Raw genomic sequence first — 57671 nt, 5'->3', positions numbered from 1 at the left:
CGCGCACCCGAGCGACATCGTCAGCGCTGTGGCCGTAGCCGATCGAAGAACTCTCGAACGGCAGACCGAATCTGGCCTCCCAGCCGTCCGAGGTCCACACTTGCTCCCCTCCTTCGACGCCCGCCACGTGATCATCCTGAACGCGCGTCAAGTGCCACATCAGCCACGCAATCGTGTTGGCCTCGGCGTCCGTTCTGAAGGTGAGTGCCTCGGGAGAAATGTCGTCGAGGGTCTCGTGTACGACCCCTTTGATGCGGTCGAAAGCGTCGATGAGTACTCCGGCGTGATTCACCTGGGTTGTCCTTTCGAAATGCGGGTGGAGGTGGCGGGGTGACCTACCTACTTCTATCCGCATACCCGACTGTGCAATTTCCATCACCGAAATTTCCGGCCTGGAATTTCCACTACTGCCGAACCCGTTGCACCCTGATATGAAGGCAATCACATACACCAGGACCGGCGACACCTCTGTACTCGATCTCGTGGACCGAGAGATACCCGAACCGGGACCGGGCGAGGTTCGAGTGAAGGTAGCCGTATCCGGGGTCAACCCCACCGATTGGAAGAACCGGGAGGGCGCGCGCGCCGGGGACGCACTCGACTTCGACGAGGTCGTGCCGAACCAAGACGGTGCAGGGACCGTTGATGCGGCAGGCACCGGCGTCGAAGGTCTGGCCGTGGGTGACCGGGTGTGGCTGTACCTCTCACAGCACCGGAGGCCGACCGGAACAGCACAGGAGTACACCGTAGTCCCGGCCGAACGCGTCGTACGACTCCCTGACCACGTCGGCTTCGACGTCGGGGCCAGCCTCGGTGTGCCCGCCATGACAGCCCACCGCGCATTGACAGTCTCCGAAGACAGCCCCTCGCGGTTGCATCCCGGCGCGCTCGTCGGCAGGACAGTACTGGTTGCAGGTGGTGCGGGAGCAGTCGGGCATGCGGCGATCCAACTCGGGCGCTGGGCGGGAGCAACGGTCGTCACCACCGTCAGTGGGCCGGAAAAAGCAGCCCTCGCTACTGCCGCGGGTGCACATCACGTCGTCAACTACACGACCGGTGATGCCGCTGCCTCGATCCGAGCCATCGCCCCCGATGGAGTCGATCTGGTGGTCGAGGTCGCCCCGGCGCAGAACGCCGAACTGAACGCCGCCGTCACCTCCACACGTGCCTCGATTGCGGTCTACGCCAACAACGGCGGCAACACGATCACCCTCGATGTACGACCGAACATGGTGCTCAACACTCGCTACCAGTTCATTCTGCTCTACACCGTCGGCGAGGCAGCCCTGAAGGCCGCTCAGGACGACGTCAATGCTGCGGCAGGTGCAGGTGTACTCGAGGTCGGCGAAAGCGCCGGTCTACCGTTGCACCGGTTCCCTTTGTCCGGTACGGCCGCTGCACACGACGCAGTTCAGAACGGCGTGACCGGAAAAGTTCTCATCGATATCTGACGCAGCACCTGGTCGAATTTGCCGAATTAGCAAACTAACTTGCGCATTCGCGAATGCGTCGGCATTGTCATAGCCATGCACACACACGACGATGCTCCGGCAGTATTCGACCAGCCGTTCTGGGACAACCTGTACTCGGAACGACCCACCATCTGGAGCGGCCACGCCAACCAGGTATTGATCACAGAAGCGTCGAAGCTCACGCCAGGCAGCGCTCTGGACATCGGCAGCGGCGAAGGAGCCGACGCCTTCTGGCTCGCAGACAACGGCTGGAAGACCACCGGCGCGGACATCTCGCCCATCGCCCTCGAACGTGCTCGGCATGCACAAGGCGATCGAACCGTGGCGTGGCTCCACCGCGATCTCACCGAGTGGGCTCCGCCCGCCACGTCGTTCGACCTCGTCAGTGCCCACTTCTTCCACCTGCCACACGCTCAGTTCGAGCCGGCAATCCTTCGCTTCGGCAACGCAGTCACCTCGGGGGGACACCTCCTGATCGTCGGACACAGCCCCTCCGACGCCCTGGCCTCGCAGCATGGGCACGCCGAACTCCTCTTCACAGCCGACCAGGTCACCGCACTATTCCCCACCGTAGAATGGTCCGTCGTCGTCGCCGAGGATCGTGCGCGAACCGGGACCACCACCGACGGGAAGCAGACCGAGCGCCTCGACACCGTCGCGTTGCTTCGCAAGCTCTGACTTCGAGAGAAGGAATACAGGGGCAACTAGAGTGATGGTGATGTCCATGCCGCTGCGCCACTGTGCGCCTCTGCCGCTGCGCTACTACGTGCCACTGGCTCTCGCGCTGATCGCCGCGATGATCATTCTGTTCACCCCCGCGTCGGGAGTGCCCAGCGGATTCACCCATAGCGACAAGATCATTCACTTCACACTCTTCTTCGCACTCGCGTACACCTCACGAGTCGCAGCGGTTTCGGCGTCGCGGACCGTCCTGTGGACTACAACTTTCGCAATAGCGTCCGAGATCCTTCAGGCCGTCCTGCCGTTGGGCCGCAGCGGTTCCCTCCTCGATGCAGCATTCGATGTGGCAGGTGCGGCCGTGGGGGTGCTCGTTGCCACGCGCATAGTTCCGGTTCCCTCCGCTATAGACTGACAGCACGCTCCGGGGGTTCTCGGCTCGCACGCCACTTCTGGAAGGGTCACCATTACCTCGACGTCCACGCCCCATGAGATATACCTGGTCGCACCCGAGCAAGACGCGCTCGACCCGGTGATCGGTGAATCGCCCGAGTCCGTCGCGCGTCTGACGGACCGAACAGATGTGGTTGCGTACGACGGAAGATTCGCTTTGTCGATCACGTCAACGACGCCCCACCAGGCGATGGTCTTCGATTTGCTGTTCATCCGCGCTGCCCTCGACAGTGCCCGCATCCGATACCTGCTGGTTCGCGGCAACGACAAGCGACCCGTCATCGCCATAGATGCTGCCGAGCGCGAACCACTGCGCGCGGCACTGGTCGAGGCGTGCCTGCAAGAGCCGTTCTACTCCAAAACCGTGGACGTCAAGCGAGCCAAGACGGTGCTGGTGGCCGACGGATCACTTTCACCTGCCTCCGACGCCCGCATCTTTCGGCTTTATCGCCCCCGAATCGAACCGAACAGTGGCCTGCACTACGGCGCCTCGACGGCAGTTCAGATCGAACTGTGGGCGTTTTCGCCCCAGGAGATCGTGCTTCCCGTCGAGAACTCGCTGACTCGCCGCACCATTCGACGCGACGAAGCGGTGCGCGGAACCGTCGAGCGCTTCGGAAAGTCCTGGCCGACAATCGAAAACATGTTCGCCGACCACGCGTCGGACATCAATTTCGATATCGACATCGTGTTCTCCTGGGTCGACGGCTCCTCCGCCGAATTCCAAGCTCAACGCGCACGCCGCATGCAGAACTACATTGTCGGAGAGGGTGACTCGTCGCCTGCACGATTTCGGCAGATCGACGAACTGAAGTATGCGCTTCGCTCGATCCACATGTACGCACCGTGGATTCGTCGCATTTTCGTCGCAACCGATTCCGATCGACCGGCCTGGCTCGCGGACGACCCGCGCGTGACGTTCGTGCCGAGCGAAACGTTCTTCGTCGACACTTCCGTTCTGCCGACCCACAATTCGCAAGCAGTCGAATCCCAGCTGCATCACATCCCGGGCCTGTCCGAGCATTTCCTCTACTCCAACGACGACATGTTCTTCGGACGCCCGGTCGGCCCGCAGATGTTCTTCTCACCCGGCGGCATCAGCATGTTCATCGAAGCCGGCACCCGAATCGGGTTGGGCTACAACGACGAAGATCGCAGCGGGTTCGAGAACGCCGCCCGAGTCAACCGTCGACTACTGCAGGACCGCTTCGGTCTGATGACCACCAGGCACCTGGAACACGCAGCTACGCCACTGCGCAAAAGCGTCATGCAAGAGATGGAGAACGAGTTCCCCGACGAGTTCGCTGCTACTGCTGCAAGCGTGTTCCGGGCCAGCACCAATATCTCGGTCACCAACTCGCTCTACCACTACTACGCGTTGATGAGCGGCCGGGCAGTGGTGCAGACGAGCGCCAAGGTCACCTACATCGACACCACGTCGCATTCGGGGCTCCATTCCATGGAGAACCTTCTACCCAAACGCTCGATCGACTTCTTCTGCCTCAACGACGGCAGCTTTCCCGAGGTCGACCTGGATGTTCGGACCCGCCGGGTCACCGAGTTCCTCGAACGGTACTTCCCCATCGTCGCGCCCTGGGAAAGCTAGATACTGCTGAACCTCGGCCGTCGCGCACTTTCGGCAATGGTCACCCCGGCCTCGTCCAGACGCCGTACGACCTCTTCTGCGGAGACGTATTCACCGACGGTCTCGTAGGTTCCGATGGGGACCACCGAGTGCACGACGTTGTCGTCGTAGAGGTGGACGAGGTTGTAGGCCTGCGCACCATCGCGGCCCCGGGTAGCGCCGGGCGGGACGTTGAGGTCCTGGGTGTAGCAGGTAGCGGACGCGACCGACACCGGAATCCCTGCGAACGTCGCTGAGGTCGAGTAGTGCAGGTGACCAGCCAGGATGGATCTGACGTCGCTCCCACGGAGGACATCTGCGAGTCGGCGCTGATCGAGCAACTCCACCAGCACCGCAAGATCCAACACCGCAGGCACCGGCGGGTGATGCATCGCCAGAATGGTGCCGAATTCGGCTTTCGTTTCGAGAATTCCTGCAAGCCAATCCAATTGGGCTTGCGTCACTTCACCGTAGTGGTGACCGGGAACCGTCGAATCCAACGTGATGATGCGAAGTCCTGCCACCTCGTGGACACGGTCGACCGTGCCGGTCGTCGGCGCCTGATCGAGTAACCGCGATCGGAACGTCGCACGGTCGTCGTGATTTCCCATCGCCCAGATGATCCGGGCTCCGAGCGCCTCGGCAACCGGCTCGACCAGCGCCCGCAGGGTGTCGTAAGCACCCGGTTCACCTCGGTCGGTGAGATCGCCGGTAAAGACCAGTGCATCGGGCCGCACCCCGGACGTCTCGACATCAGCGAGGATGCGACGCAACGTGGCCGTGCTGTCCACTCCACCGTACAAATCACCCCCCTCGACAAGGTGCGTATCGCTCAGGTGCAGGAGGCAGTGATTCGGGCGTGGGTACTCCGCCGTCCGAGCCTTCATCGGTGTCTCGCTTCCGATCGGCCTTCTCGGTGGGCACACTGTTCGCATGCCCTCTAGTTCACAGTAGCCAAACCCTCCGAAGGGAACACTCGGGGTACGGAGAATTTACGGACAGCGAACAACCAGAGGCTCACCGCACAGGTGAGTGGGAATCCTTCCGACTCCCACTCACCTGTCGGACTCTGCTACTTCGACAGCACGCGCAGGTGCTCGTCGGCACCACCGAGCGTGTGCTCGATCGCGACGAGCCTGCTGACGTAATGTCCTACCGGATATTCGGCCGTGACACCGATGCCACCGTGCAGCTGAATCGCTTCTTGCCCCAGCTTGCGCGAGGACCGAGATATCTGCAGCTTCGAACGCGAAGCCACGAGCGGATCGACGACGTCGTCCGCGAGATTCATCGTCGCGTACAGCGCCATACTGCGCGCCAGTTCGAGCAAGACGTACATATCCGCTGCCCGGAACGTCAACGCCTGGAATTTGGCGAGCGGAACACCGAATTGCTTGCGCTGCTTCAGATAATCCGTCGTCAACCTCAGTGCCTCTTCCATGGCACCGATGGCTTCGGCGCACAGTGCAGCCTGCGCCTTCACCTCCGAAGCCACGATGGCAGTGCTCGCATCTCCGCCATCACCCAACGGCTCGGCCGCGACGTCGGTCAGCGTGATCTGTGCCGCCCGACCTCCGTCGTGAGTCTGGTAGGACTTGCGGTCGAGCCCCGTCGCATCGCAGTCGACGAGAAAGAGGCCTATCCCGCCGCCTGGAAGCGTGGCACTGACCACCAGTACATCGGCGCTGCCGCCTGATGGGACCGGATTCTTCGTACCGGTGATGGACCACGAACCGCCGTCCTCGGTCGCTGAAGTGCTCACCGTGATGTTCGGCCAACGACTGCCGGTTTCGTTGTGTGCGAAGGCAAGCAAGGTGCTGCCTTCGGCTACGCCGGGCAAGACGCGTCGACGCTGATCGACACTTCCGACCTCTGAGATCAACCCGCCCGGCACGAGCACCGCATCGAGTATCGGCTCCGGGGCGAGGCGACGTCCGACCTCGGTCATGACGGCCATGATCTCCACCGGGCCGGCATCCATGCCGCCGTCGTCCTCGGAGAAGCTCAGTCCGAGTAGCCCGACTTCGGCGAGCTGCTTCCACACATCGGCAGACCAACCAGGTTCGGCGGCAACGATCTTGTTTCGCTTTTCGGTGTCATACGCCCTCGACAGCACCTCACGAGTGGTGTCACGCAGGAGTTTCTGTTCTTCGTTCAGTTCGAAATCCATGTCCTGCCCCTCACAATCCGAGAATCGTCGATGCGATGATCTGCCGCTGCACTTCGTTGGATCCGCCGTAGATCGATACCTTGCGGTAGTTGAGGTACGTCGGAACCGAACGTTGCGCCCAACCGGGACTATCGATGTCGTCGCCAGCCTCGTAAGGAAGCGAATCGGGTCCTGCGATATCCATCAACATCTCGGTCGCCGACTGCTGCAGCTCCGATCCGCGAAGCTTCAGAATCGACGACGCCGGATTCGGCTTACCGTCAGAAGATCCCGACACCATTCTCAGCTGTGTGAGTTCCAGTGCGAGAACTTCGTTTTCGAGCTCGGCGAACCGCGCCGCGAAGATAGGATCTTCGAGCAGGGTGCCGTCGGCAACGGCAGTGGCGGCCGCATGCTTCTTTGCCTGTTCCAGACGAACCTTCGTGTGTCCGACCCGGGTGACACCGGTGCGTTCGTTACCGAGCAGGAACTTCGCGTAGCTCCACCCCTGGTTGTCCTCGCCCACAAGGTTCTCCGCCGGAACACGGACGTTTTCGAAGAACACCTCGTTGACCTCGACGCTGCCGTCGATCAACTTGATCGGGCGCACCGTGATGCCGGGCGTGTTCAAATCGATCAGCAGGAACGAGATCCCCGCCTGCTTCTTCGGCGCATCCGGGTTGGTCCGGACGAGAGCGAAGATCCAGTCGGCATACTGCCCGAGCGTCGTCCACGTCTTCTGGCCGTTGACGATGTAGTCGTCACCGTCTCGCAGGGCAGTCGTTCGCAGCGATGCAAGGTCCGATCCAGCCTCGGGCTCGGAGAATCCCTGACACCACCAGATATCCAGATTCGCCGTCTTCGGAAGGAACTTCTCCTTCATCTCTTGCGAGCCGAAAGTAGCGATCACCGGTCCGACCATCGAGGCGTTGAATGCCAGTGGCTCGGGCACCGAGGCCAGCTGCATCTCGTCGAGCCAGATATGACGCTGAACCGGCGTCCAATCCCGACCGCCGAACTCTGCAGGCCAATGCGGAACAGCCAGACCGTTCGCATTGAGAATTTGCATCGTCGTCACCATGTCTTCACGGCTCAGCTCGATGCCCACCTTGCTCTTCTCGCGTATTTCCGCGGGAATCTCAGTGGTGAAGAAAGTCCGCATTTCGTCACGAAAAGTGGCTTCCTTCTCTGTCAGGGCAAGATTCATTTTGGTCCCTCCGGACTCGACCACGTTGTCTCTTTCGACCGTACTCTCCAGTAGCTGGGATACTCTCCGGACACTATGACTTTGCTGGCACTGGTTCGACATGGCGAAACCGACTGGAATCTGCACGGTCGCCTCCAAGGTTCCTCGGATATCCCACTCAACTCGACCGGCCGCGCGCAGGCCCGCGAAGCCGTGTACGAACTCGAGGGGCACACCTGGGACCTGTTGGTGAGTTCGCCCTTGTCGAGGGCTTCGGAGACAGCGGACATCATCGGATCGCATCTCGGCATCGAGCGCAGCGCCACCTATCCCGATCTCGCCGAACGACACTTCGGCGAGGCCGAGGGATTCACCGACTACGACGCATACTCACACTGGCCGGACGGACTGTATCCAGGGCTGGAACCGCGCGGCACCCTGATCGAGCGAGGAGTGCGCGCCGTCGACGAGATCGCGGAAACGTATCCGGAGTCCTCCGTGATCGCGGTCGCCCACGGAGGCATCATCCGAGCGATTCTCGGCGCCATCCGCGGCGTACCGTCGCCGCGCATCCTCAACGCCGGGGTGTCCACCCTCGTCCGCGACGAGACTGGATGGACTGTGCGCACGATCAACGGAATTCCAGCACGGAGGTATCACTGAGATGCACATCGAACGCAAGTTGGAAGAACTAGGTTTCGTCCTTCCCGCTGAGGCCCACGCCCCGCCGGGATTCCAATTCTCCTTCGAATGGGTTCGTGTACGAGGCAACCGGGTGTACGTCACGGGTCACTCACCGCAACGGGCGGACGGCTCGATGGCAGGCCCCTTCGGCGCAGTGCCGTCGCACATCTCCCTCGACGAGGCCACTGACGCGGCACGAGACACAGCCCTGGCGATACTCGCCAGCGTGCAACGCGCTATCGGGGACCTCGATCGAATCAGTGCCTGGCTCACCGTCTCGGGAATGGTCAACGCCGATCACGGGTTCACCCAGACGACGACAGTCATCAACGGCTTCTCCGATCTGATCCTGCAAGTGTTCGGCCCCGAAGTCGGAGCCCATGCGCGCAGTGCCATCGGAACGGCAGCACTACCGATGAACAACGCCGTGGTGATATCCGCGGAAATAGAGATCGACGGGTAGGTTTCCTCTACCGGACGAGATGACGGAAGGCCTTCCTCGAAGTGCATCGCAAAGTGCTCGCTCTGCTGGCCGTGCTGGTCGCACTGATGTCCGTTGCCGGTTGTGGATCCTCCACCGGACCACTGATCGATACGGTCAAGGACAACGGCGTCCTCGTCGTCGGTACCGAAGGTACGTACAGCCCGTTCAGCTTTCAGGGCGCGAACGGACAACTCACCGGATACGACATCGACGTGGTCGATGCAGTCGCGGGCGAACTCGGCGTCCGCGTCGAGTACGTACAGACCCCGTTCGACTCGATCTTCGCCGGACTCCAATCCGGGCGCTTCGACCTGATCGCCAATCAGGTCACGATCAACCCCGATCGACAGAACGCATACGACCTGTCCAAGCCGTACACGGTCTCCGAGGGCGAAATCCTCGACTCGGCGACCAGCACAGCGATCACCTCGGTCGCAGACCTCGCAGGCAAAACGACGGCACAATCGTCGACCAGCAACTGGGCTCAGGTCGCCGCAGACGCAGGCGCGAACGTAGAAGCCGTCGAAGGGTTCGTGCAGGCGGTCACTCTGGTCAAAGACGGGCGTGTCGACGCCACCGTCAACGACAGCCTCGCCATCGCCGAGTATTTGAAGCAGACCGGCGACACCGGCGTCAAAGTGGCGGCACAGACCGGAGACACCAGCTACCAGGCATTCGCAGCCCGCAAAGACAGCGGCCTGATGGACGAAATCGACAATGCGATCGACACGTTGCAGGCGGACGGAACGCTCGATCGGATCTCCACCACGTACTTCGGTTCTGCCGTCGCCGCACCGACCGCAGATACCCAGGTGCCGACGTCGGACGCCTCGGATGTCGAACCGCAATCCAAACTCGATCTGATCCTCGACAATCTGTGGCCGATGTTGAAGGCAACGCTGACGATGACCATCCCGCTGACGGCCATCAGCTTCGTCATCGGGCTCGTCATCGCCCTCGCAGTTGCATTGGCTCGCATCTCGTCGAGAAAGGCATTGTCTGCGGCAGCTCGCTTCTACGTCTCGATCGTTCGAGGCACGCCGCTACTGCTGCAGTTGTTCATCGTCTTCTACGCGCTGCCGCAGTTCGGAGTGGTGATCGACCCGTTCCCCGCTGCGGTGGTCGCGTTCAGCTTGAACGTCGGCGGCTATGCAGCAGAGGTCATCAGAGCAGCCATCCTCAGCGTGCCGAAGGGACAATGGGAAGCCTCGCAGACCATAGGCATGGGCTACCGCACGACGCTGCAGCGCATCATTCTTCCCCAGGCATTACGTACCGCCGTGCCGCCGCTGTCGAACACGCTGATTTCACTCGTCAAGGACACCTCGCTGGCATCGACCATCCTCGTGACCGAATTGCTCCGCGTCGCGCAATTGGCGGCCGCACCGACGTTCGACTTCTTCGCTCTCTACAGCGTCGCCGCTCTGTACTACTGGGTGATCTGCATGATTCTTTCGTTCTTCCAAGGAAAACTCGAAGTCCGACTCGACAGGTATGTGGCGAAATGACCGACCTTCTCGACGTCAAGGCACTCAAGAAGTCGTTCGGCAAGATCGACGTGTTGTGCGACGTCTCCTTCTCCGTCCCGGCGGGGAGCGTCACTGTGATCATCGGGCCGTCCGGATCCGGTAAGACGACGGTGCTCAGATCGTTGAATGCACTCGACCCCGCCGACTCCGGGTCGATCCGGATCGGTGACGTTTCGGTGGATTTCGCAACCCCAGTGTCCGAAGCAGACCTTCGACTCCTCCGAGCGCAGAGCGGAATGGTCTTCCAGAGCCACAATCTGTTCCCCCACAAAACCGTCCTGCAGAACATCATCGAAGGTCCGGTGATTGTCCAGAAACGTCCGAAAGACGAAGCGATCGCCGATGCCCACACGCTGCTCGCGCAAGTCGGCCTCGAGGCCAAAGCCGATCAATACCCGTTCCAGCTGTCCGGCGGCCAGCAACAACGCGTCGGGATAGCCCGGGCCTTGGCGCTTCGACCGAAGCTCATGCTGTTCGACGAGCCGACCTCCGCCCTCGATCCAGAACTTGTCGGCGAAGTACTCGCTGTCATCCGGAGTCTTGCAGCTCAGGGGTGGACGATGGTGATCGTCACCCACGAAATCCGTTTCGCCCAGCAAGTCGCCGATCAAGTCCTCTTCATCGAGGACGGCATCGTTCTCGAGCGCGGAACACCAGAGGAAGTACTGGTCAATCCGACCGAGCCGCGAACCAGGCAGTTCCTACAGCGGATCATGGGCTGACGAAGGCGGGTCCGCCCAAGGGAAACACCGCCCAAGAGAAACACCGCCCACCTCCGCCTCGCACCGTCTGAAACAGGGTGCAACGCGGAAGCAGACGGTGTCTGTCTACTTACGTGCTTCTTCAGCGCCTGGGCTTGCCCTTGAATTTGCCGCCGCCACTGCGTCCGGGAGGCCCGGAGTCGGGGGTCAGCTGAATCAGCACCCCACTGATCCGAGTACGCCGCAACGCTTCGACCGTCTCGTCGGCCAGGTCCGCAGGCAGTTCCACCAGCGAGTGGTCCGGTCTGATGCTGATGTGCCCGAAATCGCTGCGGCGTAGTCCGCCCTCGTTCGCGATCGCTCCGACGATGGCACCCGGCGCGACGTGGTGTCGTTTGCCGACGCTGATCCGATACGTCGCCATCTCCTGACCGGTCTTGCGGTGATGCGAGTCCGCCGCGTCTGCGTCGAACGAACGCGGAGGCCTCGGCTCGCGTGGCTCCCGGGGTGCACGCGGCGGGGCGGGTGGCTCAGGCTTCAGCAGGAACGCCTCACCGTCGCGGGACTGCACGGCGAGTGCTGCCGCGATATCCGCGAGCGGGACGTCGTGCGCCTGCACGTAATCCTCGACGAGTCGGCGGAACAGGGCGAGATTCTCGCTCTCGAGGCTCTCGGTGATCGAGTCCCCGAACTTGGTGACGCGTTGCGCGTTGACGTCGTCGACACTCGGTAACTGCATCTCGGTGATCGGCTGACGCGTCGCACGCTCGATCGCTTTGAGCAGGTGACGCTCCCGTGGCGCTACGAACAGCAATGCCTGACCGGCTCGGCCGGCTCGTCCGGTACGACCGATGCGGTGCACGTACGACTCGGTGTCATGCGGAATGTCGTAGTTGATGACGTGCGAAATGCGATCGACGTCGAGACCACGAGCCGCGACGTCGGTGGCAACGAGGATGTCGATTTGGCCGTTCTTGAGCTGACCGATGGTCCGCTCACGCTGAGCCTGCACGATGTCACCGTTGATCGCGGCCGCAGAGAATCCCCGTGCGCGAAGCTTCTCGGCGAGCTCCTCGGTGGCCTGTTTGGTTCGGACGAACATGATCATCGCTTCGAATTCTTCGACTTCGAAGATCCGTGTCAGTGCTTCCAGCTTGCGCTGATGTGCGACCTGTACGTAGCGCTGCGTGATGTTCGGCGCCGTCGACGTCTTCGTCTTGACGGTGATCTCGACAGGATCGTGCAAGTACTGCTTGGAAATCTTGCGGATGGCAGCAGGCATCGTTGCCGAGAAGAGTGCCACCTGCTTGTATTCGGGAGTATCCGAGAGAATTCGCTCGACATCCTCCTGGAAACCCATCTTGAGCATCTCGTCGGCCTCGTCGAGGACCAGATACTCCAGGCCGGAGAGGTCGAGAGTGCCCTTCTCCAGGTGATCGATGACGCGACCGGGGGTACCCACGATGATCTGCGCACCCTTGCGCAGACCCGACAGCTGAATGCCGTATGCCTGACCGCCGTAGATAGGCAGGATGTGCAGGCCGGGGATGTGCGAGGCGTACTTGCCGAACGCCTCGGCCACCTGCAGCGCGAGCTCACGCGTCGGTGCCAACACCAACGCCTGCGGAACACGCCGTGATACGTCGAGCCGCGAGAGGATCGGCACCGCGAACGCCGCGGTCTTGCCGGTGCCGGTCTGAGCCAATCCGACGACATCGTTGCCCGCCATCAGGGGCGGAATAGTAGCCGCCTGAATGGGCGAGGGGGTCTCGTATCCCACGTCCCGAAGGGCCTGCAGGACGCGTTCCTCGATTCCGAGGTCGGCGAAAGTAAGCTGCGGAGCTTCTTCGGACGCAGCGTCCGGGGCGGGGGTCGAGTCGGTGGGCGCCGGTGCCGACCTATTCGAAATTGCTTCGTCACTCGTCACGGCGGCATCCTGATTCGGCTCTGTTGTGCTCATATGTCACCCAGTTTAGTCCCTGCAACCGACCCAATGGACCGAGTGCCGAGAATTCGTGGTTGCGCGCCCCCCGGCCGGAGGGGTTGCCGCCCCCCGATCCGACCGCTGCGACATCGGGGGCCGATAAAGAGAGGAGCCTCGAACCTCCGTGCGACAACGGTTAAGGTCCACCCAGAGTTACACCGAAACTCGGAAGATCTGACCGAAAGTTCGCAATCCGGACATCCCATCGGTAGTGCAAGTCGGCCAAGAGTGTGATGAAATGCACATCTATCACGTCATTTTCCCGGAGGGGTCCCCAGTGCGAGAATATTCTGTACCCGCGTCATTCACCATTCCCGACGACGCGTCCATGGCCGATTCGGTGTTCCGGTACGAAAAGGAGTCCCCGAACCTCGTACCGTTCGTGAGGATGCAGAACGGTTCCTGGACCGACGTCACCGCAGCTCAGTTCGCCAAGGAAGTGTCTGCAGTCGCCAAGGGGCTCATTGCCTCCGGAGTCGAACTGGGCGATCGCATCGCCATCCTGTCCGCAACTCGTTACGAGTGGGTTCTCCTCGACTACGCAATCTGGACCGCAGGCGGGTGCACGGTCGCAATCTACGAGACATCCTCACCCGATCAGGCTCAGTGGATCCTCGAAGATTCCGCTACCAAGATCCTGTTCATCGAATCCCAGGCACATGCCGAGGCCTTGAAAGAGGTCACCGAGGGTGCCGCCGACCTGCGCGAGGTACTGCAGATCGACGGCGGCGCCGTCGAAGAACTGACCAAGCGCGGCGCAGCGGTCACCGATGAAGAACTGCACACCCGTCGCAAGCAGGTAGTGGCATCCTCGCCGGCGACGTTGATCTACACCTCCGGCACCACCGGCCGTCCCAAGGGCGTTCAGCTGACGCACTCCAACTTCTACGCCGAGGTGGAGGCCGTGAAGCTGGCGCTGGGCGATTCGATGAAGGAGGGCAACCGAACACTCATGTTTTTGCCGATGGCGCACGTGTTCGCGCGGGCGATCTCCTTCGGCTCGTTCGAGTCCAAGGTGACCGTCGGTCACACAGCCGACGTAACAACCCTCGTCGACCAGTTCGCCGTATTCCAGCCGGATTTCATCCTGTCGGTACCACGCGTGTTCGAGAAGGTCTACAACTCCGCCAAGCAGAAGGCGCACGACGGCGGTAAGGGCGGAATCTTCGACAAGGCCGCCGCGACCGCGATCGAGTGGAGCGAGGCCAAGGAAAAGGGCGGTGCCGGTCTCGTCCTCAATCTCAAGCACGCACTGTTCGACAAGCTCGTCTACTCCAAGTTGCGTGCGGCCCTCGGCGGCAAATGTGTGCGAGCTGTCTCGGGCGGCGGACCCCTCGGCGCACGTCTCGGTCACTTCTTCCGCGGCATCGGCGTCCCCGTGTACGAGGGCTACGGCCTCACCGAGACCAGCGCGGCGGTCACCGTCAACACAACGCCGGAGCAGCGCGTGGGCACGGTCGGCAAGCCGATCAACGGTCACGCGGTCAAGGTCGCCGAGGACGGCGAACTACTCCTCAAAGGACCAGTCGTCTTCAGCGGCTACTGGCACAACGACAAAGCCACCGCCGAGTCCATCGTCGACGGGTGGTTCCACACCGGGGACCTCGCCTCCATCGATCAGGACGGTTATGTCTCCATCACCGGCCGCAAGAAGGAAATCATCGTCACTGCGGGCGGCAAGAACGTTGCACCCGCGGTACTCGAGGACGCACTGCGCGCGCATGCACTCATCAGTCAAACCCTCGTCGTCGGTGACGCCAAGCCCTTCATCGGAGCGCTGATCACCCTCGATCCCGAGTCACTGCCCGGCTGGAAGCAACGCCACGGACTGTCCGAGACCATTGTCTTCGCGGAACTGTCGACCCACGTCGATCTCGTTGCCGAGATCGACAAGGCCGTCGCCGAAGCAAACAAGAAGGTCTCCAAGCCCGAGCAGATCAAGAAGTACAAGATCCTCGAGCACGACTTCACGGTGGAGACCGGAGAGTTGACACCGACGCTCAAGCTCAAGCGGAACATCATCCACCAGGAGCGCAGCTCGGTCATCGAGTCGATCTACAGCTGACTCACCCGTGTGACGTGCATGTCTGCTGTTCGGGCATGCACGTCACACCTGTGTCTATACACCTGTGTCTATACACCCGAGCATGAACTCGGCAGCGTCGAGCGAGACGGTCCGGTGGATCTTCTCGTGCAACAGATCATGACCGGCGTTCTCATACTCCTTCAGCTGAGCACCCGGTACCGATGGAATCCACGTGCGGACAGCGTCTATCGACGCCATCCGGTCGTCCATGCCGTGCAGCGCCAGCAGTGGCACAGTCGAACTGCGTAGATCAGCGACGGCTGCACCGACAACCGACTTCGGGGTCGCACACAACACCGCCGAAGTGAATCGGCTCGAATCCTTGTCAAGAGCAGCAATCGCGGTTGCCGCGCCCAACGAATGCCCCATCAGGGCAAGCGGGATGCCGTCACGCTCGGACTGCGCGATCGCTGCGAGCTGAAGGGCGTTATCGGCAAGACCTTCGATCTGCGACGCATCGGAAAGCTCGCCCTCGGTGAGCCCGTGGCCGACGTGGTCGATGGCCCATACATCGATGTCGCGACCATTCATCACCCGCGCGAACCGATGGTAGTGGCCGCTGTTCTGTCCCAACCCGTGGAGGAACACCACGATGAGACGGGGGTGTGCCGTCGTCCATGATCGGTAATGAACGGCACCGGTGGCTCCCTCGAAAAACGGCATTCGACCATCTTGCCTGTTTCGCTTCCGTGTCGGTGCATTCCCCTACAGTTATGCGCGTGTTCCTCTTGGACGATCAGGTAATTTACAGCGCCAGCGATCTCGCGGCGGCCGCGTCCTGCGAGTTCGGTCTGCTACGAAAACTCGACAGCTTGAACGGGCTCGTGCCGCGTATTGCCGCCGAACCCGACCCGATGCTGGAGCGAACATCAGCACTCGGCCTGGCACACGAGCGCACCCAGTTGGCACGGTTCGAAGAACAGTTCCCGGGCGGAGTGCTGACGATGGAAAGGCCCGGCCGCACCCGGCAAGAACTCGCCGACGCCGACTGGTCGACGTTCACAGCGTTGACCTCCCGCACCCCAGTGCTCTATCAGGCAACCTTCTTCGACGGCCGATTCCTCGGATTCTGCGACTTCCTGGTTGCCGACGGGGACCGCTACGGCGTCTACGACACCAAATTGTCTCGTCATGCAAAGGTTCCTGCACTACTTCAGTTGGCGGCGTACGCAGACTCACTGCAGCGCGGTGGAATTTTGCCGTCCGATCACGTGCATCTGATGCTCGGCGACGGCAGCACTTCGAGCCACACCCTCACCGAAATACTCGCCGTCTATCGGCAGTCCCGCGAGAACCTCCAACGCATACTCGACGAACATCAGGCGGAGGGGACCGCCGTCGGGTGGGCAGATCCGAAATATTCCGCGTGCGGCCGGTGCGATACCTGCTCGGTGCAGGTCGAGGAACACCGAGACCTGATTCTTGTTGCGGGTATGCGCAGTTCGGCGCGCGAGCGACTGATCGACGCAGGCATCTCGACGATCGAAGAGCTTGCGGCCTCGGCCGATCCAGTGGACGGCATGTCGGACAGAACATCGACAAGTCTGCGGGCACAGGCCGCACTGCAGGTGCGTCAGGAGCGCACCGGCGCCGCCGAATTCGACATCTTCGACGCTCGGGGTCTCGGTTCGATCCCAGAACCGGACCCCGGTGACATCTTCTTCGACTTCGAAGGCGACCCGCTCTGGGCCGATCCGGCACATCCGAACGACTGGGGTCTGGAGTACCTCTTCGGTGTTCTGAACACGGATTTGTCGTTCGAGCCGTTCTGGGCACACGATCGCAACCAGGAACGTCAGGCTCTGATCGATTTTCTCGCCTACGTCACGGCCCGACGCGTCGAGTACCCGAACATGCACGTTTACCACTACGCCCCGTACGAGAAGACTGCGCTACTTCGGCTCGCAGGCAGGTACGGCGTCGGCGAGGACGTCGTGGACGACCTGCTGCGGCACGAGGTCCTCGTGGATCTGTATCCGATCGTCCGCAAGTCGGTCCGCATCGGTGCCAGGTCCTACAGCATCAAGAAGCTCGAACCGCTGTACATGCCCGAGGACAGATCGGGAGACGTCACGAATGCGGCTGCATCGATCGTCGAGTACGCACACTGGTGCGAGTTCCGCGATGCAGGCGAGGATGCAGCGGCGGCGGAACTGCTGAACGAGATCGCCGAGTACAACCGGACGGACTGTGTCTCGACGATCGAGCTCCGAAATTGGCTTCTCGCCAGGGCATTCGACGCCGGGGTAACCCCCCGCAAGCCGAACGAACCGGTCGTCGAAAGGGAAGACACTGCAACCCCACTCGAAATCTCACTCGGCGAGTACGTAGGCCTGCCCTGGAATCGAACGCCTGCTCAGCAGGCTGTTGCCATGTACGCGGGCGCCGTCGGCTTCCACCGACGCGAACGCAAGCCTTTCTGGTGGGCACACTTCGACAGACTGACCGACCCTGTCGACGAGTGGGCCGACGCCGCCGACGTCATGAAGATCGATCACGTGGAGGTTCTCCACGATTGGATGAAAACCGCGCCACGCCAACGAGTTCTACGTAGAAAACTGAGACTCGTCGGTGAACTGTCCAATGGCGTCATCGGCGGAGTGGGCCATACGGTCAGATTGCTGTACGACAATCCGTCACCCGAGGGGTTGGACAAGCTGCACCCGACCCATCGTGGTTCGTCCATGGCGAAGATCGTCGACGTCGGGTTCGACGGCACCCGAGATGCCGTCATCGTCGAGGAATCACTGCGAGCGGACACCGAGCCGTATTTCGACCCTCCGATCGCGACAGCTCCGGACCGACCCGTACCCACTGCAAGCCTCGAGTCCGCGATCGAGACCGCCGCCACCGAGGTCGACGACACACTGCCCGATCTGCCACTGACCCCCGTTGCAGACCTGATGACGCTGTCACCACCTCGAACCACATCGGGCAATCCGCTTCCACCCGTAGACGGCAACGACTATGCCTCGGCCATCACTGCAGCGCTTCTCGACCTCGACCACTCGTACCTTGCAGTTCAAGGCCCGCCCGGAACCGGAAAAACCTACACCGCATCCCGGGTGATAGCCCACCTTGTGCGCGAGCATCATTGGCGCATCGGAGTTGTCGGACAATCACACATGGTGGTCGACAATCTCCTCGCCACCGTCGTCCAGGCAGGAGTCGATGCCCGGTCCGTCGGCAAGAAAGCACCGACCGAACAGACCGTACTGAAGGAAACCGAGTACCCGGGTTTCGTCGCCGACGCAGATCGCGGCTGCGTCATCGGCGGGACGGCGTGGGACTTCTCGCATTCCACCCGTGTAGTGCCTGGGTCGCTCGATCTCCTCGTAATCGACGAGGCCGGCCAATTCTCACTTGCCAATACCATCGCCGTCGCCGGTGCAGCTCGAAATCTGTTGCTGCTGGGCGATCCGCAACAACTACCCCAGGTAAGCCAGGGAACCCACCCCGAACCCGTCGACCGATCGGCGCTAGGCTGGCTCGCTGCCGGACACGGCGCCCTTCCTGCCGATCGCGGTTACTTCCTGGCCACCACGTGGCGTATGCACCCCGCGCTGTGCGCGCCGGTGTCGGCACTGGCGTACGAGGGGCGCCTCGAGTCGAACCGCGAGGTGACCGAGGCAAGAAACCTCGACGGACTCCCCCCCGGCCTGCACACCGTCCTCGTCGATCATGACGGGAACTCGACGGGCTCGCCGGAAGAAGCCGCTGAGATCATCTCTCGTATTCAGGGACTGATCGGCAGCGGGTGGACGGACCCTGGCTCGTTCGAGGGGACCCGAGCGCTCGCTGCATCCGATTTTCTCGTTGTCGCCGCATACAACGCGCAGGTCGCTGTCATCCTCGCCCATCTCGCAGAGGTCGGTCTCGACGAGGTTCTGGTGGGAACCGTCGACAAAATTCAGGGTCGTCAGGCTCCGGTGGTCCTCGTCTCGATGGCGGCCTCCTCCGTCGACGACGTCCCCCGCGGAATGGGATTTCTGCTCTCACGCAACAGACTGAACGTGGCAATCTCGCGTGGCCAGTGGGCCGCATTTCTCATCCGGTCCCGCAGCCTCACTCAGCACCTCCCCACAACCCCCGACGGGCTCGTCACATTGGGAACCTTCATGGCACTGAGCAACCGCGGGCGTGGCAATAGCGGGTGTGGCAATAGCGGGCGTGACTAGCCGAAGTTCTTCGACTCTCCTCGGTAGGTCGGAACCGCCGTCCGTCCACCGTCTGCGTCGATGACGTAGAGCGTGTCGAAGCGCTCGCACACTTCACCTGCCTTTGCGTGACGGAACCAGATTCGGTCACCGATCCCGACCGATTCGGCACCACGCAGCGGCGTTTGAACCTCGCCTGCACCTTCGTTTCGGATCAGCTTCAATCCGCCGCGCGTCACACCGCGCACCGCGTTCGAGAACCCAACGGGTAACGGCACTCTCGTAGCCGACACCGGACCCGAGGCAATGTACCCGCCGCCGAAAGCCGTCGCGATCGACGCGGTGGGCTTGCGGAGAACCGGCAACGCGAAGTACAAGGCCGGATTCGACGGAAAAGCCTTGTAGCGGTCGAACAGAGCGGGCAGGAAAAGCCCCGATCCGGCGGTGACCTCGGTGACGACGGGGTCTGCAGAGGTCACCTCGAGTGAACCGGTGCCACCACCATTGACGATTTCCAATGGCCCGACAACGTCGGTCACTGCGCTGACCACTGCCTGGCGCCGCACCAGAAGCTCCGATGCCGATAGTCGCTTGATCAGCTCGACAGCCGGGTTCGAGTCCGGCAACCCCGCGATCTGGGCTTCGTAGAACATCACTCCGACGACGTGGAAGCCTCGTGCCTGCGCGATGCGTGCGAATTCGGCGACCTGCGCCGGCTCACGTAGCGGCGAACGCCTCACCCCGATGTGGGCGGGACCGATCCGCAGCGAAGCATCGACATCGATACAGATGCGCGGCGCGAGTCGATCGGAACCGGCTGCGGCCCGAATGATGTCGAGATGGGCGACGTCGTCGACCATCAGAGTGATGCGTGAAGACAGCACCGGATCACGGGTGATCGCGGCCAGTGATTGGGTATCGACGCTCGGATATCCCATGAGGATGTCCTCGACGCCATCGGTTCCGTGCTGATCACCGGCGCCTGCGAGCCACAGCGCTTCCGCCGTCGAGTACGCCATGATTCCCTGAAACCCTTGCCCAGGAGCCGCATTCGACCCAGTCGTGGATTCGGCAACCCGATCCCTTCCGAGGACACGGCCGAGTATCGCTCGCGATCGCACCGACTTGCTGGCGACCCGAACCGGTAGTGCATTGCTGCGCCGTATCAACTCGGACGCGTTGAAGTCCAATGCAACCGAGTCCACGGCAGCGAAAGGTGGTTCCAGGTCCTTGGTGGCCGAAGCAATACGGTCGAGGGCCGCGTCAGATGTGGCGTTATCGCGTGTGGCTGAGTCATCGGTGATCCGACCGAGAAGTGACGTCACTGAGCTGGTTTCCTTTTCGTCTAATCGCTACTGTGCGATCGATACTGCGGGGGTTGTCAGTCAAGCATCGGGAGCACACCATCGCCCAGCAACCGTCACAGATCGACGGCCTTGGCTGCTATCAGGGCGGACAGTTCATCGAGCTGCGCGATCACTGCCATCTCGTCTCGATCCACCAGCCAACGCAGGACCATACCGTCGACGACGGCCATGCCGAACCGTGCCACTGCATCCGGTGGCTCGAGCCATCGGATACCGGTATGAGCGGCGCAGCGCTCGAAGAAGTCCAGGGCTTCGGTGTCGCGGATGCGGTACTGACCGGTAGCGATCTGGGCTGCCTGTTCCGAACCGAGTGCGCGGTGGCGCAAGAGGTACGTCTTGATCTCGTAGGACAGCAGCTGCCGGTCCGCGGACTGCTCGATGAACGGCCAGATACCGCTCAGGCCGCTGTGCACCAGTTCGCGAAGTCCGCGGACACCGGTGAGTTCACGTGCATTCACCGCTCGTTCGAATGCACCGTGCAACGCCCCGGTCACATCGGTGAGCAACCGTTCCCCCATGGCAATGACGAGCGCTTCTTTCGATTCGAAGCAGTAATAGACAGCGGCCTGGGTGACGCCCGCTTCATCGGCGACACCGCGAACGGTCAACCCCTCGATGCCGACATGCTCGGCTCGTTGCACCGCAGATAACACTAAGTGCGCACGGCGCGAATCTGCCGACAACTGGGTCTGCATGCCCACGATAGTAGGCGCAGACATCGCAGTACGTCGGAAAAATTGACCGTGTCGGACGTGCGATCCATAGTTATGCGATGACGGGGCATACATGGACGAATTGGGCCGGCAATCAGACCGCACGGCCGGCGGAGTACTTCACGCCGCGAACGATCGACGAGCTGAGGTCGGTGGTTTTGCGGGCAGCCGACAGCGGCCTTCGCGTCAAATGCGTCGGCGCAGGCCATTCGTTCACCTCGGTCGCCGTGACCGATGGAGTGCAGGTCAGTCTCGACATGCTGTACGGAATCGAATCTGTTGTCCCCGAAGCCGATGGCTCCACCTCGGTGACCGTGCTCGCCGGCACACGATTGCGGGAGCTGACGGCTCGTCTGTGGGACCTCGGATTGGCGATGACCAATCTCGGCGACATCGACTCTCAATCCGTGGCGGGAGCAATTTCGACAGGTACCCACGGTACCGGTGCACGGTTCGGTGGCATCGCCACACAGGTTCGCGCGCTCGAGATACTCACCGCCGACGGGCAGCTGATCAACTGTTCGGCGACCTTCGATACAGACCTCTTCGACGCCGCCCGTGTCGGGCTAGGCGCGCTCGGCATCATCACGAAGGTGACCTTGGCCTGCGAGCCGGCCTTTGCGCTGCATGCCGTCGAGGCACCCGCGACGCTCGACGGAACGCTTGCGCACCTGAACGAGACCGTCTCCGGCGTCGACCACTTCGAGTTCTATTGGTTTCCGCACACCGATCGGGTGCTGACCAAGCGAAACACGCGGCTACCGGCAGACACGCCACTGTCCCCACTCGGATCGGTGCGGGCATACATCGACGACGAGTTGTTGTCCAACACGGTCTTCGAGGTCGTCAATCGAGCAGTGACCAGGTTCCCCCGTGCGACTCCGCGGGTCAACAAGTTCTCTGCGCGGGCACTGTCTTCTCGCGAGTTCACCGACCGTAGCTATCGCGTATTCGCGTCCTCTCGCACCGTCAGGTTCCGCGAAATGGAGTATGCGATACCGGCAGAATCGACGACCTATGTGTTGCGCGAAATCAATCGATGGCTGGAGTCTTCTACCGTCACGGTCGCGTTTCCCGTCGAGGTCCGGTTCGCAGCGGGGGACGACATCTGGCTCTCGACAGCCTACGGCCGAGACACCGCGTACATCGCCGTCCATCAGTATCACCGCATGGACCACCGCGAATACTTCGACGCGATCGAAGCGATTGCGCGCAGCGTCGGCGGCAGGCCGCACTGGGGAAAGCTGCACTCGCTTCGGGCCGAGGAGTTCGCCGGAACGTACGAGCACTTCGACGACTTCTGCGACATCCGTGACAAGTTCGATCCGGACAGGTTGTTCGACAACGAGTACCTTCAGCAGCGGTTACGCAAGTAGACGCAGACCGGAATCCAAGGCCCGGCGAGAGCACCGCTTATCGTGGAGTGATGTTGAAGCGTGCACTATCCGGTCTCCTCGCGGCAGGAGTGATTCTCGGCGTCGGCGAACTCGTCTCGGTTCCCTTCGGGCCGAACTCCTCTCCGTTCTATGCCGTGGGCTCGGCGGTGGTCGACAACACCCCCGAAGCAGTCCGCGAATGGGCGATCGATACCTTCGGCACCTCGGACAAAACGGCGCTCTTCGTCGGCATGTCGCTGATCATCGCCGCGCTCGCAGCCGTCGCGGGCATGATGCGCGCTCCACGCGGCGCCGTGCTGTTCGCTGGACTCGGCGCCGTCGGGGTGATTGCCGCGCTGACTCGCAGCGGAAGCACCCTGCTCGACGCCATCCCGACCGTCGCGGGAGTCGCCGTCGGGATCGTGATGCTGAACGCGCTGATCCGTGCCGCCGAAGCACCCGAACCGGCACAAGGCATGAGCAGGCGGAGTTTCCTCGGCCTTGCCGTTGCTGCGGGGGCTGTCGCAGTAGTTGCCGGAACCGCCGGCCGGATGATCGGTCAAGCCCGTAGCGTCACGGCCAACCGCCTCGCATTTCTGCTTCCGACCCCGAAACCACAGGCCCCGATCCCGCCCGGCGCCGATCTGAACACGACGATGAACATCGACGGCCTGGCCTCATACATCACCCCGAACGAGGACTTCTACCGAATCGACACCGCACTGGTGCTACCGCAAGTGCCATCGGACACCTGGAAGCTCCGTATCCACGGCATGGTGGAGCGAGAACTCGAGATCACCTTCGAGGATCTGATGCAACGCGAAGCCGTCGAAAAGACCGTGACCCTGACCTGCGTCTCCAACGTCGTCGGTGGCGAACTGGTCGGTAATGCCACCTGGATCGGTTACCCGCTGAAAGATCTTCTCGAAGAAGCCGGGATCCAAGACGGCGCTGACATGGTTCTCTCGTCGAGCCACGACGCGTTCACCGCAGGAACCCCACTGGAGGTGCTGCTCGACGGACGCGATGCCCTGCTCGCAGTCGGTATGAACGGCCAACCACTACCCGTCCGCCATGGCTATCCAGCCAGACTGGTGGTGCCCGGACTCTACGGCTACGTCTCCGCCACCAAATGGGTCACCGACCTCGAGGTGACCCGATTCGACAAAGTCACCGCATACTGGACCGATCGAGGATGGGGCGAACTCGGACCGATCAAGACCGCCTCACGCATCGACACGCCTCGCTCCGGCGGAACCGTCCCGGCAGGAAAGACCATGATCGCCGGCGTCGCCTGGCATCAGCACCTCGGAATTTCCGGTGTCGACATCCAGATCGACGAAGGCAACTGGATGCCCGCGACACTGTCCGAGGAATATTCGAAAGACACCTGGCGGCAATGGGTCCTCGAATGGGACGCGCCACCGGGCAATCACATCATTCGTGCACGAGCCAGCGACGCGAACGGTGACATCCAAACCTCCATGACCGCCGACACGGTGCCCGACGGCGCAACCGGATACCCGCAGATTTCGGTGTCCGTCAGCTGAACGACGCGCGAATCGAGTTGTCGTACAAAATCTCTCGCTCGCGTTCGGTCAGACCGACCTGATCGGTCAGGGCAGCGAAGTTGTCGTCTACATAGCCGCCGAAGTACGCCGGATCATCCGAATTCACGGTGACCACGAGTCCCCGCTCGATCATCTGACGAATCGGATGATCGGCAAGCGTATCGACGACCTTGAGCCGAACATTCGAAAACGGACAGACAGTCAATGGAATTTCTTCTTCGACAAGACGATTAACCAACGCCTCGTCTTCCAGGCAGCGGACCCCATGATCGATACGTTCGGCACCCAGCAAATCCAGCGCCTGCCAGATGTACTCGGCCGGGCCTTCTTCCCCCGCATGAGCAACCACATGCAAGCCTTCCGCCCGCGCACGCGCGAACACATCCACGAACAACGAAGGCGGAAAACCCACCTCCGCCGAATCGAGACCGAGGCCGATGATCGGCGCCTTCATCGCCAACAAATCCTCGAGCAACTTGTTGGCATGCAGAACCGGCTTGTCCCGCAGAATCGACGCAATCAAACCGCTCGTGACACCGAACTCCCGCTCGCTCGACGCCGCAGCATCGGCCAAACCCTCCACCACCGCCTCCAACGCAACACCCCTACCGGTGTGTGCCTGAGGATCGAAGAAGACCTCCGCATGCGTGATGCCCGCAACCTTGGCACGCGCAAAATACGCCCGCGCCAGATCGGCAAAATCCTCCGCAGTACGCAACACCGAAGTATTCGCATAATAAAGATCGAGAAACGACTGCAGATCCGTGAACTCGTACAACCCACGCAACTCGTCGATATCCGCATACGGCAACCGCATACCGTTACGCTCCGCGAACTGGAAAATCTGACCAGGCTCCAACGAACCCTCGATGTGCATGTGCAATTCAGCGAGAGGCAAACTCATCCGCCCCACACTACTTGCCCGAATAAATCGCCTTACCAGGACCGTTCTCCAGAAAACTCTTCACCGCACCGCGTAGATCATCCGACTCGAACAACGCCCCCGACACCTCGGACGTGATCTCGTCAGCATGCGCGACACCACCCGAACGCCACGCTGCCACAATCTTTTTCGTGGCAGCGTGAGCCACCGTCGGCCCGGCGGCCAACCGCTCGACCAGGGAACGAGCAGCCGCGTCGACATCGGGGTGGACGGCGTTGACGACGCCCCACTCGCGCATCGTCTCGGCATCGTACAGATCTCCGGTCATGACGAGCTCGCGAGCGCGACCCGAACCCGCCCGTTCGGCCAAGCGCTGCGGGCCGCCCATCGACGGAGTCAGCCCGACGACGGTTTCGACGAGGCCGAATCTTGCCTTCGGTCCGGCGAGAATAATGTCGCAGGCGAGGGAAATCTCGAATGCCGCGGTCAGGGTCAGACCGTGAGCGGCGTAGACGACCGGGCACGGCAGTGCCTCGATCGGGTGGGCGATGTCAGCGAAAAGCTGACGCCACATCTCGGCACCCTCCTGCGCGGTGAGGCCCTCGAAGACCTTTACATCCACCCCTGCGGAATTGACCTTGCCCTCCGCGCGCAGCAGCACCGCGCGCGGAGGGCGTGCAGTCAGATCAGCTACATCAGCGGCGACGGCGTCGAACATCGCCTGATCGAACAGATTGAGCGGTCCGTGATCGAAAGTCAGGACGGCAACCTCGGCGCCGGCGTCGGTGGAGTATCGAACTAGCGAAGTGGGGTGGTCAGCCATGTGGTTCAGCGTGCCACATCGCGACACGTGCGGAAGTTACCAACGGGTACATTTTCCAAGAGAGCCCTTACTTGGAGGAATACATGAAGCGCAGTTTGTTCGACGCGGACCACGACGCGTTCCGCGAATCCGTCCGCGAGTTCGTCACCCGCACCATCACCCCGCGCGAAGAGAAGCTGATCGAACAACGCTTCATCGACCGCGACATCTGGCTCGAAGCCGGCCGAAACGGGTTCCTGGGACTCGAGGTTCCAGAAGAATACGGTGGTAGCGGCGCCGAGGACTACCGCTTCAACGCCGTCCTCGGTGAGGAGCTGTCCCGCTCGAGCGCAGCAGTGGCGTCGTGCTTCGGAATTCACGTCGACATCGTCGCACCGTATTTGGTCAAACTGACAACCGAGGAGCAGAAGCAGCGTTGGCTTCCGAAGTTCTGCACCGGCGAGTTGCTCACCGCGATCGCGATGACCGAACCTTCCGGAGGCTCCGACCTCGCCGCGTTGAAGACCACCGCTGTCAGGGACGGCGATGACTTCATCATCAACGGATCCAAGACGTTCATCACCAACGGGAGCAGCGCCGATCTCGTCATCGTCGCCACCCGCACCACGCCTGAAAAAAAGGCGAAGGGCATCACCTTGTTCGCCGTCGAGAAGGACGCGGTGGGATTTTCCCGGGGACGCAAGCTCGACAAGGTGGGCCAGCCCGAGTCCGACACCGCCGAACTTTTCTTCGAAAATGTTCGCGTGCCCGCGAGCAACATGATCGGCGAATTCGACGGAGGGTTCATCCATATGATGCAGCTACTCCCCCAGGAGCGCATCAGCTGCTCGGTTGCCAATCTTGGGCACACACGGCCGATCCTCGAAGAGACACTGCAGTACGCCAAGGACCGCAAGGCCTTCGGCCAGCAGATCGGTTCGCTTCAGTGGAACAAGTTTCTCCTCGCCGAGCTGACCACGAAACTCGATGTGGCGCAGGCATTTATCGACAACTGCATTCTTGCTCACGGTGCCGGTGAGCTCACCGCAATCGATGCTGCGAAAGCAAAGTGGTGGAGTTCGCAGGTGCAGAACGAGATCCTCGATCACTGCGTGCAGTTGCACGGCGGCTACGGGTTCATGAACGAATACCGAGCGGCTCGCGCATGGAAGGACGCACGTGTCACCAAGATCTGGGCCGGATCGAACGAGATCATGAAGGAACTGATCGGGCGCGATCTCGGGTTGTAGCGCGCACGCAAGTGGGAGTACGTCCTGATGGGACGCACTCCCACTCTGAAGTAAAGCCGCACAGCACAAAGGCCGGATACTCGAAGATTTCTCTTCGGATATCCGGCCTTTGAAAACTCGGAGTCGGACAGCTTAAGCCGTCAGCATTTCCGGGTGGCGATCCTTTAGGGGGATCAGATAGCGCGAACGCCGGTGGCCTGGGGGCCCTTCTGGCCCTGTCCAACCTCGAACTCCACGCGCTGACCCTCGTCGAGAGACTTGAAGCCAGTTCCCTGGATCTCGGAGTAATGAACGAACACGTCAGGTCCGCCACCATCCTGCTCGATGAAGCCGAAGCCCTTTTCGCCGTTGAACCACTTAACACTGCCCTGCGTCATACCGTAAACCTTCTGTAGCGAGCTGGACCTTCACGTCGAAGCTCCAATCTCACTCCCGATCATGCCATTCATTTGTCATTTGCGATACGCCGGGGTGAAAAAAGTCTGAAAACTTATTTTTCGGCGAGCCCGGATACCCTTGGCCCGGTGGATTCCCATCATCACGACATTGTCCGACTCGCCTGGTCCCGACGCCTCGGACTGCCCGACTCGGCTATGAAGCCCGGCATCCGATATCTGCAGGTAGACCCCGATGCGACGGAGGTCACGTTCCTGCGCCTGGGGGACGCGAGCGCGCTGGTGGGGCCGGAGCAGGTCTTGGAGGCTGCAGAGCACCGATCCGACGACGAACTGGCCGACCGCGGAACTCTCTCACTGCTGGAGTCGTCGGTGTCCGGACGCAGCCGCGGGCCCATCGTCTTGTCCTACGCCGCCGACATCGGCACGACCATCGATCTTCACGACCCACTCATTTCCCACGACCTCGGGCACGTTCTCGCACTCGACGCCCTGTGTGCGCCGGATGACGTGCTCAGCGCAGATCTGACGCGCAAGCGGTCGTGGTTCACCCTCCTCGCCGACGATCGCCCGGCAGAGTCCGCTGCGCCCCTGTCCTGCGCGGCGTACCTCGAATGGGAAGGCATTCTTGCCGACGTCGGCATTCTGACCGCACCGCTCGCGCGCCGACGCGGCAACGCTCAGGTCGTGGCACGGCTCGCGACGAACGACGCGATCGACGAGGGACTGATCCCGCAGTGGCAGACAAGTGCGGAGAACGGGACAGCCCGAAGGCTCGGTTCGCGCCTCGGTTACGAAGAATGGGGCGTGTTCACCTCCGTCGAGCTGGGATCTACGTAACGTTGAATCCATGAGCTACGTCGAACCCGGCAAGGAATTCAACAGGGACACCAACTACATCGAAACGCGGATAACCGCCGACGGGCGTGACGGCTACCCCGTCGAGCCCGGTCGCTACCGACTCGTCGCCGCCAGGGCCTGCCCGTGGGCGCACCGATCGATCATCGTTCGTCGTCTGCTCGGACTCGAGGATGTGCTGTCGCTGTCGATTCCCGGCCCGACGCACGACCCGCGGAGTTGGAACTTCGACGAGGAGCCCGGGGGCGTCGATCCAGTGCTGAAGATCGAGCGCTTGCAGGAGGCGTACTTCGCGCGCTTCTCCGACTATCCGCGCGGCATCACCGTTCCCGCGATAGTCGAGATCTCCACCGGCGAAGTCGTCACCAACGACTACCCGCAGATCACCCTCGACTTGTCCACCGAATGGAAGCAGTACCACCGCCCGGGAGCACCGGATCTGTATCCCGAGGCACTGCGCGCCGAAATCGACGAGGTAGCCCAGCGCGTGTTCACCGAGGTCAACAACGGTGTGTACCGCTGCGGTTTCGCCGGATCGCAAGAGGCCTACGACAAGGCATACGACCGACTGTTCACCGCCCTCGACTGGCTCGCCGGACGTCTGAGCGGCCAGCGCTATCTCGTCGGCGACACCATCACCGAAGCCGACGTCCGGCTGTTCACGACGCTCGTGCGGTTCGATCCGGTCTACCACGGCCACTTCAAATGCAACCGCAGCAAACTCAGCGAGATCCCGGTGCTGTGGAATTACGCGCGCGATCTGTTCCAAACACCCGGCTTCGGCGACACCGTCGACTTCGACCACATCAAGCGGCACTACTACCTCGTGCACACCGATATCAACCCGACAGGCATCGTGCCCGAGGGCCCGTATCTGCACGGCTGGCTGGAGCCGCACGGACGCGAATCACTCGGTGGTCGACCGTTCGGCGAGGGCACAGCCCCCTTGCCGCCCAAGTCCGACGAAGTGGTGCCGACCGATCATTGGGTTCCGCGGTAGGTCCCGAAACTCCAGTAGACGCCCTCGGGGTCGCGGCAAGTGAACCCTCTACTGCCGTAGTCCTCGTCTCGTAGTCCCTGGGTGACGTTGCCACCTGCGGACACGACGCGGTCATGAATCACGTCGGGTTCGTCGGTGACGATGTAGACGGACCCGACTCCCGGGGGGAGGCCTCCGAGCGCACTACCCTCGCGGACGCTCCCGAGCATCACGCCGTCTCCTGTCGGCCACAGCAGTTCTGCATGGTCGACACGGTCACCTTCGCCGTAGACGGCCTTCTCCACGAAGCCGAGAACGTCGACGAGGTATCTGATGGCGGCACGCGCGTCGTCGTAGCGAAGGGTGGGCCAGATTGTTGTTTCGGTCATAGACCTCATCCTGCGCTCGGACTGCCGTCGTGGTCTTGGACGAATGCGAACTCCTCCACCCGACGCCATTGCGACGGAGACATGCCCGCGAACTCGCGCCATTCGCGGGCCATATGCGCCTGGTCGTAATAGCCGCAGGCCGCAGCGACTTCGGACAACAGAGGTATCGACGGCCGACGCAGAGCCTGGTGCGAGCGGTAGAACCGCGAGATACGGGCCGAGTCCTTCGGCGCGACTCCGAACTCTGCGGCGAACTTGTTGGTCAGATGCCTTCGGCTCCATCCGACGTTCCGGGCCACTTCACCGACCCGTGCCGATCCACCCGACCCGACCAACTGCCGCCATGCCTCGGCGAGTGTCGGATCGATAGGCCGCTCTTCCAGATTGCGGGACAAGATCTCGTCGACGACGTCGAACCGTCTGTCCCAGTCTTCGGTCGCGGCGACTCGATCGAGGAGTTCGCCCGCGCCGGACATGACGTCGCTGAGATCGACCATCCAGTCGCCCAGCGCGGCAGTGGGGATCCCGAACAGCGCGCGGGCACCGGCAGGGGTGAACGACAGCTGAATCCCGTGTTGGTTGCCGTCGTGCGCGATGGTGACAGGTTCGGCGGAGATGCCACTTGCGAGTGTCTCGAAAGCGCAGGAACCCTGTCGCGGCGAATCCGCGATCTCGAGCTTGGGTCCGATGGCGATGATCACAGTCAGATACGGACTCGGCATCCCGATATGCTCACCGGGCTTGTAACCCGACAGTCGATATCCGCTGTAGGACGCAACGAACGGACGCAACCGAGCACTCGGACTTCCGCGCGCGCCCTCGGATACACCGGTCACCATTGCAGGGTAGAACCGAATGCGAACGGGTACCAGCGCTCCACGACCGAATAACAAATAAGTCACATCGATCGGAGTGCGGATGGCGAGCAAGAACAAGAACAAGGATCAGGTCGAGACAATCAAGGAGGGCGGTCGCCTCGAACAGGCGCTCGTGAAAATCCTCGACCACGGCAGCAGGATCCAGGGGCCCGCCGTCGAGAAGTACGTCGGGTACATGCGTCGAGCTCATCCGAACGACTCTCCCGCGCAGCTGATCGAGCGCCTGGAGAATCGCTTTCTGCTCGCAGTGACCGGAAGCGGAAGCGCAGTAGGGGGCGCCGCAGCGGTACCGGCGATCGGGACCGTCGCTTCTCTTGCTGCCGTTGGTGCAGAGACGGCATTCTTCATCGAATCTTCCGCACTGTTGACGCTGTCGGTGGCCTCGGTGCACGGTATAGCGGTCCACGACCACCAGCAGCGACGTGCCCTGGTCCTGTCGGTGGCCCTGGGCGAATCCGGAATGCAGATCGTGCAGAAGACCGTTGGGACCAGCGCACGCAATTGGGGCTCGCTCGTCACCACTCGAATTCCGGGCGGAGCGATGACCAACATGAACAAGTCGCTCGCCAAGAAGTTCGTCTCGAAATATTTCGCCAAACGAAGCGCTCTACTGTTCGGCAAACTTCTGCCTGCCGGAATCGGCGCGGTGATCGGCGGAACAGGCAACCGCATGATCGGCAAAGGCGTCATCAAGAATTCACGCGAAGCTTTCGGACCGGCACCGCGCGCGTGGCCGGAAACCCGGATCATCGAACCGGACGAGTAAGTCCGCAGGAATTACAGCCGTGCGCAGCGGTGTTGGTCATGAACATGACCAACACCGTCACACCTGAACTCGGCACGATCGGCATCTGGCGTCACTATTCGGGGATCCCACCCGAGTTGGCCCACACGATCGAAGAAGCCGGCTACGGCGCCATCTGGCTCGGCGGCTCCCCGCCTGCGGATCTGGCCTCGGCCGAGGAGGTTCTCGATGCAACCGAGTCGATCGTCGTGGCGACCGGAATCGTCAACATCTGGTCCGCAGCCGCACCGGAGGTCGCAGAATCGTTCCACCGCATCGAGAAGAAACACCCGGGACGATTCCTGCTCGGTATCGGCGCGGGGCACCCGGAGGCAACGCAGGAATATCAGAAGCCCTACGAGGCGCTGGTCGACTATCTCGATGCCCTCGACGAGGGCGGGGTCCCCATCGAGCGTCGGGTACTCGCGGCATTGGGCCCGAAGGTGTTGAAGCTGTCCGCAGACCGCACCGCAGGAGCCCACCCCTATCTGACGACTCCCGAACATACAGCCGAGGCTCGGGCGATTCTGGGACCGGACAGGGTCCTCGCCCCCGAGCACAAGGTCGTCCTCGACATCGATCCCGAACGGGCCCGAGACATCGGGCGTCCACCGGTGAACAATCCGTACCTGCACCTGAGGAACTACACCAACAACCTCGAGCGCCTCGGATACTCCAAAGAGGAGATCGGCGACGGCGGCAGCGACCGGTTGATCGATGCCCTTGTCGCCCACGGAAATGCGGCCTCGATCGCTCAGCGACTCGGTCAACACATCGACGCCGGTGCCTCCCACGTCATCGTGCATGCGTTGCCGGACAAGGCAGATCCGTCGGAGGTATATCGCGAGGTTGCGGCCGCGTTTCTCTGACCCCGCGCAAACGTCGTAACCTGAACCCGGGGTCGGGAAGTTCACTCGGTCCCGGGTAGCTCACGTACGACGATCCGGGGGAATCGAATCCATGACAGGCGGCTCCGCAGGAACGAACAGCTTCGCTGTCCACGCACTGCAAGCGCAAGGTCTCACCAAGGTCTTCGGCTCGATTCACGCAGTGTCCGACCTCAGCTTCGTGGTTCCACGCGGGTCCATCACAGGATTTCTCGGCCCCAACGGATCCGGTAAAACCACGACGCTGCGGATGCTGCTCGGCCTGACGAAACCGAGCGCCGGAGTCGGCCTCGTGGCCGGTGCACCGTTCTCCGCTCTGAGCCACCCGGCTCGCGCCGTCGGTGCCGTCCTCGATTCACGCAGTCTGCATCCCAAGCGCACCGCGGCCGGCCACCTCCGCATCTTCACCGCGTCGATCGGTGTGCCCGACAGCCGCGCCGACGACGTTCTCCGACTCGTCGGCCTCGCGGACGCGACCAACCGTCAGGTCGCCGAATTCTCCCTCGGAATGCGTCAGCGACTCGCCTTGGCGACGGCGCTCCTGGGCGATCCCGAGATTCTGGTGCTCGACGAACCTGCCAACGGACTCGACCCCGAGGGAATCGCCTGGCTCCGCGACTTTCTGAAGTCCTACGCGGCCGGGGGAAGGACCGTACTCATCTCCAGCCACCTACTCCGCGAGGTCGAGGCGACGGTCGACAATCTGGTGATCATCAGCGGCGGTGCATTGATGTATCAGGGTGGGATCGATCAGCTTCGTGCCTCGCGGCCGAGCCGAACGCTCGTTGCCGTATCGGATCCGGCCGCACTCGCCCTGGCACTTGCATCCAACGGAATCACGAACGCACAACTGCTTCCCGACGGACGGCTCGGCGTCGCCGGTAGCGACACGGACACCGTCACGCGCATAGCGTCGGAGTCCGGGTTGACCGTCTTCGGTGCTTCCTACGAGCACGTAGACCTCGAGCAAGTATTTCTTTCGATGACTGCCGGGCAGTACACCGCAACGCCAGCGGGCAGTATCGGTCGGCCTGGGTACGGACCTACACCGGGTTATCCGCAGCCCACTGGTTACGTTCCTCCCGTCGCTTACAGCCCCTCTCCCTGGGACGAGGGGCGACGATGACTACGTTGATCACCTCCGAGATACGCAAGGTGACCACCCTCAAATTCTGGTGGGCGCTGGCCATACCACCGGTGTTCGTCGGGATCTGCGCCAGTGGGATCGCCGCGTCGATAGCTAATTCCACCTCCGACTACGAGTTCGAACTGTCGGGCGGCTTCGGAATCGTGGGGCTCTACGTCGCCCTCGGGTTCACGATGATGTTCGTCGCGGTGTTCGGAGCGGTGAACGGCGGCACCGAATTCCGGTACGACACGATCACCACTTCATTTCTGACCTCGACGAGCCGCGACCGGGTCATCGCTGCCAAGTTGGGTGTCACCGCACTCTTCGCACTCGGCTACGGCCTCCTGGTCGAGATCGTCAGCCTGGTGTGCCTGCTGCTGTTCTCGAGCGAACCTTTCGAGCTGTCAGCCGCGCTGATCGGCATGCTCGTCATGGGTTTGTTCGCCGTTGTCGTCTGGTCCTTGATCGGGGCGGGTCTCGGACTCCTGATGGGTTCCCCGACCTGGCCGGCGATCATCATCGTCGCGTGGTATCCGATCGGCGAACTCGTTGCGACCTCGATAGTGTCGGGAATCGGCCTCGGCAACATCTCGGTGGTGACGCCGTCGGCGCTCACGCTCGCGACGGTCAGTGTGGGCGAGGTCGAGAGCCAATTCTTCATGCCGTGGCCGGTGGCGCCGTTCGGCCTGCTCGTGTGGGGTCTCGCCATCGCCGGTGCCGGCTGGCTGCGGACCAGGGAACGCGATATCAGCTGAGAACCGTGTCGGTAGCGCGGTCTACCTTTGACCGTGATGTCGACTATCGGTAGCGCCCAACGATCGGTGAGAAGATCCCCTGGCTGGATCCGCCGTCTCGGTGCTCAATGCTGGATTCACCGCCGCACTGCCGCGGGAGCGTTGGCGGTCACCATGATCGCCGCAGTCATCGATATCTCGTTCCCGTTGCTCACACGCGTCGCGATCGACGACGCCAGTGCAGGCGAGGGCGGCACCATCGGTGCCATCGCCGTCGCCATCGGCGCACTCGGCGTCGTTCGGTTCGGCTGCCAGTTCGGCCGACGATTCCTGGCCGGCCGATTGTCGATCGACGTCCAACACGATCTGAGACTCGGTCTACTCGCGTCGCTGCAACGCCTGGACGGTCGACGCCAGGACGACATCAGAACCGGGCAGGTCGTCTCGCGGACCATTACCGATCTGCAACTCGTTCAGGGGTTGCTGGCGATGGTGCCGTTGTCGGCCGGGGCACTGCTGCAGTTCGTCCTCGCCCTCGTCGTGATGGCGTATCTGTCGCCTCTGTTGACCGGCGTAGCACTGTTGATCGTTCCGGCAGTGTCGATCGTCGTCTATCGCATTCGGCCCACCCTGTATGCGGCAACATGGTCGGCTCAACAACGCGCGGCCGACATCGCCCAGCACGTCGAGGAAACCGTCACCGGAGTGCGCGTCGTCAAAGGTTTCGGGCAGGAAGCCCGAGCGGTCGACCGGCTCGAGAACCTGAGTCGGACACTGTTCGCCGAACGAATGCGCTCGGCGAGAATCAACTCGCGATTCACTCCGTCGATGGCGGCAATCCCACAACTGGGACTCGTCGGTGTCATCGCACTCGGCGGCTACCTCGCCATGACCGACCACATCACCATCGGCACCTTCCTCGCCTTCGCGACGTACGTGGCAACGCTGTCGGCGGTGACCCGCACGCTGTCCTCTGTCATCATCATGGCGCAACTCTCCCGAGCAGCCGTCGAGCGTGTCTACGAGGTCATCGATACCGAGCCTTCGGTCCCCGAGCCCGAGCATCCCACCCACCTCCCCGACGGGCCACTGGGAGTGGACCTCTCCGCCGTGACCTTCGGCTTCGAGGAAGAACGCGACGTGCTTCGATCCTTCGATCTCACCGTCGCGCCAGGGGAAAGTGTCGCGATAGTCGGGCACGCAGGCTCCGGAAAGACCGCACTGTCGCTTCTGCTCCCCCGCTTCTACAGCCCTCGAATCGGCTCGGTTGCGCTGACGTCGCACGGGAGGAGATTCGACGTTGCCGACATCAGCGCCGAACAACTCCGAGGCGCCGTCGGTCTCGTTTTCGACGAACCGTTTCTGTTCTCGGACACCATTGCCGCGAACATCGCCCTCGGCCGGCCCGACGCCACCGCCGAGGACATCACCCGCGCGGCAACTCTGGCCGAAGCCGCCTCGTTCATCGACGCCTTGCCGGACGGTTACGACTCGGTCGTCGGCGAACGCGGGCTCACCCTGTCCGGTGGACAGCGACAACGGATCGCATTGGCCAGAGCGCTCTTGACCGATCCGCGAATTCTCGTCCTGGACGATGCGACCTCGGCAGTCGATGCGACCACCGAGGCAGCGATATTCGATGCACTTCGCGCTGGGCGTGAGAGAACAACCCTGATACTCGCGCACCGACGCTCGACGCTGACCCTGGCAGATCGCGTGGCAGTACTCGACGACGGCCGCATCATCGACTCCGGGACGGTCGCCGAGCTGGATGAGCGCTGCCCCCTGTTCCGCCTGCTGCTCGCAGACGGGGAAGGACACGAAGACATCCCCGGCGGCACCCGCGAACGAAGCGCCGAGCCGACCGAGGCGACGCTGTGGCCCGAACTCGAAAAGCCGGTCGGTTCCGTTTCCCACCGCACGCTCACCTCCGCCCCACCGACGGGCAGGGGCGGACCGACATCGGGCGCACTCGGCCATGTCGCGTCGACGCCGCAACTGCAAGCCGCAGTCGATGCGTTACCGCCGGCCACCGAGGATCCCCACGCCTCCGATGCGGAGATACGAGCCGCGGACCCACAATTTCGACTCTCGCGTCTACTGAAACCCGTCCGACTTCTCCTTGCGACCGTCGTGGTCTTGCTGGCGCTCGACTCACTGTCGGCGATTGCTTTTCCCTCGATCGTGCGTTTTGCCGTCGACGACGGAGTCAGCAGAGGGAATCCCGGTGCATTGTGGGCCGCGAGCGCACTCGGCGTCGTACTCGCAGCAGTGGGATGGTTCGTCATCTCCGCCACCACCATGATCACCGCGCGGACCGGAGAACGAGTCCTCTTCGGCTTACGGGTCAAGAGCTACGCGCACATCCAGAGACTCGGCTTGGACTACTACGAACGCGAACTCTCCGGCCGCATCATGACTCGGATGACGACCGACGTGGACGCGCTGTCGTCGTTCATTCAGACCGGTGCATCCACCGCCGTCGTCTCCCTGCTCACCGTCATCGGCATCGCTGCCGCGCTCCTGGTCACCGATCTCACACTCGGACTCGTCGCACTCGCTGTGGTCCCACCGCTAGTACTCGCGACGATCATCTTCCGCAAGGTCTCCGCCGTCGCGTACTCCCAATCCCGCGAGCGAATCTCGACCGTCAACGCAGACTTCCAGGAAAACGTCGCCGGACTTCGGTCCGCACAGGCATATCGTCGCGAAGAGTTCGCCGCTACCCAGTTCGCCGAACGTGCCGATCGATACCGTCGGAGCCGAATGCGCTCTCAGCGAGCGATCTCGGTGTTCTTCCCTTTCATCACGCTGCTCTCCGACGTGGCATCGGCCTTCGTCGTCTTCGTCGGGGCCCATCAGGTCGCGACCGGTTCGACTTCGGCAGGCACATTCGTCGCGTTCGTGCTCTACCTCGGTCTACTCTTCGGACCGATCCAGCAGCTGTCCCAGGTTTTCGACGGTTACCAACAGGCCAGTGTGGGTGTGAGCCGGATCGGCGATCTGTTGCGTACGCCGAGTTCCATCGAGGCCGGCTCGGACAACGACACCGTACCGATCCAGGACGGCCGGCTGCGCAGCGATGTTCATCTCGACAATGTGAGCTTTCGCTACGCAGGCGCAGTGACCGATGCGCTCACTGAGGTCAATCTCACAATCCCCCTGGGAACCACCGTTGCACTCGTCGGCCACACCGGCGCCGGCAAGTCGACGGTCATCAAATTGCTGGCCCGCTTCTACGATCCGACGTCAGGTTCGGTTCGTGTCGGAGGCACCGATCTGCGTCGATATCGGCTCGCCGAATACCGTCGCCGACTCGGAGTCGTACCGCAGGAAGCGCATCTGTTCACCGGCGATGTAGCGAGCAACATTGCCTTCGGACGCCCCGATGCGAGCCGTGCCGACATCGAATCCGCCGCCCGCGCGGTCGGGGCTTTGGACATCATCGCCGGACTTCGCGGTGGCATGTATCAGCCGGTCGGCGAGCGCGGGCAAGGCTTGTCCGCCGGCCAAAGACAGCTGATCGCGCTGGCCAGAGCCGAATTGGTCGACCCCGACCTGTTGCTCCTCGACGAGGCGACAGCCACGCTCGACCCGGCAACCGAGCGCATAGTTCTCACGGCGAGCGACGCCGTGCTCCGCAAGCGGACCTCTGTCGTCGTGGCGCACCGGCTGGCAACTGCGGCGCGCGCAGACATGATTGTCGTCGTGGACTCTGGACGCATCGTCGAGGTGGGCACACACGATCGATTACGTACTCGCGGAGGCTTCTACACACGGCTGTGGAATGCGGCAGAAACACGCGGAGGGAATAAACCGATAGACCGAGGAGTCATCAGCAATGAAGCCGATAGTTACTCGTGAGTACTTACCACAGCTCCGTCCCGGGCGCTCGCACATACCGGGAGCGGGTTAGCCTGGCTATGTACGCGCGTTGATCGGGAACGAAGAGAAGAGACGAGGCGAACTACTGCCGTGAGCAGCAGCTCTACTACCCAATTCGGACAAAACCAATGGCTGGTCGACGAGATGTACCAGCGATTCAAGGAAGACCCAGCGTCTGTGGATGCGAGCTGGCACGAATTCCTCACCGATTACGACCCGGACGCTCCGGCAGGTGACACTGCGTCTGTCCCGAATGGCAGTACAGCAAAGCCCGCCTCCACCAGCGCCGCTACTTCGACAAGCAACGCATCCGCGACTGGCGCTTCCGGATCGAACGGAACCGCTCCAGCTCCCCGAAGTGCACCGGTGAAAACTGAATCGCCCAAGGCCGCCGCAGTCAAGCCTGCGCCGACCTCCAAGCCCGCGACGTCGAAAGCCGCAGGTGGAACCTTGACCGCCGCAGCCGCAAAGCCCGCTAGTTCATCCACAAGCGACGCCGGCGAACCGACCAACAAAATTCTTCGCGGAGCTGCAGCAGCCGTAGCGCGGAACATGACGGCTTCTCTGCAGATCCCGACAGCGACCAGCGTTCGTGCGATCCCGGCGAAGCTCATGGTCGACAACCGGTTGGTGATCAACAACCATCTCGCGCGTACACGCGGCGGCAAGATTTCGTTCACGCACATCCTCGGATTTGCGATCGTCCAGGCGATCAAGTCGTTCCCCACCATGAACACCCACTTCGCCGAGATCGACGGCAAGCCGAACGCGGTCTCACCCAGTGCTACCAATCTCGGTCTCGCCATCGACCTACCCGGCAAGGACGGCAACCGCACCCTCGTCGTCGCCGCTATCAAGGGCACACAGGATCACACCTTCGCCCAGTTCTACAACGCATACGAGGACGTAGTCCGTCGTGCGCGTGACGGCAAGCTGACGGGCGAGGACTTCCAAGGCGTCACGATCTCGCTGACCAACCCCGGTGGCATCGGAACCGTGCACTCGGTTCCACGCCTGATGAACGGCCAGGGAACGATAATCGGTGCCGGCGCGATGGAATATCCCGCGGAGTTCCAGGGCGCGAGCGACGAGCGTCTCGCCGAGCTGGGCGTCGGCAAGCTGATGACCCTCACCTCGACGTACGACCACAGGATCATTCAGGGTGCAGAATCTGGCGACTTCCTTCGCACGATCCACAACTTGCTGATCAGCGACGAGTTCTACGACGAACTGTTCCACTCACTCAAGATCCCGTACGAGCCGATTCGTTGGCGCAAGGATCTGCCCGAGGGAACGGTCGACAAGAACACTCGCGTTCTCGAATTGATCGCCGCGTACCGCAACCGCGGTCACCTGATGGCCGACACGGATCCGCTGCAGTTCACCAAGGACAAGTTCCGGATGCACCCGGATCTCGATGTCATCAGCCACGACCTCACGCTGTGGGACCTCGATCGCGAGTTCAAGGTCGGCGGATTCCACGGTAAGGACAAGATGCGTCTTCGCGACGTACTCAGCGTCCTACGTGACTCCTACTGCCGCCATGTGGGTGTGGAATACACCCACATCCTCGAGACGGATCAGGTCGCCTGGCTCGAGGACCGCGTCGAGACGACACTCGTCAAACCGACCGTGGCACAGCAGAAGTACACATTGAGCAAGCTCAATGCAGCCGAGGCGTTCGAGACGTTCCTGCAGACGAAGTACGTCGGCCAGAAGCGCTTCTCGCTCGAAGGCGCCGAATCCGTCATCCCCATGATGGACGCGGTCATCGACCAGAGTGCGGAGTACGCACTCGACGAGGTCGTCATCGGCATGCCCCACCGCGGTCGCCTCAACGTCCTCGCCAATATCGTCGGCAAGCCGTACTCGAAGATCTTCACCGAGTTCGAGGGCAACATGAACCCCGCAGCCGCACATGGTTCGGGCGATGTGAAGTACCACCTCGGCGCCGAGGGCACGTACATTCAGATGTTCGGCGAGAACGACATCAAGGTCTCGCTCACCGCGAACCCATCTCATCTCGAAGCAGTCGACCCCGTCCTCGAAGGGCTCGTCCGCGCCAAGCAGGACCTGCTCGACAAGGGTGCAGGCGAAGGCGGATTCTCCGTTCTCCCGCTGATGCTCCACGGTGACGCAGCCTTCGCCGGCCAGGGCGTCGTCGCAGAAACGCTGAACCTTGCGCTTCTGCGCGGCTACCGCACCGGCGGAACCGTGCACATCGTGGTCAACAACCAGGTCGGCTTCACCACCGCACCCGAGCACTCCCGCTCGTCCGAGTACTGCACCGACGTCGCGAAGATGATCGGCGCACCGATCTTCCACGTCAACGGTGACGACCCCGAGGCCTGCGTACGCGTTGCGCATCTCGCCGTCGACTTCCGGCAGAAGTTCCACAAGGACGTCGTCATCGACATGATCTGCTACCGCAGGCGTGGACACAACGAAGGCGACGACCCTTCGATGACGCAGCCCGCGATGTACGACCTCATCGACACCAAGCGCAGCGTTCGCAAGAGCTACACCGAATCGCTGATCGGCCGTGGCGATATCTCCCTCAAGGAGGCCGAGGACGCGCTTCGCGACTACCAGGGCCAGCTCGAACGCGTCTTCAACGAGGTTCGCGAACTCGAGAAGTACACCCCGGAGCCAAGCGAGTCGGTCGAACTCGACCAGCAGTTGCCTGCCAAGCTCACGACGGCGGTCGACAAGTCGGTTCTGCACCGCATCGGTGACGCGCATCTCGAGGTTCCGGACGGTTTCAGCGTGCACCCGCGCGTCAAGCCGGTACTCGAAAAGCGTCGCGAAATGTCGTACGAAGGCAAGGTCGACTGGGCATTCGGTGAGCTTCTGGCTCTCGGCAGCCTCGTGGACGAGGGACGCAACGTTCGTTTCTCCGGCCAGGACACCCGTCGCGGAACGTTCTCCCAGCGGCATTCGGTCATCATCGACCGCAAGACCGGCGCCGAGTACACCCCGCTGCACAACATCGGCAGCGAGAATCCCGGCAAGTTCATGGTCTACGACTCCGCACTGAGCGAATTCGCAGCCGTCGGCTTCGAGTACGGGTACTCCGTCGGTGACCCCGATGCACTCGTCATGTGGGAAGCGCAGTTCGGCGACTTCGTCAACGGCGCGCAGTCCATCATCGACGAGTTCATCTCCTCTGGTGAAGCGAAGTGGGGACAGCTCGCCGACGTCGTGCTGCTGTTGCCGCACGGTCACGAAGGACAGGGTCCGGACCACACGTCGGGCCGAATCGAACGATTCCTCACGCTCTGCGCCGAGGGTTCGATGACAGTGTCGGTTCCGTCCACCCCGGCGAACTACTTCCATCTCTTGCGTCGCCACGCACGGGACGGAATCCGTCGCCCGCTGATCGTCTTCACACCGAAGTCGATGCTGAGGAACAAGGCCGCGGTGTCCAACATCGAGGACTTCACCGACGGCAAGTTCCACTCCGTGTTCGACGAGCCGACCTACGACTCCGGCACCGGAGATCGCAGCAAGGTCAAGCGCGTTCTGATGGTGAGCGGAAAGCTCTACTACGAGCTTCTCGCACGCAAGCAGAAGGACAACCGCGAAGATGTGGCGATTGTCCGGATCGAACAGCTCTACCCGGTCCCGGTCCACCGGATCACCGAAGCGGTCAACAGTTACCCCAACGCAACCGAGTTCCGCTGGGTCCAAGAGGAGCCTGCGAACCAGGGTGCATGGCCGTTCTTCGGTCTGGCGTTCCCAGAATTGATGCCGGACGTTCTCAGCGGCATCAAGCGGGTTTCGCGCCGTGCGATGTCGGCACCTTCTTCGGGTTCGAGCAAGGTGCACGCCGTCGAGCAGCTCGAAATCATCGACGAGGCCTTCTCGGGCGTCGGCGAGTAGTTCACTTCACGCCCGATGGCGCATTCGGTCACTTTCGAGTGACTGGGTGCGCCATTCGGCTTTGCGGGACTACACGCGCCAGCCCCATCGCTTCAATGGTCCACTCATACGATCAAATAGCTTCAGAGCGCCATTCAAGCGGACAAGGGTCGGCCAAACGGGTGTAGAACGCCCCAGAGCTAGCCGAGGTCTGCTCCAAACAGCGCGGTGCTCATGTCGGGTGTGAGTGCGACCGCAGGCAGGGCAGCGACGTTGAGATCGATGACTTCTTCGCGGCTCACTTCGGGGTCACGGAGCCAGGAGATGGTCGCTTCTTCGACGAAGGCGATCCAGCCGCGTACGGCAAGGCGGATAGTCGGGGTGGGCTCGATATCGAGTTTGTAGAGCTGCGTGACGGTGCGGTCGGCCATGGTGGTCCGGGTTTGCTCGAACACCTCTCGCATATCGGCGTCTCCCCCTACTGTTCCTCGGAGGAGCGAAATGTAGGTGTCTCGATTCTCGGTGACGTAGTCGACGTAGTTGGCCACTGATTCGCGGAGCAGCTCCAATGGTTCGAGGCTGGTGTCCGGCGCCGTGCGTTCGAGCATCGTGTTGCTGGTCTCGCGGACGATGGCGAGGTGAAAGTCCCGTTTCGAGGCGAAGTAGTGGAAAAGCAGACCGCGGGAGACGCCTGCTTGGTCGGCAATGTCTTCGACCGAAATCTGCTCCAGGGGACGTTCGGAGAGCATGTCGGTTCCGAGTGCGATCAATTGCGCTCGACGGTCTTCCGGACTCAAGCGGGTCCGTTTTCCTGCTGCCGGTTTCGCAGCCTGCGCTCCGTGCTTCACACTGGCCATCACATCAGTCTACTGATCAACAGTCAATAACTGTTGACTCACACTCAACAAGCTTCTACGCTCGCTTACATGAGTCTCTCGGTAACGGACACTTCGCAACGCGTGAGCACACCGCGTCAGGTCGACACTGTCATCATCGGTAGCGGATTCGCAGGCCTCGGTGCTGCGATCAAGCTGACACAGGAAGGCAAGAGGAACTTCCTCGTCCTCGAGCGTGGAAGCGACGTCGGGGGGACGTGGCGCGACAACACCTACCCAGGTGCTGCGTGCGATGTTCCCTCGCACCTGTACTCGTACTCGTTCGCTCTGAACCCGGAGTGGACTCGCTCGTTCTCCACGCAACCCGAGATCCAGAAGTACATCGAGTCGGTCGCTCGCAAGTACGGCGTCATGGACCGACACGTGTTCGGTTCGGACGTCACCTCGGTCCGCTGGAATGCAGACACTTCACGGTGGGACATCAGCGCCAGCACCGGTGAATACTCGGCAAAGATCGTCGTTCCCGCCGTCGGCGCGCTATGCGAGCCGAACCTTCCACCTATCAAGGGAATCGAAGGCTTCGAGGGCGAAATTTTCCATTCGGCGCAGTGGAATCACGAAGCGAAGCTCGACGGCAAGCGCGTCGCGGTCATCGGAACCGGCGCCTCCGCCATCCAGATCGTCCCTGCCATCGCGGAGACGGTCTCGCACCTCGACGTCTATCAGCGAACCGCGCCCTGGATTCTTCCTCGCGCCGACCGCGCCTACACAAAGTTCGAGCGCTTCGCGTTCAAGCACATTCCCGGCTTCCAGCGCCTCTCGCGGACCGGAATCTACGCAGCTCGCGAGACTCAGGTCCTCGGCCTCGCCAAGCAGCCGAAGCTGATGAAAATTTTGGAGTTGGTAGCGCGGCGACAGATCGTCCAAGGTATCGAAGACAAGTCGTTGCGTAAGAAGGTCACGCCGAACTTCCGTATCGGATGCAAGCGCATGCTCATCTCCAATGCGTACTACCCCGCCTTGGACCGCACGAACGTCGACCTAGTCACCGATGGCATCCGCGAGGTTCGCGCCCACTCGATCGTCAGTACGGACGGAACCGAACGCCCGATCGATGCGCTGATCGTGGCCACCGGTTTCCATGTCACGGATTCGCCTGCGTACCAGGGTATCTACGGCAAGAACGGCGAGTCACTCGCGCAGACCTTCGAAAAGGAAGGTCAGCAAGGTTACAAGGGTGCGGCCATCTCGAACTTCCCCAACATGTTCTTTCTCGTAGGCCCGAATACCGGTTTGGGACACACATCGATGGTCTTCATGATCGAATCGCAGCTCAACTACGTCATCGATGCCATAGACACCATCGACAAGCACGACATCGGCGTCATCGAAGTTCGCAAGGACGTCCAAGACGACTACAACGCCGATCTTCAGGACCGAATGGCCGACAGTGTGTGGATGAACGGGGGATGCGCCAGCTGGTACTTGGACAAGCATGGCAACAACACCACACTGTGGCCGGACTTCACGTTCCGATTCCGGAAGATCACCAGAAAGTTCGACCTCGCTGCGTACCGCAGTACTGCAGCGTCCGACCTTCCCAGCCCTCTCGGCAGCACCCTTGCCGGCACCGACACCAAGGTAGTGACACAGTGAGTTCGAAGTCAGCAAACGGATTTACCGGCAAGGTTGCAGTCGTCACCGGCGCCGGTTCGGGGATCGGCCGTGCCCTCGCCCTCAATCTTGCCCAGCGCGGCGCGAAGCTCGCACTCTCGGACGTCGACGTCAACGGCCTCGAAGAGACTGTGCGTCAGGCAGAGGCACTCGGCGCCGAGGTGAAGTCCGACTTCCTCGACGTCACGCAGCGAGAGACCGTGCTCGACTACGCAGATGCGGTTGCCGCTCGGTTCGGGAAGATCAATCAGATCTACAACAATGCGGGCATCGCCTACCACGGCGACGTCGAGAGCTCCTCGTTCAAGGACATCGAGCGCATCGTCGATGTCGATTTCTGGGGAGTTGTCAACGGCACCAAGGCATTTCTTCCCCATCTCCAAGCCTCCGGCGACGGACACATCGTGAATATCTCGAGCCTCTTCGGGCTGTTGGCAATGCCGTCACAAGCTGCATACAACGCCGCGAAATTCGCTGTCCGCGGGTTCAGCGAGGCACTTCGGATAGAACTGCTGATCTCGAAGGCGCCGGTGAAGATGACCGTGGTGCATCCGGGTGGCATCAAGACCGCTATCGCGCGCAACGCCACCGTCGCGGAGAACTACGACCAAGCGTCCGTTGCGAAGTTCTTCGACGCGAAGCTGGCAAAGACCACCCCCGACAAGGCAGCCAAGACCATCCTCGCGGGGGTGGAGAAGGGGAAAGGTCGAGTACTGATCGGCGCTGATGCCATCGCACTCGATCTGTTGCAGCGCTTCACCGGTTCGAAGTATCAGAGGGTCATCGCTACGGTGTCCGCTCGCGTCATGCCGCGAAAGATATAGGCATGAGGTCTTTCTATCTGCCACTCCCCCTCGTCGCCGCATCGTTGAAGCCGTTCTATCGGTTGGCGTTGAATGCGCGCTTGCCGTTCGCGGTTCAACGCAAAATTCTCGAAGCGGCATCTCCACTGCAGACCTTGCCGCACGGGACCGTCAGCGAAAAGCTCACCCTCGCCGGACGCCAGGCGGAACGAATCACAGTCGGCGCTACGGAACGTACGACGGCAGTGCTCTACCTGCACGGCGGCGCATACACCATCGGTTCGATCGCCACTCACCGCTCGCTGGCGGCGCACCTTGCTCGTGAGTCTGCAAGCGCGGTATACGTTCTCGACTATTCACTGGCACCAGAAAATCCGTTGCCCGCTGGATTGGACGACGCCGTTGCCGCCTTCCGCGAGTTGGTGACTTCGCACGGGTTCAGCGCTGATCGGGTTGCGATTGCGGGCGACTCGGCCGGCGGTGGCCTGGCAGTTGCTACGGCTCGTCGACTCGTGGACGACGGAATTCTGCCTGCCGCACTCGGATTGATTTCTCCATGGGTCGACCCTGGAGCTCGCGACGCTCAGTTCGATCGAGATTTGGTTGTCAATACTGCTTGGTCGTTCGCCTCCGCCGATGCGTACCTGCACGAAGGTGATCCACTCGATCAGAGATTTGCTCCCCTGCACGGGGATTTGTCGGGGCTACCGCCGGTCGTCATGCATGTCGGAACATCCGAGGTGCTGTATCCACAGATCGTCGCCTTTCACGACAAGCTCCTGTTGTCCGGCGTCGAAGTCGACTATGTCGAATACGAAAAGCTGTGGCACGTCGCGCACCTGCAGGCGTCGATACTTCGCGAAGCAGCTGATGCCGTGCACCATATGGGCGCATTTCTCGGCGCGACAGTGCGTACTTCAGAGGTTGTGTTCGCCGAGCCAGCGAGCAGCGACCTCGTCTGATCTCGCACCCCCGCGGACCTCGCCGATCATGTCGGCGAGGTCCGCGGTCGTCAATTCACCGGCGACCACGCCGAAAGCTTTGATTTCGTTCTCGTTCAACACACCGTCTCGAAAGAGTGGCACGACGTTCTGGGGCCGGAACGCTCCTTCGTCGTCGTCGAGCGCGGTCAGATCCTTGGCCTTCGGCCCTGACGACGCGGTACGAATCACGCCGACGGCTACGGACTCCGACCCTTTCACCGCGCCTGCCTCGACTGCCTCTACGACTGCCTCTTCGTCGGCCTCGATCCGGACCGAGGCAAAACTGCACCCGTAGAGATCCCGCACTCTGTTCAACGCTTCGACGTTTACGGCGGTGACCGATACCGTGGCCTGCGAACACCTCGACGCGATGTCAGTGATCGTCTCGGCTCCCGGAAAAGGGCTGGCGTCTGCGATAACCAGTGCCACACCGTCTTCCGCGGTGGCATAGTCCGAGACGGACAAACCCTGAGGAAGCGACTTGTTGAGATCGGCGAACACATCGTCTGCTTCGGTAGCCTCCGACGTCGAATCGAACGTGTCGAGGAGTTCGCCGATCAGCTCTGGAACGACGTCGACGTCGCCCCGGTCGAGTGCCGCCAGGGAGTCACCGCTGTTGCCCGCGTCCAACTGGGCGCGCACATCTGCCCCGGACGAGCGCAGCGCCCCTGCATAAATCTGCGCCAACAGCTCACTCTGCACGGTGTCCGAGGAACCCACCACGATGGTCGAGGATGGCTGCTCGGCTGCACCGCACGACATCGCGACGCACGAGAGGAGGACCAGAACTACGACCCGTAGGCCCGTCACACACACTTTTCCACAAGCTCCGTTCACAGACGCTGTCGGTGGCAAGGTTTATCGTTCCACCACAACGGGAACTGAGGCCAACGAGATGCTCTTCGGGGCAACCCTATGTCTAGACTTGCTCGGATCACCATCCCGAGCTGCCGAGACAACCGGTCACTCGACGCGCCGGTACCGATGGAAGGACCGAAATGAACATCACCCGAACCACACGCGTCCTCGCTGCATTGTCGATTTCGGCACTCGCGCTGACAGCATGCGGCAACAACGACGATCCCCTGTCCAGTGGCGGCGGGCAGAGCAACGGGGACACCAACTCCATCGTGGTGGGCTCGGCCAACTTCCCGGAGTCCGAGACCGTGGCGAATATTTACGCAGAAGTGCTGCGCGCCAATGGTTTCGAGGTGGGTACCAAATTCAACATTGGGAGCCGCGAAGCCTATATTCCGGCAGTGAAGGACGGGTCGATCGATCTGGTCCCCGATTACACCGGCAACCTTCTGCAGTACTTGGACGAGTCGGCAACGGCGACTTCGTCCGAGGATGTTCTGGCAGCCCTGCCGGACGCACTCGGTTCGGACTTGGCCGTGACGGCTCAGGCACCCGGTGAGGACAAGGATGCCGTAGTCGTCAGCCGTTCCACGGCTACCGAACGCAAGCTGACCACGATCGGCGACCTGGCGCCCTTCTCCGCGGATGTCACCTTCGCAGGCACGCCCGAGTTCCAGGAACGTGTCGGTGGGCTACCGGGGCTGAAGTCGAAGTACGGCCTCGACATCGCGGCAGGAAATTACGTCCCGATCTCCGACGGGGGCGGCCCGGCGACCGTCGAAGCTCTGGTCTCCGGCAAGGTCACTGCTGCCGACATCTTCACCACTTCGCCCGCAATCGCACAGAACGACCTCGTAGTACTCGAGGACCCGGAGAACAACTTCGCTGCACAGAACATCATCCCGGTGCTCAACACCGCGAAGCAGTCGGACAAGCTCACCAAGGTCCTCGACGCAGTGTCTGCGCAGATCACCACCGAAGAACTGATCGCCCTGAACACCTCTGTTTCCGGTGACGCCAAAGTCGAACCGGCAGCAGCGGCGAAGGCCTGGGTAGCACAAAAGGGACTGGACAAGCCGATCAGCTGATTGCGCGTCTATCTACGCAATGCACTTCACCGACGGTTTGCCGGTGCACCGACGAGAGGCGCCCCAGTAGTGATCACTTTCGACAGTGTGAACAAGACATACCCGGACGGCACCACCGCTGTCGACTCGCTTGATCTGGTGATCGAACCCCAGTCGTTCACCGTCTTCGTCGGGCCGTCGGGATGCGGTAAGACCACCTCGATGCGGATGATCAATCGCATGATCACTCCGACTTCGGGAGTGATCACGGTCGACGGAAAGAACATCGCCGACGCCGACGCCGTGAAACTGCGGCGCGGCATCGGTTACGTCATTCAGAGCGCCGGCCTGCTGCCACACCGCACGGTCGTGGACAACGTCGCGACCGTGCCGGTGTTGCGTGGCGCCACGAGGCGCGCCGCACGCAAGGCCGCGTTGGGTGTTCTCGAACGAGTGGGCCTCGACCCAGCTTTCGCCTCCCGCTACCCGGCGCAGTTGTCCGGTGGCCAGCAGCAAAGAGTCGGCGTCGCCCGCGCACTGGCCGCGGATCCGCCGATCCTGTTGATGGACGAGCCTTTCAGCGCCGTCGATCCTGTGGTCCGCGAGGACCTGCAAACCGAAATGCTCCGCCTACAAGCGGACTTGAAGAAGACCATCGTGTTCGTCACTCACGACATCGACGAAGCCGTCCGACTCGGCGACCACATTGCCGTCTTCGGACCCCAAGGGAGACTGCAGCAGTACGACAAACCGGAGACCATTCTCTCTGCACCGGCCACGTCCTTCGTGGCTTCGTTCGTCGGTCGCGATCGTGGCTATCGCGGACTGTCGTTCAGGTCGGCGCAGTCGGTAACCATGCACTCGATCGACACTGCGACCGAGAGCGAAGTGAAGTCTCTGCGCCTCGACCAGGGGCAATGGGTTCTCATTGTGGACTCGGCACGCCGTCCGCTCGGCTGGATCGACACCACCGGGGTCGAGAAGGTTCGCGACGGCAGGGCGCTGGAGGAGAGCACCGCAGCGGGCGGGTCACTGTTCACCCAAGGCGGGGATCTGCGCCAAGCGCTCGATTCGGCCATCTCGTCGCCGTCGGGAATCGGGGTCGCGGTGGACGAGACCGGAGCGGCCGTCGGCGGCGTCGACGCTGCAGAGATCCTCGAAAACCTTGCTGTGCAACGTAAGTCCGAGGACGAGGAACGAACCCGGCACCACTTCGGTTCCGAAGAAAACAGCACGTCGGGGCAACACAGCAGTTCCATCCAACACAGCGAGGACGACAAGAAGTGAAGTGGCTGGTCGACAACTTCGATGTCGTTCTCGGCCTCGCGAAGACACACCTCTACCTGTCGCTTGTTCCGTTGCTGATCGGATTGGTCGTTGCGATACCCGTCGGCACACTCATTCGGAACACACGATGGGTGCGGCGAACGACACTGACGCTGGCCAGCATTGCCTTCACCATCCCCTCACTGGCACTGTTCGTCACAATTCCAGCGATCGTGGGTCTTCCCATTCTCGATCCGCTCAACGTCGTCATCGCGTTGGCGGTGTACTCGACAGCCCTTCTGATTCGGGCCGTTCCCGAAGCATTGGACTCGGTACCGTTCGCGGTCGTCGATTCTGCCGAGGCCATGGGGTACTCGTCGATTCGGCGCGCGGTGTCCGTCGAATTGCCACTGTCGCTCCCGGTGCTGATCGCGAACGTCAGGGTTGTGGCGGTCACGAATATCTCGCTCGTGTCGGTCGGCTCGGTGATCGGCATCGGTGGCCTCGGTCAACTGTTCACCCAGGGATATCAGCGTGACTACCCGGACCAGATTGTGGCCGGCATCATCTCGATCGTCTTCCTGGCGCTCGTGTTCGATGCGGTGCTGTATCTACTCGGTCGTCGGCTCACACCGTGGACTCGCCTCAGCTCGGTCTCCAAGAAGAAGGCCACAGTTTCACAGCAGGTCACAGTCTCGAAGGAGGGGTCGGCATGAACCTGTTCTCGCAGGCCTTTTCCTACATCTTCGACGCCGGAAACTGGGCCGGGCCCACCGGAATCGGCGCACGAATTTTCGAGCACATCTGGTACAGCCTTCTCGCGGTCGTGATCTCGGCGGCCATCGCTATACCCATCGGCCTCCTGATCGGGCACCTACGGAGAGGTGAAGCCCTCGTCGTCGGACTCGTCAATGCGCTCCGATCGCTTCCGACACTCGGCATTCTGGTGTTCCTGGTTCTGGTCATCGGGCTCGGACTGGTGCCTCCGATCATCGCGCTGGTTCTCCTCGGTATTCCACCTCTCCTTGCCGGGACGTACTCCGGAATTGCGAACGTCGACGCCGATGTGGTGGACGCCGCCAGAGCCATGGGCATGACCGAACTGCAAGTGCTCTTCCGCGTCGAAATCCCCAACGCGCTGCCGCTGATGATCGGTGGCCTCAGAAACACCACGCTCCAGATCATCGCCACCGCGACCGTCGCGGCGTACGTCAACCTCGGCGGGCTCGGTCGCTACATTTTCGACGGCCTCGCACTCTACGACTACGGGCGCGTGCTTGTCGGCGCAATCCTGGTCGCATTGCTGACCCTGATCGTGGACGGTCTGCTGGCCCTTGCCGTCTGGGCTTCGGTTCCGGGTACAGGTCGGCTCAAACGTATGCCGTCGCGTCTGGCCGAGGTCTAGCTGAATGAAATAAGGGCACGAACGAGAAAGCACCCCGCACCATGCCTGGTTGAGGCAAGGTCCGGGGTGCTTCTTCTATTCGGTCCTACGCGACGCCCTCGGCTCGCGCTGCTGCCGCGACTGCGTCCGCAACGGCTGGGGCTACGCGAGGGTCGAGCGGGCTCGGCACGATTTTGTCCGCAGCCAGCTCGTCGCCGAGAACCGAGAGGATTGCCTCGGCAGCGGCGAGTTTCATGCCTTCGGTGATGCGGCGTGCTCCGGCGTCGAGTGCGCCTTTGAACACGCCGGGGAAGGCGAGCACATTATTGATCTGATTCGGGAAGTCACTGCGGCCTGTCGCAACGATCGCGGCGTAGAGGCTCGCTCGTTCAGGGTGAATCTCGGGGTCCGGGTTCGACAGCGCGAACACGATCGACTTCGGTGCCATCGACGCGATGTAGGACTCGTCGATCTGTCCGGCGGAGACTCCGAGGAACACGTCGGCTCCGGCGAGCGCATCTGCAGCGCTTCCCGACAGCCGGCGAGGATTGGTGCGCGAGGCCAGGTCTGCTTTCACCGAGTTCAAGTCACTGCGATCGGCTGACACGATTCCCTTGGAATCGAGCACGACGACATCCGGAGTGCCTGCCGCCAAAAGAATGTTGGCGCACGCGACGCCTGCTGCCCCGGCACCGGAGATGACGACCTTCAACCCTGCAGTGCTGCGCCCCTGGACCTTCGCTGCGCCGTTCAGGGCAGCGAGAACGACTATTGCGGTGCCGTGTTGGTCGTCGTGCATTACTGGGCAGTCGAGAGCTTCGATGACGCGCCTCTCGATTTCGAAGCAGCGCGGTGCCGAGATGTCTTCGAGATTGACTGCACCGAAGCTATGGCGCAGACGAACGATGGTGTCGACGATCTCGTCGGCGTCCTGGGTGTCGATGACAATCGGGATGGAGTTCAGGCCGGCAAATTTTTTGAAGAGAGCCGCTTTGCCCTCCATGACCGGAAGCGATGCGCGGGGGCCGATGTCACCGAGTCCGAGAACAGCCGAACCGTCGGAGATGACAGCGACGAGGCGGTCGGTCCATGTGTACTGCTTGGCAAGCGCGGGATCTTCCGCGATAGCGCGACTCACCTGAGCTACCCCGGGCGTGTACGCGATGGAAAGGTCACGCTGGGTCTCGAGTGGAGAGGCCAGTTCGACGGACAGCTTTCCACCGACGTGTCCGAGGAATATCTCCTCGTCGGTGATAGCGGACAGGTTTGCTGTATTGCTGATCGGTTCGGTCACGGTGGTCACGTTAGCTCCTATGGACTCCGGTTTCGATACCGTCCAGAAATTCGAGGGAGGTGTCACCGTGCGCGCCATTGTGCGGCTGCATCTGCGGGAGAACCGATCTGCACAGTCGGTATGGCGCGGTGGCGCCGAAACTGCAGAATTCAGTGTGCCACTGTAACCCGCGGGTTGGCAACATGCCGGTCAACCCCACCACTGAGTCCAGAGCAGCACACCTGCGATGACGAAGACGGCGGTCGACGCGAGAGCCGAAGAGCCTCGACGACGATGATCGGCGAAGTGCTGCACGACGATGGCGGCGACTGCGGCCGCGATGTGGGCAACTACCGAGACTGTGCCCGGCCCGGGAAATTCACGTTGATTTCCGAGATATTGGGCGCCCACTACAAGGATGGCCATGACCACGAGCCCTGCTGCGACGGCCCCACTCAACGCTCTAAGCACACCGTCAACCTCCTGTGATGAAGCCGCGGACGGAGTCCGCAATGAGCTGGACGGCAATTGCAGCCAGCAGTAGGCCCGCGATGCGAGCAAGCAGGGTGATGCCGCCGACACCCAGGATTCGTATCAATACCGTCGAGAATCTGAGTACTGCGAAGAACAGTATGTGAATGGTGACGATCGCAAGCGCGACGGCTGCGAGTGAACCGACCCGCCCGTCGGCTTGACTGACATAGACGATGACGGCTGCGATCGCACCCGGCCCTGCCATCAACGGGGTGCCCAACGGGACCAACGCGACGTTGACTTCCTCGGCCTCGGTGCCACTACCTGCACTTTTGCCGGTAAGCAGTGACAGTGCGATGAGCAGAAGCAGCAGACCGCCTGCGCCCTGAAGCGCCGGTATTCCGATGTGAAGGTAGCCAAGAATGGCCTGGCCGCCGATGGCGAAGACGGTGATGACCGTCAGCGAGACCGCGGGAGCTTGCCAGGCGGCACGATTTCGCTCTTCTTTGCTTTTGCGTCCAACCAAAGAAAGAAAGACGGGAATGGCACCGGGTGGGTCCATGATGACGAACAGAGTGATCAGAACCGTCAGGTAGAGGGTGGTGTCGAAGCTCATGCAGGCAGTCCTGATGCCTGCGACACCAACCGCTCGTAGTTGTCCACGGATGTCAGGTGCTGACCGAGCTTCAGTTCCTTGTTTCGACCGTGATAATCGGACGATCCTGTGACGATCAGGTCGAGCTCGCCGGCGAGTTCACGGAGTATCCGAGCATCCTCGGCGTTGTGATCGGCGTGGTCGACCTCGAGGCCCCCCAGTCCTCCGGGATCGAGAGAAACGAGCTCACGGATCTGTGCGAGATCGAGCAGTCTTCCCCGAGTCCTGGCGCGTGCGTGCGCGAGCACGCTGACTCCTCCCGCTGCCGCGATCATCTTCACGGCCCGATCGAGCGGAGTGTCGACCTTGGGGACGTAGTACTGACTCCGTGTGCTCAGGGGACCGTCGAATGCTGCCTGCACACTCGGAGCTGCGCCGGCCTCGACGAGTGCACGTGCCAGGTGGGGCCGTCCGGCCGACGGGCCGGTCCGGGCCAGAATGTCGTCCGGATCGATGCTGGGATAGTCGACGGCCAGTAGCTCGGCCATGCGCCTGATCCTCGTGCTGCGTTCTTCGCGCAATCGCGCACGTTCGAGTGCGAAGGCTTCGTTCTCGGGATCGAACAGGTAGGCCAGTAGGTGCACCGGAACCGGATCACCGTCCTCGCCTCGCCCGGTGCAGGACATCTCCATTCCGCGCACCACGGTCAGACCGGCAGGCGCCGCCTCCAGGGCCTCGTCCCAACCCGCCGTAGTGTCGTGATCGGTCAGCGCAACGACGTCGAGACCTGCCGCGTGCGCCGCGCGAACCAACTCCGCCGGCGTATCGGTGCCGTCGGACGCGGAAGAATGAGTGTGAAGATCGATGCGCACGGGGAAAGTCTCTCAGGCGTACGATTGCGCGTCGTTCGCCGCCCAGAACAATCCGCCCTCGACGAAGGAGTGCAGCCATGCCATCTCTACCACCACGGCCCTCGCTGCCGTCCCTCCATTCGCTGCGGCCCTCTACCCGGTCTGCGGCTCGCGCGCCGAAAGTCCCGGTGCCGACCGCGCGCGCCGTCGTCGACTGCGCCGTCTACGTCGACGGCATCCGGTTGGCGGGCAAATTCACCCATTCCGCTGCCATCGCGGAGGTCCGCAGACGCGGCGACGGATTCGTCTGGGTCGGCCTGCATGCCCCGGACGAAGGCCAGATGAACAGTGTCGCCGCGTGTTACGGACTGCACGAGTTGATGGCCGAGGACGCCGTTCACGCCCACCAGCGCCCCAAACTCGAGCGGTACGACGACGTTTCGTTTCTCGTTCTCCGAACGGTGAGCTACGTCGAGCACGAATCGGCGACGACGGCCAACGAGTTGGTCGAGAGCGGGGAGATCATGGTCTTCCTCGGTAGGGACTTCGTGGTGACCGTCCGGCACGGCGAACATTCAGGGCTCTCCGGCGTGCGTCATCGACTGGAGCAGAATCCGGAGCACCTCGCGCTGGGGCCGACCGCAGTTCTGCATGCCGTCGCCGATCACGTCGTCGACGAGTATCTGGCGGTGACGTCTTCGATCGAACGTGACGTCGACGTCATGGAGGAGGAAGTGTTCTCCCCCGATGATCACGTTCCGATCGAGAACATCTATCTACTCAAGCGCGAGGTCGTCGAGCTGCGACGCTCGGTTACGCCACTGTCGACGCCGTTGAGCCAGTTGGTGCAGGGTGTGGACACTCCTGTTCCGAAGGCGATACGCCGGTATCTGCGCGATGTCGCGGACCATCACACGCTGGTTGCGGAGCGGGTGGCCGAGTTCGACGAGGTACTGAGTTCGCTGGTCGATGCTGCACTGGCGCGGGTGACGATGCAGCAGAACATGGATATGCGCAAGATCTCGGCGTGGGTGGCCATCGCCGCGGTTCCGACAATGGTGGCCGGCATCTACGGCATGAACTTCGACAACATCCCTGAACTGCATTGGAAATACGGTTACTACGGCGTCATCGGAGTAGTTGCGGTCGTATGTATCAGCTTGTTCGCGACGTTCCGGCGCAACAACTGGCTCTGACCGCCGGCAAGCCGCGTCGAACTCGGTGTGGCTAGAGGGTCACAGCCGACCGGGCAGGGTCGCGAACGTCGATACCTGCTTCTTTCCATGCGTCCCGAAGCGCTTCGGCGCCGCGCAGTCGTACCCATGCCGCCTCGGTACTGGTGATCGGAACCAGCTGCAGGAACTTCACCGGATCTGCAGGCTCCGGCAGCACCAGATCGTCGATCTCACTGTCTCCGAGCAACACCGCAGTGAAGGGCGCGCCCTTCCACAACGATTCGCCGATATCGAGCAGAAGGTCAGGGCGCAGAACTACACCTTCCACCGACGGCGACGCCGCCAACTTGGCGATGTTCTGCAGGAAAGAGGTGTCGATACCGTCGAAGACCCTCGTGATGAGAATGAGTTCGGCTCGGGGACCACGGGTCGCGTCGGCGATCATTTCGCTGGGATCGGACATGGGGTATCGAGAACAGCCCAGAGTTGCGAATCTGGCGAACGCATCCTGCCGGGGCAGGAATGTCAGTACTTCCAACGATTCGAGACCGAGGAAGGTGACCGAATAGGGGCGGGGATTCTTGTCCCCGATCTGCGCGACGAGGTGTGCGCGGACCGAGGAAATGACGCTGTCGCTCACAGTGCCATCCAACACCACCGCGGTCCGAACGACGCGTTCGGTGCATCACGAAAGGTGGTTGTCGGTAGCGTCGGGCACGTGGTCTCCGTCCTAGCAGTCTCCGACGAAACTATCGAGACCCTGTGGAGCACACAGGGTCGCTCGCTCGATGTCGACCTCGTTCTCGGGGCGGGCGACCTGCCCTTCGAATATTTGGAATATCTGACGGATGCTTTGAACGCGCCGTGCGTTTTCGTCCCCGGAAATCACGACGCAGACTTGACGGGCTACTCGGCAGGGCGGGTCGGATGGATACGCGCGGGTTTGCCCAGCACCTGGCCAGGGCCCGTAGGTGCGGTGAACGCCGACCGCACGATCGTGTCGGCGGCAGGGTTGCGCATCGCGGGCCTGGGTGGATCGATTCGCTACAACGATGGCCCGAACCAGTGGACGCAACGTCAACAGCGTCGTCGAGCCAGGTCCCTCACCCGTACCGAGTCGTGGAAACGAACGATGCGCGGCGACGACCGCGGTGTGGACGTGCTCTTGACGCACAGCCCGCCGTTCGGAGTCGGCGACGACACCGATCCCGCGCACGTCGGATTCGAATGTCTGGACGATGTCGTCCGTTCGCTGCAACCCCAGTTGCTTCTGCACGGTCACATCCATCCTCACGGTCAGACACCGGAAGACCTCGAGCTACACGGGACCACCGTCCTCAACACGGTCGGATACACCTTGCTCGAGATCGAACCGGGTGGCCGAGCAGCTGAGAACGTACCCACGATTGTGAGGCGAAGACATGGCACGTGACACCGGCTTCCCCACCGCCGATGCGGAGAACGACTTCACGCGGCAGCGCCGTCGCGCCGACATTGCACGATTGGTCGGGTGGCTGCGTCGCCAGCCCGACGACGTCAACACCATCCTGCCGTTCGACGAGGTCGTCGCCGCTCTCGGCAAGGTGGGTGAGCGTCAACTCGGCTTGCAGGTCATCCGGGTCGACTCCATCGTCGGAAGCGTCGACCGCACACGCGACTTCGATCGGTTCTTCCGACCGACATCGGCACGGATTCGGGAGCGGTGGCAGCGCCTCGCCGCAGCCCAGCGACGCGGCGAGTCCATGCCGCCGATTCAGGTGTATCGCATCGGCTCGATGCATTTCGTAATCGACGGCCACCATCGGGTGTCCATCGCATTCGCCATGCACCGAACCACGATCGACGCTTTCGTTACCGAGATCATCACGCGCATCTCCCCTGAGGGCATCACCAGACGCGGTGATCTGCTCATCAAGGATCACCGACGCATCTTCCTCACCCGCGTGCCCTTGGTCGGCAAAGCCCGCGAGGCGGTGCAGGTCACCGATCCGTTCGAGTACGCGGAATTGAGCGAATGCGTCGAGGCCTGGGGTTTCCGACTGATCCAGGAGCTCTGTGAATTCGTCGATCGCCCAACCGTTGCCCGACGCTGGTTCGGCGAGGAGTTTCTACCCGTCGTCCGGATGGTGCGCGCCGCCGACATCCTGGAGGGAAAAACGGATGCCGAGGCGTACCTGTGGATGATCCGCGAACGATATCGTCTGGTGCGCGAACATATCTGGAACGACGAGATCGTCTCCGAACTCCGTGAGCGGGCGCGAGTCACACAACGTTCGTGAGCACCGCGTCGTAGTCGCGAGAGGCATGCGTGGCTTCCCCCTCCGCAGAAACTCTGATAAGCACTTAGGTGCACACATCAAGTTTTTTCTCTTTGCTCCATCGAAATGTAACGGGGTACTTCCGCATGCCATCCGCGGTTCGCACGGAAGATCTACGACCAGGAGTTCTACTTCTGCCGGGTCTGTGCTTCGTGGTGATGACGGTTGCCGTCCTGCAGACGATGG

General features: G+C 62.1%; 52 protein-coding genes (2 of these 52 running past the window's edge). 32 read left to right on the top strand and 20 right to left on the bottom strand.

Translation table 11 applies throughout. The features are described 5' to 3' along the window. Positions 1–292, bottom strand: partial view of a mycothiol transferase gene (locus O1W68_RS16550; protein ID WP_269305312.1) — the 5' portion only. Its footprint begins 215 nt before the window's first position; the window shows 292 of its 507 coding nt (coding positions 1–292); it begins with the start codon at positions 290–292; the stop codon falls past the left edge of the window. Positions 293–431: 139 nt separating this feature from the next. Here O1W68_RS16550 and O1W68_RS16545 point away from each other — a divergent pair, with 139 nt between their 5' ends. From O1W68_RS16545 to O1W68_RS16530, 4 genes are all read left to right on the top strand, one after another. Further along, entirely contained in the window at positions 432–1451 is a 1020-nt protein-coding gene (locus O1W68_RS16545) for an NADPH:quinone reductase (RefSeq protein WP_269305310.1), read from the top strand. Positions 1452–1526: 75 nt separating this feature from the next. Continuing rightward, the gene (locus tag O1W68_RS16540; protein WP_269305307.1) at positions 1527–2150 is read left to right on the top strand and encodes a class I SAM-dependent methyltransferase; all 624 of its coding nucleotides are present in this window, start codon (positions 1527–1529) and stop codon (positions 2148–2150) included. A 40-nt stretch (positions 2151–2190) separates the two neighbouring features. Further along, positions 2191–2565, top strand: coding sequence for a VanZ family protein (locus O1W68_RS16535; RefSeq protein ID WP_269305305.1), 375 nt, complete (start codon positions 2191–2193; stop codon positions 2563–2565). 228 nt (positions 2566–2793) lie between these two features. Next, positions 2794–4209 carry a stealth family protein gene (locus O1W68_RS16530; RefSeq protein ID WP_269305401.1) on the top strand — a complete coding sequence of 472 codons (1416 nt, stop codon included), beginning with the start codon at positions 2794–2796 and terminating at the stop codon, positions 4207–4209. Here the strand turns inward: O1W68_RS16530 and O1W68_RS16525 are convergent. The 3 genes from O1W68_RS16525 to O1W68_RS16515 form a co-directional block, all read right to left on the bottom strand. Next, positions 4206–5114 carry a phosphodiesterase gene (locus O1W68_RS16525; RefSeq protein ID WP_269305303.1) on the bottom strand — a complete coding sequence of 303 codons (909 nt, stop codon included), beginning with the start codon at positions 5112–5114 and terminating at the stop codon, positions 4206–4208. The two genes, O1W68_RS16530 and O1W68_RS16525, sit on opposite strands and share 4 nt — an antisense overlap. A 185-nt stretch (positions 5115–5299) precedes the next feature. Next, entirely contained in the window at positions 5300–6397 is a 1098-nt protein-coding gene (locus tag O1W68_RS16520) for an acyl-CoA dehydrogenase family protein (RefSeq protein ID WP_269305301.1), read from the bottom strand. A 10-nt stretch (positions 6398–6407) separates the two neighbouring features. Beyond that, positions 6408–7583: an acyl-CoA dehydrogenase family protein gene (locus O1W68_RS16515; protein ID WP_269305299.1), complete on the bottom strand. Its 1176-nt coding sequence runs from the start codon at positions 7581–7583 to the stop codon at positions 6408–6410. Between the two features lie 75 nt (positions 7584–7658). Between O1W68_RS16515 and O1W68_RS16510 the strand changes: the two genes are divergently transcribed. The 4 genes from O1W68_RS16510 to O1W68_RS16495 are packed head-to-tail and all read left to right on the top strand — an operon-like array spanning position 7659 to position 10981. Then, entirely contained in the window at positions 7659–8225 is a 567-nt protein-coding gene (locus O1W68_RS16510) for a histidine phosphatase family protein (RefSeq protein ID WP_269305297.1), read from the top strand. A 1-nt stretch (position 8226) separates the two neighbouring features. After that, positions 8227–8709 carry a RidA family protein gene (locus O1W68_RS16505; RefSeq protein WP_269305295.1) on the top strand — a complete coding sequence of 161 codons (483 nt, stop codon included), beginning with the start codon at positions 8227–8229 and terminating at the stop codon, positions 8707–8709. 41 nt (positions 8710–8750) lie between these two features. After that, positions 8751–10238, top strand: a complete 1488-nt coding sequence (locus O1W68_RS16500) for an ABC transporter substrate-binding protein/permease (protein ID WP_269305293.1) — start codon at positions 8751–8753, stop codon at positions 10236–10238. Beyond that, complete coding sequence (locus O1W68_RS16495) at positions 10235–10981, top strand: amino acid ABC transporter ATP-binding protein (protein ID WP_269305291.1); 747 nt, start codon at positions 10235–10237, stop codon at positions 10979–10981. The genes O1W68_RS16500 and O1W68_RS16495 overlap by 4 nt, the downstream gene beginning before the upstream one ends. 121 nt (positions 10982–11102) lie before the next feature. On the opposite strand, the gene O1W68_RS16490 is transcribed toward O1W68_RS16495, so the two are convergent. After that, on the bottom strand, positions 11103–12920 hold the full coding sequence (locus tag O1W68_RS16490) for a DEAD/DEAH box helicase (protein ID WP_269305289.1): 1818 nt from the start codon (positions 12918–12920) through the stop codon (positions 11103–11105). 301 nt (positions 12921–13221) lie between these two features. Here O1W68_RS16490 and O1W68_RS16485 point away from each other — a divergent pair, with 301 nt between their 5' ends. After that, positions 13222–15009 carry an AMP-dependent synthetase/ligase gene (locus O1W68_RS16485; RefSeq protein ID WP_269305288.1) on the top strand — a complete coding sequence of 596 codons (1788 nt, stop codon included), beginning with the start codon at positions 13222–13224 and terminating at the stop codon, positions 15007–15009. A gap of 54 nt (positions 15010–15063) precedes the next feature. Here the strand turns inward: O1W68_RS16485 and O1W68_RS16480 are convergent, their stop codons facing one another. Further along, a complete protein-coding gene (locus O1W68_RS16480; RefSeq protein ID WP_269305286.1) occupies positions 15064–15693 on the bottom strand; it encodes an alpha/beta hydrolase in 630 nt (209 codons plus the stop codon). A 56-nt stretch (positions 15694–15749) separates the two neighbouring features. Here O1W68_RS16480 and O1W68_RS16475 point away from each other — a divergent pair, with 56 nt between their 5' ends. Next, positions 15750–19208 (top strand): TM0106 family RecB-like putative nuclease, encoded by a 3459-nt coding sequence (locus O1W68_RS16475; RefSeq protein WP_269305284.1) that lies wholly within the window; start codon positions 15750–15752, stop codon positions 19206–19208. Here O1W68_RS16475 and O1W68_RS16470 read toward each other — a convergent pair. Beyond that, a complete protein-coding gene (locus O1W68_RS16470) occupies positions 19205–20491 on the bottom strand; it encodes an amino acid deaminase/aldolase (protein WP_269305399.1) in 1287 nt (428 codons plus the stop codon). The two genes, O1W68_RS16475 and O1W68_RS16470, sit on opposite strands and share 4 nt — an antisense overlap. Positions 20492–20607: 116 nt before the next feature. Continuing rightward, the gene (locus O1W68_RS16465; RefSeq protein WP_331283589.1) at positions 20608–21195 is read right to left on the bottom strand and encodes a TetR/AcrR family transcriptional regulator; all 588 of its coding nucleotides are present in this window, start codon (positions 21193–21195) and stop codon (positions 20608–20610) included. 131 nt (positions 21196–21326) lie between these two features. Here O1W68_RS16465 and O1W68_RS16460 point away from each other — a divergent pair, with 131 nt between their 5' ends. Both O1W68_RS16460 and O1W68_RS16455 read left to right on the top strand, forming a co-directional pair. Continuing rightward, positions 21327–22643 carry a D-arabinono-1,4-lactone oxidase gene (locus O1W68_RS16460; RefSeq protein ID WP_269305280.1) on the top strand — a complete coding sequence of 439 codons (1317 nt, stop codon included), beginning with the start codon at positions 21327–21329 and terminating at the stop codon, positions 22641–22643. Positions 22644–22693: 50 nt separating this feature from the next. Further along, the gene (locus tag O1W68_RS16455; RefSeq protein WP_269305278.1) at positions 22694–24193 is read left to right on the top strand and encodes a molybdopterin-dependent oxidoreductase; all 1500 of its coding nucleotides are present in this window, start codon (positions 22694–22696) and stop codon (positions 24191–24193) included. Here O1W68_RS16455 and O1W68_RS16450 read toward each other — a convergent pair. Further along, a complete protein-coding gene (locus tag O1W68_RS16450) occupies positions 24186–25118 on the bottom strand; it encodes an adenosine deaminase (protein WP_269305277.1) in 933 nt (310 codons plus the stop codon). The two genes, O1W68_RS16455 and O1W68_RS16450, sit on opposite strands and share 8 nt — an antisense overlap. A 10-nt stretch (positions 25119–25128) precedes the next feature. Then, positions 25129–25920, bottom strand: a complete 792-nt coding sequence (locus tag O1W68_RS16445) for an enoyl-CoA hydratase/isomerase family protein (RefSeq protein ID WP_269305276.1) — start codon at positions 25918–25920, stop codon at positions 25129–25131. Between the two features lie 83 nt (positions 25921–26003). On the opposite strand from O1W68_RS16445, the gene O1W68_RS16440 reads away from it, so the two are divergent. Further along, complete coding sequence (locus tag O1W68_RS16440) at positions 26004–27149, top strand: acyl-CoA dehydrogenase family protein (protein ID WP_269305274.1); 1146 nt, start codon at positions 26004–26006, stop codon at positions 27147–27149. 173 nt (positions 27150–27322) lie between these two features. On the opposite strand, the gene O1W68_RS16435 is transcribed toward O1W68_RS16440, so the two are convergent. Continuing rightward, complete coding sequence (locus tag O1W68_RS16435) at positions 27323–27526, bottom strand: cold-shock protein (RefSeq protein ID WP_068369974.1); 204 nt, start codon at positions 27524–27526, stop codon at positions 27323–27325. A gap of 147 nt (positions 27527–27673) precedes the next feature. Between O1W68_RS16435 and O1W68_RS16430 the strand changes: the two genes are divergently transcribed. Then, on the top strand, positions 27674–28384 hold the full coding sequence (locus tag O1W68_RS16430; RefSeq protein ID WP_269305269.1) for a GNAT family N-acetyltransferase: 711 nt from the start codon (positions 27674–27676) through the stop codon (positions 28382–28384). A 10-nt stretch (positions 28385–28394) separates the two neighbouring features. Continuing rightward, the gene (locus O1W68_RS16425; protein ID WP_269305267.1) at positions 28395–29402 is read left to right on the top strand and encodes a glutathione S-transferase family protein; all 1008 of its coding nucleotides are present in this window, start codon (positions 28395–28397) and stop codon (positions 29400–29402) included. On the opposite strand, the gene O1W68_RS16420 is transcribed toward O1W68_RS16425, so the two are convergent. Both O1W68_RS16420 and O1W68_RS16415 read right to left on the bottom strand, forming a co-directional pair. Then, on the bottom strand, positions 29384–29779 hold the full coding sequence (locus O1W68_RS16420; protein WP_269305265.1) for a VOC family protein: 396 nt from the start codon (positions 29777–29779) through the stop codon (positions 29384–29386). The genes O1W68_RS16425 and O1W68_RS16420 overlap by 19 nt on opposite strands. Next, positions 29776–30609 (bottom strand): helix-turn-helix domain-containing protein, encoded by an 834-nt coding sequence (locus O1W68_RS16415; protein ID WP_442972388.1) that lies wholly within the window; start codon positions 30607–30609, stop codon positions 29776–29778. Before O1W68_RS16415 ends, O1W68_RS16420 begins: the two co-directional genes overlap by 4 nt. A gap of 79 nt (positions 30610–30688) precedes the next feature. Between O1W68_RS16415 and O1W68_RS16410 the strand changes: the two genes are divergently transcribed. The 6 genes from O1W68_RS16410 (at position 30689) to O1W68_RS16385 (ending at position 41949) form a co-directional block, all read left to right on the top strand. Beyond that, positions 30689–31414 carry a hypothetical protein gene (locus O1W68_RS16410; RefSeq protein WP_269305261.1) on the top strand — a complete coding sequence of 242 codons (726 nt, stop codon included), beginning with the start codon at positions 30689–30691 and terminating at the stop codon, positions 31412–31414. 38 nt (positions 31415–31452) lie between these two features. Beyond that, the gene (locus tag O1W68_RS16405) at positions 31453–32301 is read left to right on the top strand and encodes an LLM class F420-dependent oxidoreductase (protein WP_442972383.1); all 849 of its coding nucleotides are present in this window, start codon (positions 31453–31455) and stop codon (positions 32299–32301) included. 91 nt (positions 32302–32392) lie between these two features. After that, a complete protein-coding gene (locus O1W68_RS16400) occupies positions 32393–33445 on the top strand; it encodes an ABC transporter ATP-binding protein (RefSeq protein ID WP_269305260.1) in 1053 nt (350 codons plus the stop codon). Beyond that, entirely contained in the window at positions 33442–34203 is a 762-nt protein-coding gene (locus O1W68_RS16395; protein ID WP_269305258.1) for an ABC transporter permease, read from the top strand. The genes O1W68_RS16400 and O1W68_RS16395 overlap by 4 nt, the downstream gene beginning before the upstream one ends. Positions 34204–34239: 36 nt before the next feature. Next, on the top strand, positions 34240–38046 hold the full coding sequence (locus O1W68_RS16390) for an ABC transporter ATP-binding protein (protein ID WP_269305256.1): 3807 nt from the start codon (positions 34240–34242) through the stop codon (positions 38044–38046). 111 nt (positions 38047–38157) lie between these two features. Beyond that, the gene (locus O1W68_RS16385; RefSeq protein WP_269305254.1) at positions 38158–41949 is read left to right on the top strand and encodes a multifunctional oxoglutarate decarboxylase/oxoglutarate dehydrogenase thiamine pyrophosphate-binding subunit/dihydrolipoyllysine-residue succinyltransferase subunit; all 3792 of its coding nucleotides are present in this window, start codon (positions 38158–38160) and stop codon (positions 41947–41949) included. A 179-nt stretch (positions 41950–42128) separates the two neighbouring features. On the opposite strand, the gene O1W68_RS16380 is transcribed toward O1W68_RS16385, so the two are convergent. Next, entirely contained in the window at positions 42129–42785 is a 657-nt protein-coding gene (locus O1W68_RS16380) for a TetR/AcrR family transcriptional regulator (RefSeq protein WP_269305253.1), read from the bottom strand. A gap of 69 nt (positions 42786–42854) precedes the next feature. Between O1W68_RS16380 and O1W68_RS16375 the strand changes: the two genes are divergently transcribed. The 3 genes from O1W68_RS16375 to O1W68_RS16365 are packed head-to-tail and all read left to right on the top strand — an operon-like array spanning position 42855 to position 46203. Then, positions 42855–44420 carry a flavin-containing monooxygenase gene (locus O1W68_RS16375; RefSeq protein WP_269305251.1) on the top strand — a complete coding sequence of 522 codons (1566 nt, stop codon included), beginning with the start codon at positions 42855–42857 and terminating at the stop codon, positions 44418–44420. Further along, a complete protein-coding gene (locus O1W68_RS16370) occupies positions 44417–45262 on the top strand; it encodes an SDR family NAD(P)-dependent oxidoreductase (RefSeq protein WP_269305249.1) in 846 nt (281 codons plus the stop codon). Before O1W68_RS16375 ends, O1W68_RS16370 begins: the two co-directional genes overlap by 4 nt. A 2-nt stretch (positions 45263–45264) precedes the next feature. Continuing rightward, positions 45265–46203, top strand: a complete 939-nt coding sequence (locus O1W68_RS16365; RefSeq protein WP_269305247.1) for an alpha/beta hydrolase — start codon at positions 45265–45267, stop codon at positions 46201–46203. Here the strand turns inward: O1W68_RS16365 and O1W68_RS16360 are convergent. After that, positions 46159–47034, bottom strand: a complete 876-nt coding sequence (locus O1W68_RS16360) for a glycine betaine ABC transporter substrate-binding protein (RefSeq protein ID WP_269305245.1) — start codon at positions 47032–47034, stop codon at positions 46159–46161. The genes O1W68_RS16365 and O1W68_RS16360 overlap by 45 nt on opposite strands. 188 nt (positions 47035–47222) lie before the next feature. On the opposite strand from O1W68_RS16360, the gene O1W68_RS16355 reads away from it, so the two are divergent. The 4 genes from O1W68_RS16355 to O1W68_RS16340 all read left to right on the top strand — a co-directional run bounded on the left by O1W68_RS16355 (position 47223) and on the right by O1W68_RS16340 (position 50820). Continuing rightward, a complete protein-coding gene (locus O1W68_RS16355) occupies positions 47223–48170 on the top strand; it encodes an ABC transporter substrate-binding protein (protein ID WP_269305243.1) in 948 nt (315 codons plus the stop codon). A gap of 69 nt (positions 48171–48239) precedes the next feature. Further along, on the top strand, positions 48240–49436 hold the full coding sequence (locus O1W68_RS16350; RefSeq protein ID WP_269305241.1) for an ABC transporter ATP-binding protein: 1197 nt from the start codon (positions 48240–48242) through the stop codon (positions 49434–49436). After that, a complete protein-coding gene (locus O1W68_RS16345) occupies positions 49433–50131 on the top strand; it encodes an ABC transporter permease (RefSeq protein ID WP_269305238.1) in 699 nt (232 codons plus the stop codon). Before O1W68_RS16350 ends, O1W68_RS16345 begins: the two co-directional genes overlap by 4 nt. Further along, positions 50128–50820, top strand: coding sequence for an ABC transporter permease (locus tag O1W68_RS16340; protein WP_269305236.1), 693 nt, complete (start codon positions 50128–50130; stop codon positions 50818–50820). The genes O1W68_RS16345 and O1W68_RS16340 overlap by 4 nt, the downstream gene beginning before the upstream one ends. Before the next feature lie 85 nt (positions 50821–50905). Here O1W68_RS16340 and O1W68_RS16335 read toward each other — a convergent pair whose 3' ends face one another. The 4 genes from O1W68_RS16335 to O1W68_RS16320 all read right to left on the bottom strand — a co-directional run bounded on the left by O1W68_RS16335 (position 50906) and on the right by O1W68_RS16320 (position 54013). Continuing rightward, positions 50906–52102 (bottom strand): NAD(P)-dependent malic enzyme, encoded by a 1197-nt coding sequence (locus O1W68_RS16335; RefSeq protein ID WP_269305234.1) that lies wholly within the window; start codon positions 52100–52102, stop codon positions 50906–50908. A 180-nt stretch (positions 52103–52282) separates the two neighbouring features. Next, positions 52283–52543, bottom strand: a complete 261-nt coding sequence (locus O1W68_RS16330; RefSeq protein ID WP_269305232.1) for a hypothetical protein — start codon at positions 52541–52543, stop codon at positions 52283–52285. Positions 52544–52547: 4 nt separating this feature from the next. Beyond that, the gene (locus O1W68_RS16325; protein ID WP_269305231.1) at positions 52548–53162 is read right to left on the bottom strand and encodes a MarC family protein; all 615 of its coding nucleotides are present in this window, start codon (positions 53160–53162) and stop codon (positions 52548–52550) included. Continuing rightward, a complete protein-coding gene (locus tag O1W68_RS16320; protein WP_269305230.1) occupies positions 53159–54013 on the bottom strand; it encodes a PHP domain-containing protein in 855 nt (284 codons plus the stop codon). The genes O1W68_RS16325 and O1W68_RS16320 overlap by 4 nt, the downstream gene beginning before the upstream one ends. 77 nt (positions 54014–54090) lie before the next feature. Here O1W68_RS16320 and O1W68_RS16315 point away from each other — a divergent pair, with 77 nt between their 5' ends. Continuing rightward, a complete protein-coding gene (locus O1W68_RS16315; RefSeq protein WP_269305228.1) occupies positions 54091–55188 on the top strand; it encodes a magnesium and cobalt transport protein CorA in 1098 nt (365 codons plus the stop codon). A 31-nt stretch (positions 55189–55219) separates the two neighbouring features. Here the strand turns inward: O1W68_RS16315 and O1W68_RS16310 are convergent, their stop codons facing one another. Further along, positions 55220–55807, bottom strand: a complete 588-nt coding sequence (locus tag O1W68_RS16310) for a suppressor of fused domain protein (protein WP_269305226.1) — start codon at positions 55805–55807, stop codon at positions 55220–55222. 78 nt (positions 55808–55885) lie between these two features. Between O1W68_RS16310 and O1W68_RS16305 the strand changes: the two genes are divergently transcribed. The 3 genes from O1W68_RS16305 to O1W68_RS16295 all read left to right on the top strand — a co-directional run. After that, complete coding sequence (locus O1W68_RS16305; RefSeq protein WP_269305225.1) at positions 55886–56599, top strand: metallophosphoesterase family protein; 714 nt, start codon at positions 55886–55888, stop codon at positions 56597–56599. After that, entirely contained in the window at positions 56589–57446 is an 858-nt protein-coding gene (locus tag O1W68_RS16300) for a chromosome partitioning protein ParB (protein ID WP_269305224.1), read from the top strand. Before O1W68_RS16305 ends, O1W68_RS16300 begins: the two co-directional genes overlap by 11 nt. A gap of 125 nt (positions 57447–57571) precedes the next feature. Next, positions 57572–57671, top strand: partial view of an MFS transporter gene (locus tag O1W68_RS16295; protein ID WP_269305222.1) — the start only. 1367 nt of this gene lie beyond the right edge of the window; only the first 100 of its 1467 coding nucleotides appear in the window; its start codon is at positions 57572–57574; its stop codon lies off the right edge, out of view.

It is taken from the genome of Rhodococcus sp. H36-A4, assembly GCF_027158005.1.
Classification (GTDB): Bacteria; Actinomycetota; Actinomycetes; order Mycobacteriales; family Mycobacteriaceae; genus Rhodococcoides.
The sequence above is the reverse complement of the archived record's forward strand: the minus strand, read 5'-3'. Positions and strand labels throughout refer to the sequence as shown.

Bases quoted from the DNA above. Each gene is read 5' to 3' on its own strand.
- O1W68_RS16425 (WP_269305267.1), top strand. From the start codon at position 28,395: ATGAGCTACGTCGAACCCGGCAAGGAATTCAACAGGGACACCAACTAC.
- O1W68_RS16535 (WP_269305305.1), top strand. From the start codon at position 2,191: ATGTCCATGCCGCTGCGCCACTGTGCGCCTCTGCCGCTGCGCTACTAC.
- O1W68_RS16495 (WP_269305291.1), top strand. From the start codon at position 10,235: ATGACCGACCTTCTCGACGTCAAGGCACTCAAGAAGTCGTTCGGCAAG.
- O1W68_RS16455 (WP_269305278.1), top strand. From the start codon at position 22,694: ATGTTGAAGCGTGCACTATCCGGTCTCCTCGCGGCAGGAGTGATTCTC.
- O1W68_RS16505 (WP_269305295.1), top strand. From the start codon at position 8,227: ATGCACATCGAACGCAAGTTGGAAGAACTAGGTTTCGTCCTTCCCGCT.
- O1W68_RS16375 (WP_269305251.1), top strand. From the start codon at position 42,855: ATGAGTCTCTCGGTAACGGACACTTCGCAACGCGTGAGCACACCGCGT.
- O1W68_RS16365 (WP_269305247.1), top strand. From the start codon at position 45,265: ATGAGGTCTTTCTATCTGCCACTCCCCCTCGTCGCCGCATCGTTGAAG.
- O1W68_RS16435 (WP_068369974.1), bottom strand. From the start codon at position 27,526: ATGACGCAGGGCAGTGTTAAGTGGTTCAACGGCGAAAAGGGCTTCGGC.
- O1W68_RS16440 (WP_269305274.1), top strand. From the start codon at position 26,004: ATGAAGCGCAGTTTGTTCGACGCGGACCACGACGCGTTCCGCGAATCC.
- O1W68_RS16315 (WP_269305228.1), top strand. From the start codon at position 54,091: ATGCCATCTCTACCACCACGGCCCTCGCTGCCGTCCCTCCATTCGCTG.
- O1W68_RS16325 (WP_269305231.1), bottom strand. From the start codon at position 53,162: ATGAGCTTCGACACCACCCTCTACCTGACGGTTCTGATCACTCTGTTC.
- O1W68_RS16390 (WP_269305256.1), top strand. From the start codon at position 34,240: ATGTCGACTATCGGTAGCGCCCAACGATCGGTGAGAAGATCCCCTGGC.
- O1W68_RS16490 (WP_269305289.1), bottom strand. From the start codon at position 12,920: ATGAGCACAACAGAGCCGAATCAGGATGCCGCCGTGACGAGTGACGAA.
- O1W68_RS16380 (WP_269305253.1), bottom strand. From the start codon at position 42,785: ATGGCCAGTGTGAAGCACGGAGCGCAGGCTGCGAAACCGGCAGCAGGA.
- O1W68_RS16525 (WP_269305303.1), bottom strand. From the start codon at position 5,114: ATGAAGGCTCGGACGGCGGAGTACCCACGCCCGAATCACTGCCTCCTG.
- O1W68_RS16540 (WP_269305307.1), top strand. From the start codon at position 1,527: ATGCACACACACGACGATGCTCCGGCAGTATTCGACCAGCCGTTCTGG.
- O1W68_RS16515 (WP_269305299.1), bottom strand. From the start codon at position 7,583: ATGAATCTTGCCCTGACAGAGAAGGAAGCCACTTTTCGTGACGAAATG.
- O1W68_RS16450 (WP_269305277.1), bottom strand. From the start codon at position 25,118: ATGAGTTTGCCTCTCGCTGAATTGCACATGCACATCGAGGGTTCGTTG.
- O1W68_RS16355 (WP_269305243.1), top strand. From the start codon at position 47,223: ATGAACATCACCCGAACCACACGCGTCCTCGCTGCATTGTCGATTTCG.
- O1W68_RS16460 (WP_269305280.1), top strand. From the start codon at position 21,327: ATGACGGGGCATACATGGACGAATTGGGCCGGCAATCAGACCGCACGG.
- O1W68_RS16530 (WP_269305401.1), top strand. From the start codon at position 2,794: ATGGTCTTCGATTTGCTGTTCATCCGCGCTGCCCTCGACAGTGCCCGC.
- O1W68_RS16480 (WP_269305286.1), bottom strand. From the start codon at position 15,693: ATGCCGTTTTTCGAGGGAGCCACCGGTGCCGTTCATTACCGATCATGG.
- O1W68_RS16445 (WP_269305276.1), bottom strand. From the start codon at position 25,920: ATGGCTGACCACCCCACTTCGCTAGTTCGATACTCCACCGACGCCGGC.
- O1W68_RS16510 (WP_269305297.1), top strand. From the start codon at position 7,659: ATGACTTTGCTGGCACTGGTTCGACATGGCGAAACCGACTGGAATCTG.
- O1W68_RS16415 (WP_442972388.1), bottom strand. From the start codon at position 30,609: ATGGTGACCGGTGTATCCGAGGGCGCGCGCGGAAGTCCGAGTGCTCGG.
- O1W68_RS16420 (WP_269305265.1), bottom strand. From the start codon at position 29,779: ATGAGGTCTATGACCGAAACAACAATCTGGCCCACCCTTCGCTACGAC.
- O1W68_RS16300 (WP_269305224.1), top strand. From the start codon at position 56,589: ATGGCACGTGACACCGGCTTCCCCACCGCCGATGCGGAGAACGACTTC.
- O1W68_RS16340 (WP_269305236.1), top strand. From the start codon at position 50,128: ATGAACCTGTTCTCGCAGGCCTTTTCCTACATCTTCGACGCCGGAAAC.
- O1W68_RS16410 (WP_269305261.1), top strand. From the start codon at position 30,689: ATGGCGAGCAAGAACAAGAACAAGGATCAGGTCGAGACAATCAAGGAG.
- O1W68_RS16545 (WP_269305310.1), top strand. From the start codon at position 432: ATGAAGGCAATCACATACACCAGGACCGGCGACACCTCTGTACTCGAT.
- O1W68_RS16395 (WP_269305258.1), top strand. From the start codon at position 33,442: ATGACTACGTTGATCACCTCCGAGATACGCAAGGTGACCACCCTCAAA.
- O1W68_RS16405 (WP_442972383.1), top strand. From the start codon at position 31,453: ATGAACATGACCAACACCGTCACACCTGAACTCGGCACGATCGGCATC.
- O1W68_RS16400 (WP_269305260.1), top strand. From the start codon at position 32,393: ATGACAGGCGGCTCCGCAGGAACGAACAGCTTCGCTGTCCACGCACTG.
- O1W68_RS16520 (WP_269305301.1), bottom strand. From the start codon at position 6,397: ATGGATTTCGAACTGAACGAAGAACAGAAACTCCTGCGTGACACCACT.